This window comes from Arthrobacter sp. Edens01, assembly GCF_001307035.1.
Lineage (GTDB): Bacteria > Actinomycetota > Actinomycetes > Actinomycetales > Micrococcaceae > Arthrobacter_B.
In genome coordinates this window covers 911,971-968,830 of record NZ_LKIU01000005.1, presented here as the reverse complement: position 1 = coordinate 968,830, position 56,860 = coordinate 911,971, and the positions used below count along the sequence as shown (strand labels likewise).

The 56,860-nt window shown below is 65.5% G+C and carries 55 protein-coding genes (2 of these 55 running past the window's edge); 21 read left to right on the top strand and 34 right to left on the bottom strand.

Annotated elements, in window-relative coordinates; translation table 11 throughout:
- Positions 1–159, bottom strand: the 5' end (the start) of a protein-coding gene (locus AO716_RS10640) for a DUF3052 domain-containing protein (protein ID WP_055240836.1). It extends 261 nt beyond the left edge of the window; 159 of the gene's 420 nt are visible here — the first part of the coding sequence; it begins with the start codon at positions 157–159; its stop codon lies beyond the left edge, outside the window.
- A 304-nt stretch (positions 160–463) separates the two neighbouring features.
- Here AO716_RS10640 and aceE point away from each other — a divergent pair, with 304 nt between their 5' ends.
- The 6 genes from aceE to fabF all read left to right on the top strand — a co-directional run bounded on the left by aceE (position 464) and on the right by fabF (position 8,307).
- Positions 464–3,202, top strand: coding sequence for a pyruvate dehydrogenase (acetyl-transferring), homodimeric type (gene aceE / locus AO716_RS10635; RefSeq protein WP_055240835.1), 2,739 nt, complete (start codon positions 464–466; stop codon positions 3,200–3,202).
- 85 nt (positions 3,203–3,287) lie between these two features.
- Entirely contained in the window at positions 3,288–4,517 is a 1,230-nt protein-coding gene (locus tag AO716_RS10630; RefSeq protein ID WP_082413493.1) for a PucR family transcriptional regulator, read from the top strand.
- 109 nt (positions 4,518–4,626) lie between these two features.
- Positions 4,627–5,583 carry an ACP S-malonyltransferase gene (locus AO716_RS10625; protein ID WP_055240834.1) on the top strand — a complete coding sequence of 319 codons (957 nt, stop codon included), beginning with the start codon at positions 4,627–4,629 and terminating at the stop codon, positions 5,581–5,583.
- Positions 5,580–6,641, top strand: coding sequence for a beta-ketoacyl-ACP synthase III (locus tag AO716_RS10620; RefSeq protein ID WP_055240833.1), 1,062 nt, complete (start codon positions 5,580–5,582; stop codon positions 6,639–6,641). The genes AO716_RS10625 and AO716_RS10620 overlap by 4 nt, the downstream gene beginning before the upstream one ends.
- A 77-nt stretch (positions 6,642–6,718) precedes the next feature.
- Complete coding sequence (locus tag AO716_RS10615; protein ID WP_055240832.1) at positions 6,719–6,964, top strand: acyl carrier protein; 246 nt, start codon at positions 6,719–6,721, stop codon at positions 6,962–6,964.
- A gap of 101 nt (positions 6,965–7,065) precedes the next feature.
- The gene (gene fabF / locus AO716_RS10610; protein ID WP_055240831.1) at positions 7,066–8,307 is read left to right on the top strand and encodes a beta-ketoacyl-ACP synthase II; all 1,242 of its coding nucleotides are present in this window, start codon (positions 7,066–7,068) and stop codon (positions 8,305–8,307) included.
- A gap of 84 nt (positions 8,308–8,391) precedes the next feature.
- Here fabF and AO716_RS10605 read toward each other — a convergent pair whose 3' ends face one another.
- The 7 genes from AO716_RS10605 to AO716_RS10575 all read right to left on the bottom strand — a co-directional run bounded on the left by AO716_RS10605 (position 8,392) and on the right by AO716_RS10575 (position 14,613).
- The gene (locus tag AO716_RS10605; protein WP_055240830.1) at positions 8,392–8,895 is read right to left on the bottom strand and encodes a DUF3145 domain-containing protein; all 504 of its coding nucleotides are present in this window, start codon (positions 8,893–8,895) and stop codon (positions 8,392–8,394) included.
- 208 nt (positions 8,896–9,103) lie between these two features.
- Positions 9,104–10,063: a tyrosine recombinase XerC gene (locus AO716_RS10600; protein WP_414826579.1), complete on the bottom strand. Its 960-nt coding sequence runs from the start codon at positions 10,061–10,063 to the stop codon at positions 9,104–9,106.
- Between the two features lie 31 nt (positions 10,064–10,094).
- Positions 10,095–10,619 carry a methylated-DNA--[protein]-cysteine S-methyltransferase gene (locus AO716_RS10595; RefSeq protein WP_055240829.1) on the bottom strand — a complete coding sequence of 175 codons (525 nt, stop codon included), beginning with the start codon at positions 10,617–10,619 and terminating at the stop codon, positions 10,095–10,097.
- A gap of 1 nt (position 10,620) precedes the next feature.
- The gene (locus AO716_RS10590) at positions 10,621–11,952 is read right to left on the bottom strand and encodes a DNA-processing protein DprA (protein ID WP_055240828.1); all 1,332 of its coding nucleotides are present in this window, start codon (positions 11,950–11,952) and stop codon (positions 10,621–10,623) included.
- A complete protein-coding gene (locus AO716_RS10585) occupies positions 11,949–13,490 on the bottom strand; it encodes a YifB family Mg chelatase-like AAA ATPase (protein WP_055240827.1) in 1,542 nt (513 codons plus the stop codon). Before AO716_RS10585 ends, AO716_RS10590 begins: the two co-directional genes overlap by 4 nt.
- Entirely contained in the window at positions 13,490–13,849 is a 360-nt protein-coding gene (locus AO716_RS10580) for a YraN family protein (protein ID WP_055240826.1), read from the bottom strand. Before AO716_RS10580 ends, AO716_RS10585 begins: the two co-directional genes overlap by 1 nt.
- Positions 13,850–13,968: 119 nt before the next feature.
- The gene (locus tag AO716_RS10575; protein ID WP_055240825.1) at positions 13,969–14,613 is read right to left on the bottom strand and encodes a hypothetical protein; all 645 of its coding nucleotides are present in this window, start codon (positions 14,611–14,613) and stop codon (positions 13,969–13,971) included.
- Positions 14,614–14,664: 51 nt separating this feature from the next.
- Between AO716_RS10575 and AO716_RS10570 the strand changes: the two genes are divergently transcribed.
- Positions 14,665–15,282, top strand: coding sequence for a GNAT family N-acetyltransferase (locus tag AO716_RS10570; protein WP_082413491.1), 618 nt, complete (start codon positions 14,665–14,667; stop codon positions 15,280–15,282).
- Here AO716_RS10570 and AO716_RS10565 read toward each other — a convergent pair.
- From AO716_RS10565 to ffh, 13 genes are all read right to left on the bottom strand, one after another.
- Positions 15,279–15,602 carry a DUF2469 domain-containing protein gene (locus AO716_RS10565; RefSeq protein WP_055242140.1) on the bottom strand — a complete coding sequence of 108 codons (324 nt, stop codon included), beginning with the start codon at positions 15,600–15,602 and terminating at the stop codon, positions 15,279–15,281. The genes AO716_RS10570 and AO716_RS10565 overlap by 4 nt on opposite strands.
- A gap of 7 nt (positions 15,603–15,609) precedes the next feature.
- On the bottom strand, positions 15,610–16,281 hold the full coding sequence (locus tag AO716_RS10560; RefSeq protein WP_055242138.1) for a ribonuclease HII: 672 nt from the start codon (positions 16,279–16,281) through the stop codon (positions 15,610–15,612).
- 128 nt (positions 16,282–16,409) lie between these two features.
- On the bottom strand, positions 16,410–17,192 hold the full coding sequence (lepB, locus tag AO716_RS10555) for a signal peptidase I (RefSeq protein ID WP_229780502.1): 783 nt from the start codon (positions 17,190–17,192) through the stop codon (positions 16,410–16,412).
- A gap of 11 nt (positions 17,193–17,203) precedes the next feature.
- A complete protein-coding gene (lepB, locus tag AO716_RS10550) occupies positions 17,204–17,848 on the bottom strand; it encodes a signal peptidase I (protein WP_055242136.1) in 645 nt (214 codons plus the stop codon).
- Positions 17,849–17,910: 62 nt separating this feature from the next.
- Positions 17,911–18,270: a 50S ribosomal protein L19 gene (rplS, locus tag AO716_RS10545; RefSeq protein WP_055240822.1), complete on the bottom strand. Its 360-nt coding sequence runs from the start codon at positions 18,268–18,270 to the stop codon at positions 17,911–17,913.
- A gap of 224 nt (positions 18,271–18,494) precedes the next feature.
- Entirely contained in the window at positions 18,495–19,283 is a 789-nt protein-coding gene (gene trmD, locus AO716_RS10540) for a tRNA (guanosine(37)-N1)-methyltransferase TrmD (RefSeq protein WP_055240821.1), read from the bottom strand.
- Complete coding sequence (gene rimM, locus AO716_RS10535; RefSeq protein WP_082413489.1) at positions 19,284–19,826, bottom strand: ribosome maturation factor RimM; 543 nt, start codon at positions 19,824–19,826, stop codon at positions 19,284–19,286.
- Positions 19,827–19,946: 120 nt separating this feature from the next.
- The gene (locus AO716_RS10530; RefSeq protein ID WP_055240819.1) at positions 19,947–20,189 is read right to left on the bottom strand and encodes an RNA-binding protein; all 243 of its coding nucleotides are present in this window, start codon (positions 20,187–20,189) and stop codon (positions 19,947–19,949) included.
- A gap of 1 nt (position 20,190) precedes the next feature.
- Positions 20,191–20,598: a 30S ribosomal protein S16 gene (rpsP, locus tag AO716_RS10525; RefSeq protein WP_055240818.1), complete on the bottom strand. Its 408-nt coding sequence runs from the start codon at positions 20,596–20,598 to the stop codon at positions 20,191–20,193.
- A 264-nt stretch (positions 20,599–20,862) separates the two neighbouring features.
- Positions 20,863–21,750, bottom strand: coding sequence for a VOC family protein (locus AO716_RS10520; RefSeq protein WP_055240817.1), 888 nt, complete (start codon positions 21,748–21,750; stop codon positions 20,863–20,865).
- A gap of 3 nt (positions 21,751–21,753) precedes the next feature.
- Positions 21,754–22,308, bottom strand: a complete 555-nt coding sequence (locus AO716_RS10515; protein WP_235472060.1) for a GNAT family N-acetyltransferase — start codon at positions 22,306–22,308, stop codon at positions 21,754–21,756.
- Complete coding sequence (locus AO716_RS10510; RefSeq protein WP_055240816.1) at positions 22,301–23,017, bottom strand: alpha/beta fold hydrolase; 717 nt, start codon at positions 23,015–23,017, stop codon at positions 22,301–22,303. The genes AO716_RS10515 and AO716_RS10510 overlap by 8 nt, the downstream gene beginning before the upstream one ends.
- Positions 23,018–23,094: 77 nt before the next feature.
- Positions 23,095–24,681: a signal recognition particle protein gene (ffh, locus tag AO716_RS10505; protein WP_055240815.1), complete on the bottom strand. Its 1,587-nt coding sequence runs from the start codon at positions 24,679–24,681 to the stop codon at positions 23,095–23,097.
- Between the two features lie 129 nt (positions 24,682–24,810).
- Here ffh and AO716_RS10500 point away from each other — a divergent pair, with 129 nt between their 5' ends.
- Entirely contained in the window at positions 24,811–26,229 is a 1,419-nt protein-coding gene (locus AO716_RS10500; protein WP_055240814.1) for a glucose-6-phosphate dehydrogenase, read from the top strand.
- Between the two features lie 92 nt (positions 26,230–26,321).
- Here AO716_RS10500 and AO716_RS10495 read toward each other — a convergent pair whose 3' ends face one another.
- Both AO716_RS10495 and AO716_RS10490 read right to left on the bottom strand, forming a co-directional pair.
- Positions 26,322–26,660 carry a P-II family nitrogen regulator gene (locus AO716_RS10495; RefSeq protein ID WP_055240813.1) on the bottom strand — a complete coding sequence of 113 codons (339 nt, stop codon included), beginning with the start codon at positions 26,658–26,660 and terminating at the stop codon, positions 26,322–26,324.
- Positions 26,657–27,952 carry an ammonium transporter gene (locus AO716_RS10490; RefSeq protein WP_055242132.1) on the bottom strand — a complete coding sequence of 432 codons (1,296 nt, stop codon included), beginning with the start codon at positions 27,950–27,952 and terminating at the stop codon, positions 26,657–26,659. The genes AO716_RS10495 and AO716_RS10490 overlap by 4 nt, the downstream gene beginning before the upstream one ends.
- A gap of 252 nt (positions 27,953–28,204) precedes the next feature.
- Between AO716_RS10490 and AO716_RS10485 the strand changes: the two genes are divergently transcribed.
- A complete protein-coding gene (locus AO716_RS10485) occupies positions 28,205–29,911 on the top strand; it encodes a hypothetical protein (protein WP_235472059.1) in 1,707 nt (568 codons plus the stop codon).
- A 73-nt stretch (positions 29,912–29,984) separates the two neighbouring features.
- Here the strand turns inward: AO716_RS10485 and ftsY are convergent, their stop codons facing one another.
- On the bottom strand, positions 29,985–31,187 hold the full coding sequence (ftsY, locus tag AO716_RS10480) for a signal recognition particle-docking protein FtsY (protein WP_055242128.1): 1,203 nt from the start codon (positions 31,185–31,187) through the stop codon (positions 29,985–29,987).
- 109 nt (positions 31,188–31,296) lie between these two features.
- Between ftsY and AO716_RS10475 the strand changes: the two genes are divergently transcribed.
- Both AO716_RS10475 and AO716_RS10470 read left to right on the top strand, forming a co-directional pair.
- Positions 31,297–32,535: an MFS transporter gene (locus AO716_RS10475; protein WP_055240812.1), complete on the top strand. Its 1,239-nt coding sequence runs from the start codon at positions 31,297–31,299 to the stop codon at positions 32,533–32,535.
- A complete protein-coding gene (locus tag AO716_RS10470) occupies positions 32,532–33,263 on the top strand; it encodes a glutamine amidotransferase (protein WP_055240811.1) in 732 nt (243 codons plus the stop codon). Before AO716_RS10475 ends, AO716_RS10470 begins: the two co-directional genes overlap by 4 nt.
- On the opposite strand, the gene smc is transcribed toward AO716_RS10470, so the two are convergent.
- Positions 33,241–36,849, bottom strand: a complete 3,609-nt coding sequence (smc, locus tag AO716_RS10465) for a chromosome segregation protein SMC (protein ID WP_200907615.1) — start codon at positions 36,847–36,849, stop codon at positions 33,241–33,243. The two genes, AO716_RS10470 and smc, sit on opposite strands and share 23 nt — an antisense overlap.
- Before the next feature lie 213 nt (positions 36,850–37,062).
- Between smc and AO716_RS10460 the strand changes: the two genes are divergently transcribed.
- Genes AO716_RS10460 through AO716_RS10445 form a run of 4 tightly spaced genes read left to right on the top strand, consistent with a single transcriptional unit; the run spans position 37,063 to position 42,524 of the window.
- Positions 37,063–38,088, top strand: coding sequence for a 3-oxoacyl-ACP synthase III (locus AO716_RS10460; protein ID WP_055242124.1), 1,026 nt, complete (start codon positions 37,063–37,065; stop codon positions 38,086–38,088).
- The gene (locus tag AO716_RS10455) at positions 38,082–40,712 is read left to right on the top strand and encodes an alpha/beta fold hydrolase (protein ID WP_055240810.1); all 2,631 of its coding nucleotides are present in this window, start codon (positions 38,082–38,084) and stop codon (positions 40,710–40,712) included. Before AO716_RS10460 ends, AO716_RS10455 begins: the two co-directional genes overlap by 7 nt.
- A complete protein-coding gene (locus AO716_RS10450) occupies positions 40,709–41,695 on the top strand; it encodes an NAD-dependent epimerase/dehydratase family protein (RefSeq protein ID WP_055240809.1) in 987 nt (328 codons plus the stop codon). Before AO716_RS10455 ends, AO716_RS10450 begins: the two co-directional genes overlap by 4 nt.
- 10 nt (positions 41,696–41,705) lie before the next feature.
- Positions 41,706–42,524 carry a serine hydrolase domain-containing protein gene (locus AO716_RS10445; protein ID WP_055240808.1) on the top strand — a complete coding sequence of 273 codons (819 nt, stop codon included), beginning with the start codon at positions 41,706–41,708 and terminating at the stop codon, positions 42,522–42,524.
- A gap of 18 nt (positions 42,525–42,542) precedes the next feature.
- Here the strand turns inward: AO716_RS10445 and mutM are convergent, their stop codons facing one another.
- From mutM to AO716_RS10425, 4 genes are all read right to left on the bottom strand, one after another.
- Positions 42,543–43,505: a bifunctional DNA-formamidopyrimidine glycosylase/DNA-(apurinic or apyrimidinic site) lyase gene (gene mutM / locus AO716_RS10440; protein ID WP_055240807.1), complete on the bottom strand. Its 963-nt coding sequence runs from the start codon at positions 43,503–43,505 to the stop codon at positions 42,543–42,545.
- Positions 43,506–43,512: 7 nt separating this feature from the next.
- A complete protein-coding gene (gene rnc / locus AO716_RS10435) occupies positions 43,513–44,223 on the bottom strand; it encodes a ribonuclease III (protein WP_055240806.1) in 711 nt (236 codons plus the stop codon).
- Between the two features lie 82 nt (positions 44,224–44,305).
- Entirely contained in the window at positions 44,306–44,509 is a 204-nt protein-coding gene (gene rpmF / locus AO716_RS10430) for a 50S ribosomal protein L32 (RefSeq protein ID WP_055240805.1), read from the bottom strand.
- Between the two features lie 2 nt (positions 44,510–44,511).
- Positions 44,512–45,075 carry a YceD family protein gene (locus tag AO716_RS10425; protein ID WP_055240804.1) on the bottom strand — a complete coding sequence of 188 codons (564 nt, stop codon included), beginning with the start codon at positions 45,073–45,075 and terminating at the stop codon, positions 44,512–44,514.
- Positions 45,076–45,302: 227 nt separating this feature from the next.
- Between AO716_RS10425 and AO716_RS10420 the strand changes: the two genes are divergently transcribed.
- Positions 45,303–45,887 (top strand): YdcF family protein, encoded by a 585-nt coding sequence (locus tag AO716_RS10420; RefSeq protein ID WP_160317929.1) that lies wholly within the window; start codon positions 45,303–45,305, stop codon positions 45,885–45,887.
- On the opposite strand, the gene coaD is transcribed toward AO716_RS10420, so the two are convergent.
- Both coaD and AO716_RS10410 read right to left on the bottom strand, forming a co-directional pair.
- Positions 45,884–46,348, bottom strand: coding sequence for a pantetheine-phosphate adenylyltransferase (coaD, locus tag AO716_RS10415; RefSeq protein WP_055240802.1), 465 nt, complete (start codon positions 46,346–46,348; stop codon positions 45,884–45,886). The genes AO716_RS10420 and coaD overlap by 4 nt on opposite strands.
- Positions 46,349–46,357: 9 nt before the next feature.
- Complete coding sequence (locus AO716_RS10410) at positions 46,358–47,608, bottom strand: polysaccharide pyruvyl transferase family protein (RefSeq protein WP_055240801.1); 1,251 nt, start codon at positions 47,606–47,608, stop codon at positions 46,358–46,360.
- A gap of 108 nt (positions 47,609–47,716) precedes the next feature.
- On the opposite strand from AO716_RS10410, the gene AO716_RS10405 reads away from it, so the two are divergent.
- The gene (locus AO716_RS10405) at positions 47,717–48,961 is read left to right on the top strand and encodes an aminotransferase class I/II-fold pyridoxal phosphate-dependent enzyme (protein ID WP_055240800.1); all 1,245 of its coding nucleotides are present in this window, start codon (positions 47,717–47,719) and stop codon (positions 48,959–48,961) included.
- Between the two features lies 1 nt (position 48,962).
- Positions 48,963–49,757, top strand: a complete 795-nt coding sequence (locus AO716_RS10400; protein WP_055240799.1) for a spermidine synthase — start codon at positions 48,963–48,965, stop codon at positions 49,755–49,757.
- Here AO716_RS10400 and rsmD read toward each other — a convergent pair.
- The 3 genes from rsmD to AO716_RS10385 are packed head-to-tail and all read right to left on the bottom strand — an operon-like array spanning position 49,754 to position 53,654.
- Positions 49,754–50,335 carry a 16S rRNA (guanine(966)-N(2))-methyltransferase RsmD gene (gene rsmD, locus AO716_RS10395; protein ID WP_055240798.1) on the bottom strand — a complete coding sequence of 194 codons (582 nt, stop codon included), beginning with the start codon at positions 50,333–50,335 and terminating at the stop codon, positions 49,754–49,756. The two genes, AO716_RS10400 and rsmD, sit on opposite strands and share 4 nt — an antisense overlap.
- Positions 50,336–50,393: 58 nt before the next feature.
- Entirely contained in the window at positions 50,394–52,619 is a 2,226-nt protein-coding gene (locus tag AO716_RS10390; protein ID WP_055240797.1) for an ATP-dependent DNA helicase RecG, read from the bottom strand.
- A gap of 6 nt (positions 52,620–52,625) precedes the next feature.
- Positions 52,626–53,654 (bottom strand): DAK2 domain-containing protein, encoded by a 1,029-nt coding sequence (locus AO716_RS10385; RefSeq protein ID WP_404320319.1) that lies wholly within the window; start codon positions 53,652–53,654, stop codon positions 52,626–52,628.
- 150 nt (positions 53,655–53,804) lie between these two features.
- Between AO716_RS10385 and AO716_RS10380 the strand changes: the two genes are divergently transcribed.
- From AO716_RS10380 to AO716_RS10370, 3 genes are all read left to right on the top strand, one after another.
- On the top strand, positions 53,805–54,041 hold the full coding sequence (locus AO716_RS10380) for a hypothetical protein (RefSeq protein ID WP_152969944.1): 237 nt from the start codon (positions 53,805–53,807) through the stop codon (positions 54,039–54,041).
- A gap of 91 nt (positions 54,042–54,132) precedes the next feature.
- On the top strand, positions 54,133–55,269 hold the full coding sequence (gene wecB, locus AO716_RS10375; protein WP_055242120.1) for a non-hydrolyzing UDP-N-acetylglucosamine 2-epimerase: 1,137 nt from the start codon (positions 54,133–54,135) through the stop codon (positions 55,267–55,269).
- A gap of 54 nt (positions 55,270–55,323) precedes the next feature.
- Positions 55,324–56,860 carry the 5' end (the start) of a CDP-glycerol glycerophosphotransferase family protein gene (locus AO716_RS10370; protein WP_055240795.1) on the top strand. Its footprint extends 2,297 nt past the window's final position, so only the first 1,537 of its 3,834 coding nucleotides appear in the window; the start codon lies at positions 55,324–55,326; its stop codon lies off the right edge, out of view.

Below are 56,860 nucleotides of genomic sequence, written 5' to 3'. Positions count from 1 at the left end.
GTCCTCGGTAAGGAGCTCACCGCCGGACAGCTCTTCGAGGTCCTCACGGAGATCGAAGTCCACGTCCTCGTCGTAGCCGAATTCCTGAATCAGGTCGCCGTCTTTGAAACCCATTCTTTCCGCCACGTTTTTCTCTGTGACGGCATCGGCCTCGCTCACTTCACTCCTCCTGGTTGACTGCATAAATACAAGGGAATCACATCTTGGCCCGAACTGCCCTTTTCCTGACTCAAGGGAACACCTTTAACCGGCAAGCTTCAAGGGTTCCACGGACCGGGAACGGCCTTCGCCGGGAAGGCTACGCAAGCCGCGGCTGCCGGTCTACAGTGGCTAAAAGGACACGCACGGCGGGTACCCGCGGCGCGTATGTCCCCGGCATCCGGCCGACCGCGGAAACGTCCCCGCAGGCAAAGGACCCCCGCAGCGGCAGGTTCCAGGCACCACCTGTGCATAGGAGAGTTTCGTGGCCGCAGAAGACAAGACGGATATCCTCAGCGGGCTCACCGGCCAGCTGCCCGACAATGATCCCGAAGAGACCTCCGAATGGGTCCAGTCCCTGGATGACCTGATCCGCACCGAGGGAACCGAACGGGCCCAGTTCATCATGCGCACGCTCCTGCAGCGGGCCGGTGCGCATTCCGTAGGCGTTCCCATGGTGACCACCACGGACTACGTGAACACCATTCCGGTGGACCAGGAACCCGATTTTCCCGGCGACGAGGAGATTGAACGGAGGTTCCGGGCCTGGATGCGCTGGAACGCTGCAATCATGGTGCACCGGGCGCAGCGCCCGGGCATCGGCGTCGGCGGCCATATCTCCACTTTCGCGGGTGCTGCCACCCTCTATGAAGTGGGCATGAACCACTTCTTCCGCGGCAAGGATGCCCCCGGCGGAGGCGACCAGGTCTTCTTCCAGGGGCACGCTGCGCCGGGAATGTATGCCCGCGCCTTCCTCGAAGGACGGCTGACTGAAGAGGACCTGAACGGGTTCCGTCAGGAGAAGTCCCGCGAAGGCCACGGCCTTTCGTCCTATCCGCACCCGCGGAACATGCCGGACTTCTGGGAGTTCCCCACCGTTTCCATGGGCATTGGTCCCATGAACGCGATCTACCAGGCACAGCTGAACCGCTACATGGACAACCGCGGCATGAAGGACACCTCCAACCAGCACGTCTGGGCGTTCCTGGGTGACGGTGAGATGGATGAGCCGGAATCACGCGGCCTGCTCCATGTGGCGGCCAACGACAAGCTGGACAACCTCACCTTCGTAGTGAACGCAAACCTGCAGCGGCTGGATGGTCCGGTGCGCGGCAACGGCAAGATTGTCCAGGAACTCGAGGCGTTCTTCCGCGGTGCCGGCTGGAACGTCATCAAAGTTCTCTGGGGCCGCGAGTGGGACCCGCTGCTCGCCGCCGACGACGACGGCGCGCTGGTGGACATCATGAATTCGACGGTCGACGGCGACTACCAGACCTACAAGGGCGAGTCCGGCGGGTTTATCCGCGACCACTTCTTTGGGAAGAGCCCGCAGACCAAGGCCATGGTGTCCGGTCTTTCCGATGACGACATCTGGAACCTGAAGCGCGGCGGGCACGACTACCGGAAGGTTTACGCGGCCTATAAGGCGGCGCTGGAGTTCAAGGGAAAGCCCACCGTCATCCTGGCCCATACGGTCAAGGGCTACGGCCTCGGTCCGCACTTCGAAGCGCGCAACGCCACGCACCAGATGAAGAAGCTCACCCTGGATGACCTCAAGCTGTTCCGGGACTCACTCCGAATCCCGATCACCGACGAGCAGCTCGAAGCGGACCCGTACCAGCCGCCGTACTACAACCCGGGGCCGCAGGCACCGGAGATCAGGTACATGCTGGACCGGCGCCGTGAACTCGGCGGGTTCCTCCCGGAACGCCGCACGGACTACAAGCCGATCCATCTCCCCGGAGAGAAGTCCTACGAGGTTGCGAACCGCGGCTCCGGCAAGCAGCTGGCGGCCAGCACCATGGCGTTTGTGCGGCTGCTCAAGGACCTGATGCGGGACAAGGAGTTCGGTATGAGGATTGTGCCGATCATCCCGGATGAAGCCCGGACGTTCGGCATGGACTCGTTCTTCCCGACGGCGAAGATCTACAACCCCCAGGGCCAGAACTATCTTTCCGTGGACCGGGACCTGGTGCTGGCGTACAAGGAATCACCCCAGGGCCAGATTGTGCATGTTGGCATCAACGAGGCCGGGTCAATAGCGGCCTTCACCGCCGCGGGCACCTCATACGCAACGCAGGGCGTGCCGCTGATTCCGGTCTACATCTTCTACTCGATGTTCGGGTTCCAGCGCACGGGGGACTTCATCTGGGCAGCAGCTGACCAGATGGCCCGCGGATTTATGGTCTCCGCAACTGCCGGCCGCACCACCCTTACCGGCGAAGGCCTGCAGCACGCCGACGGCCACTCCCCGATCCTGGCCTCCACCAACCCCGCGGTGAAGACCTACGATCCGGCCTATGGCTACGAGATCGGCCACATTGTGCGCCAGGGCCTGGATGACATGTACGGTCCGGATTCCAAGGACCCGAACGTCATTTACAACATCATGGCGTACAACGAACCGATCCTTCAGCCCAAGGCACCGGAGGATCTGGACGTTGAAGGTGTGATCCGGGGTATCTACCTGCTCTCCCCCGCGTCGATTGACGGGCCGCGCACCCAGCTGCTCGCCTCCGGTGTCGGCGTGCCGTGGGCGCTGGAAGCCCAGCGGCTCCTGGCCGAGGACTGGAAGGTTTCGGCGGATGTGTGGTCGGTGACTTCGTGGAACGAACTGCGCCGCGATGGCCTGGCTGCTGAGGAAGAAGCCTTCCTGCACCCCGATGAGGAACCCAGGGTGCCGTTCGTAACCCAGCAGATGGCCGGTGCGACCGGTCCGGTGGTGGCAACTTCGGACTACATGAAAGCCGTTCCGGACCAGATTCGCCAGTTCCTGCCAAACGAGTTCGCGTCCCTGGGCGCTGACGGGTTCGGCTTCGCCGACACACGGGCTGCAGCCAGGCGTTTCTTCAAGATCGACAGCCACTCCGTGGTGGTCCGTGCCCTGGAAATGCTCGCCCGCCGCGGCGAAGTCGATTCCAAGGCACCCTCCGAAGCGATCAGCCGGTACCACCTGCTGGATGTCACCAAGGGCACCAGCGGCAACGCCGGGGGTGACGCCTAGGCCCGACGGCGGCAGGGCGGGAGACTCACAGTTGTAGCCTTCACACAAAATGGAGGTTGGAGACCGAAGGCCGTAAGCTTCGAGGATGCCAGTGACCCGCAGTACGCCACAGGAAACAAAGGCGCCGCAAAGCGGTGCCGATCCACTGATCCTGGAGCGGCTCAAAGCCAACATCGGCAAGCTCTCCACCGCCACCCTCAAACAGCTCGATGTCTCCCTCCCCTGGTACCGGGGACTGCGGCCGGATGAGCGCTCTGCGCTGGGAATGGTGGCCCAGAAGGGCATTGCCTCCTTCGTCAACTGGTACGAACGTCCCGCCTCCCCGGCATGGGTCCTCAGCGATGTCTTTGGCACCGCCCCCACCGAACTGACCCGCGCCATCAGCCTGCAAAAGGCGCTGGCACTGATCCGTGTGGTCGTGCAGGTAGTGGAAGACCGCGTGCCCGAGCTGGCCGCCGGTTCCGTGCAGGGACCGCTGCGCGAAGCAGTTCTCCGCTATTCACGGGAGGTGGCCTTCGCAGCAGCGGACGTCTACGCCCGCGCCGCAGAAACGCGCGGCGCCTGGGATACCCGGCTGGAAGCCCTTGTAGTGGATGCAATTCTCCGCGGGGAAAGCTCGGATGCCCTTCGCTCCCGCATCGCCGCCGTCGGCTGGACTTCCACCGCCGGAGTGACCGTCATTGTTGGCAGCTCGCCAGCGGATCCCAGCCCCTCCTTCGTCAACGAACTGCGGCGGGTGGCAGGACGCCTGGCCGAAGACACCCTCGTGGGCATCCAGGGAGACAGGCTGATCCTGGTGCTGGGCGGCATGAGCGAAAAGTCCGGCGCCCTGTCCCGGCTGGCAGATCTGTTCGGCCCCGGCCCGGTTGTTTACGGGCCCCCTGCGGAATCACTCGTTGAAGCGGGCCCGTCCGCCCAGGCGGCATTTGCCGGCCTGACTGCTGCCCGGGCCTGGCCCGCGGCGCCCCGCCCGGTGGCCGCCGACGACCTCTGGCCGGAGCGGGTCATGTCCGGTGATGACACGGCACGCAAGGCGCTGGTCCGCAGCATCTACCGGCCCCTGCTGGCCGCCTCCAACGGCTTGGCTGAAACACTCTCCGCCTACCTCTCCCTCGGGCACTCCCTGGAGGCCACGGCCCGCGAACTGTTCGTGCACGCCAACACTGTCCGCTACCGGCTTCGCCGCGTCTGCGATATCACCGGATGGGATCCCATGCTGCCCCGCGAAGCCTTCGTACTGCAGACCGCCCTCGTCGTCGGGCGGCTTTCACCGGCGGGCAAGGCCGTTCCCGAACGGCAGGCAGCCCGCTCCTAAACGCACTTGCCCACCTGCGCACCACTTGTAGACTTCCTACAACGCGCCTCGGTGAGCTTGGTTCACCTAAACACCCGGCAAACCTGTCCCTCTTTGGAAAGCTTGATACGTGCTTGCAATCGTCTGCCCCGGCCAGGGGTCACAAACGCCAGGCTTCCTCGCTCCGTGGCTGGAACTGCCCGGAGTGCGGGAGCACCTCGAAGCGCTCTCGGACACCGCGGGCCTTGACCTCGTTGCCCACGGCACCGTCTCGGATGAAGAAACGATCAAGGACACCGCCGTCGCCCAGCCGCTGATCGTGGCGGCGGGACTGATCGCAGCCAGGCAGCTGCTGGACACCGGCGCTCTGACCGCAGCAACCGTCGTCGCCGGTCACTCCGTTGGTGAAATCACCGCTTCCGCCGTAGCAGGCGCCCTGACCGAACAGGACGCGCTGCTCTTTGTCCGGGAGCGCGCCAATGCAATGGCCCGCGCAGCTGCCGAGGTTCCCACCGGCATGTCCGCCATACTCGGCGGTGACCCCGAGGACGTCGCCAGGGTCCTGGACGGACTCGGCCTCACCGCTGCCAATGCCAACGGCGGCGGGCAGACCGTGGCAGCAGGAACACTCGAACAGCTCCAGGAGCTGTCCGCGAACCCGCCGGCGAAGGCGCGGGTCATTCCGCTCAAGGTGGCCGGGGCCTTCCACACCACCCACATGGAACCGGCGCTGAGCGTGCTCGAAGCCCTGCGCCCCTCGCTCTCCCCCGCCCAGCCCCTGCCGACCCTGCTGTCCAACTACGACGGCGCCGCGGTAGTGAGCGGTGAAGCCAACCTGGACAGCCTCATCGCCCAGGTTTCACGCCCGGTTCGCTGGGACGCCTGCATGGAGACCATGACAGCCATGGGCGTCACCGGGATACTGGAACTTCCGCCGGCCGGTACCCTTACCGGGCTCGCCAGGCGCGGTATGCGCGGCGTCCCCTCCCTGGCCCTGAAATCCCCCGAAGACCTCGCCGCTGCCCGTGCCTTTGTGGCCGAGCATTCCGGCGCGGCAGCAGTTACAACCCAAGAAGGTAACGCGTGAGCACGCCCACCCTGAAGCAGTCCCCGGTCAACGAATTCAGCCGTATCCACGGCATTGGGGCTTTCCGGCCCGACGTGATCGTCAGCAATGACGATGTGTGCCAGTGGATCGAGTCCTCCGACGAGTGGATCCGCCAGCGCACCGGCATCGTCACCCGGCACCGGGCAGACAAGGGCACCTCCGTAGTAGACATGGCTGAGATGGCCGGACGCGACGCCCTGGCCCACGCCGGGATCGACGGATCGGCCCTTGATGCAGTGATCGTCTCCACCGTCACGCATCCCTTCGCCACCCCGTCGGCGGCCGCACAGATAGCGGACCGGCTGGGTGCCACTCCCGCACCGGCGTATGACGTTTCCGCAGCCTGTGCCGGCTACTGCTACGGCATTGCCCAGGCAGATGCCCTTGTCCGGTCGGGCGCAGCCAAGTACGTACTGGTTGTTGGTGTCGAAAAGCTTTCGGACTTCATCGACAACACCGAGCGCACCATCTCCTTCCTGCTGGGCGACGGCGCCGGCGCTGTTGTCATCGGCCCGTCAGACACTCCGGGCATCGGTCCGTCGGTATGGGGCTCGGACGGCAGCAAGTCCGGAGCCATCGGCATGACGCATTCAATGCTGGAGATCCGCGAACTGTCCCTGGCCGCCGAGGCCGAAGGAACACTGCCTGCCTCCGTGCTGGCTGAACGCGAAACCAAGCTCTGGCCCACCCTCCGCCAGGACGGCCAGACGGTATTCCGCTGGGCTGTATGGGAAATGGCAAAGTCCGCGCAGCAGGCACTCGACGCCGCCGGTATCACTGCCGAGGACCTCGGTGCCTTTGTTCCCCACCAGGCCAACATGCGGATCATCGACGAAATGGCCAAGCAGCTGAAGCTCCCCGAGTCCGTTGTCATTGCCCGGGACATCGCCGACGCCGGCAACACCTCCGCAGCATCCATCCCGCTTGCCACCCACCGCCTGCTCAGCGAGCACCCCGAACTCAGCGGGAAGCTCTCGCTGCAGATCGGCTTTGGCGCCGGCCTGGTCTTCGGCGCCCAGGTTGTTGTCCTCCCCTAGTTTCCAAGCCACACCGTCTCGGCGGTTGGAAAACCCACGCCGGTCCAGCACCGGTACCAACGAAAAAAGGAGCCCCCATGGCTAGCAATGAAGAAATCCTGGCCGGTCTCGCAGAGATCGTGAACGAGGAAACCGGCCTGGCCCCCGAGGCCGTTGAGCTGGACAAGTCCTTCACGGATGACCTGGACATCGACTCGATCTCGATGATGACCATCGTGGTCAACGCTGAAGAGAAGTTCGGCGTGCGCATCCCCGACGAAGAGGTCAAGAACCTGAAGACCGTTGGCGACGCCGTCGACTTCATCTCCAACGCCCAGGCGTAGTTCGTGAGGGGCGGCCGCTGCCGGTGCGGCGGCCGCCCTTTGCAGCACCACCCGCTGCACCCGTTCAAGGGTGCGCCCCCAATTTTCCGAGAGAGTGAATCATGGCCCGCAAAGTAGTCATTACCGGCCTCGGCGCAACCACGCCGATCGGCGGAGATGTCCCGACCATGTGGAAGAACGCCCTGAAGGGCGTCTCCGGTGCACGCACCCTGGAAGACGACTGGGTTGAGAAGTACTCCCTCCCGGTCACCTTCGCGGCCCGCGTTTCCACGCCGGCCACTGATGTCCTCTCCCGCGTAGAAGCTAAGCGGATGGATCCTTCCACCCAGTTCGCCGTCGTCGCGTCCCGTGAAGCCTGGGCCGATTCCGGCCTGGCGGAAACCGACGTCGACCACGACCGGCTGGCGGTTTCCTTCGCCACCGGAATCGGCGGGGTGTGGACCCTGCTGGATGCCTGGGACACCCTGCGCGAAAAGGGTCCCCGGCGTGTCCTTCCGATGACTGTTCCCATGCTGATGCCGAACGGCCCTGCAGCTGCCGTGAGCCTGGACCTCGGCGCCCGGGCCGGCGCCCACACACCGGTGTCCGCTTGCGCATCCGGCACCGAGTCCCTGCACCAGGGCCTGGAACTGATCCGGTCCGGCAAAGCGGACGTTGTGGTCTGCGGCGGCGCTGAAGCTGCCATCCACCCGATGCCGCTGGCGTCCTTTGCTTCCATGCAGGCACTCTCACGCCGCAACGACGACCCTGAGCGTGCATCCCGCCCGTACGACAAGGACCGCGATGGCTTTGTGATGGGCGAGGGCGCAGGCGCAATCGTCCTGGAAGCCGAAGAGCACGCCGTCGCGCGCGGTGCCCGTATCTACGCCGAACTCGCCGGCACGGCAGTCACGGCAGATGCCTACCACATCACCGCTCCGGATCCCGAGGGCCTTGGCGCCACCCGCGCCCTGAAGGCTGCCCTCTATGATGCGCGTGCCCAGGCCGAAGACGTGGTGCACGTGAATGCCCACGCCACCTCGACTCCGGTTGGTGACAAGCCTGAGTACACCGCTCTCAAGACGGCCCTGGGTGCGCACGTGGACAACGTAGCCGTCTCAGCGACCAAGTCCCAGACCGGCCACCTGCTGGGTGCGTCAGGTGCTGTTGAAGCTGTGATGACCGCGATGGCCGTGTATACCCGGCAGGCACCGGCGACCATCAATCTGGATAACCAGGATCCGGAGATTCCGCTGGACGTAGTTACCTCCGCCCGCAATCTTCCCTCCGGCGACATCGTGGCCCTGAACAACTCCTTTGGGTTCGGCGGACACAACGCTGTTGTGGCGCTGCGCAGCCACTAGGATCCTGCAGCGCAAAAGGCCGGGCCCCCTCACGGGGGTCCCGGCCTTTTTGGCTGCGGAGTAAGTTGTTGAACTGGCGCCTAATTAACCGACCTGGTGGAGCCAGCGGACGGGAGCGCCGTCTGCCGCGTGGCGGAACGGCTCAAGTTCATCGTCCCACGCTTCGCCGAGTGCCAGCGAGAGTTCGTGGTAGACGGCGGCCGGATCTCCGGCTCCGTTTTCGTAGGCATACCGGATCCGGTCCTCAGAGACCATGATATTTCCGTGCACGTCCGTGGTGGCGTGGAAAATCCCGAGCTCCGGAGTGTGCGACCAGCGGCTTCCGTCGGATCCGGCGCTGGGGTCTTCGGTGACTTCATAGCGCAGGTGGGCCCAGCCGCGCAGCGCTGAAGCCAACAGCGAGCCGGTACCCTGCGGGCCGGCCCAGGCGAGTTCCGCCCGGACCATTCCGGGAGCGGCCGGCTGCGGGGTCCACTCAAAGTCCGTGCGCTTTTCAACGACGGATTCGATGGCCCATTCGATATGCGGGCACAACGCAGAAGGGGCTGAGTGCACGAACAATACGCCGTGCGCCATCACAACAGTCATTCCATCCTCCGTAGCTGTAGGTGCGTCTTCCCCAACGACCTGCACTGCACGGTATGGAAGTTCTGAGCCCGTAATACTCTCGCAATCTGCAGAAAGCATAGGCTGCAGACGTGAGACCTAGCATCATTGTGCCGCATGTTACGCAATTACGCCAATGAAACTACTTGGTTGTAAGTGAATCGGGTTGCGCGCAGTGCCGCGGCGTCTCTCAGGCCCGCGGGTGTGCCTGCTGGTAGCTTTTGCGCAGACGGTCCACGGAGACATGTGTGTACAGCTGGGTGGTGGCGAGACTGCTGTGCCCCAGGATTTCCTGCACGCTGCGAAGGTCCGCACCGCCGTCCAGGAGGTGGGTGGCAGCGCTGTGCCTCAGGGCGTGGGGGCCTGTTGCCGAGGTGTCCCCGAGAGCGGCAAACAAAGCGGCCGTCACCGACCGGACCTGCCGCTGGTCGATCCGGCGTCCGCGCTGTCCGAGGAACAGCGCGTACCCGCTGCCGTCCCCGGCCAGTGCGGGCCGGCCGCGGCGGAGCCAGTCGTCGACGGCGAGTGCCGCTGGAAGTCCGTAGGGGACGGTTCTTTCCTTGTTGCCTTTTCCGACTACGCGCAGTGTCCTGCGGTCCTGGTCCAGGTCATCAACGTCCAGGCTGGCCAGTTCGCCTACCCGGATTCCGGTGGCGTACAGCAGTTCCACCACGGCCCGGTCCCGGAGCGCTACCGGGCCTCCCTCCGCGGCGGCCTCAGCCAAAGCCTCGAACAGGGATTCGACCTGGGCCGGACGCAGGACACCTGGAAGGGTTTTTGTCCGTTTGGGAGCTTTGAGCCGCAAAGCGGGATCCGCCGCAATCAGTTCCTCCCGCATGGCCCAGCCGGTAAAGGAACGTACGGTTGCTGCCCTCCGGGCAATCGTCGCGCGCGCCAGGCCGCTGTCGCTCAGCGTGCCGAGCCAGCTTCGCAGGACGTGCAGGTCTATGTCAGCAAGGGTCGTCAGACCGAGGCCGGCGGCATAGTCCAGCAACCCGGCGACGTCACCTTCATAGGCCCGGACGGTATGCTCGGAGCGGCCGCGTTCCGAGGTGAGGTAGCTGCAGAAGGACTCCAGCGCCCGGGCGTACTCTGCCGGCCTGGTTTTAGGCGTACCGGCTGGAGGATCGGGCTTGCTGGTATTGCTCACTGTCCCACCTTCGCCGCTTTCCGCGGCAGCTTCAAGCAGGCACACCGGCCCCGGAGCACTGCTGTCGAAGCACTTCATTCCCCGGAGCCGCCTCCAGCTCCAGCAGTGCCCGTTTCGCGTCCACTCCCCCGGAGTAGCCGGTGAGCGCTCCTTTGCTGCCGACGACCCGGTGGGTCGGCACCACAATGTCCAGGGTGCTGCGTGACAGGGCGGCACCCACGCCACGCGCTTTGGATGAGTCCCCCAACGCGAGGGCCAGCTGCTTGTAGGTGCGTGTCTGTCCGTATGGGATGGCTTTCACAGCTTCCCAGACCCGTTCCTGGAACGGCGTTCCCGTCTGCAGTACCTGCAGGTCGAAGCAGCACCGGCGCCCTGCGAAGTACTCCTCGAACTGGCGTTCGGCGGCCTCGAATCCGTTCTCGGCTGCAAGGCCCAAACGGGCTGTGTCCGGCAGTTCCCCTCCCATAGGTGCTGTCTCGACCGCAATGAGTGCCCCGTCCTCCGCGATGAGGGTGAGGATGCCAAGCGGCGAGTAGATCACTTTGTGTGTGCGCATTTCAGTCTCCGTTATGTTCTGTGCTGGCTGTCCCTGTGTTTTCCTGCTGTTTGTGGCGGTGAGACCGCTGCCATAGTCCGGCCCCCGTCCTGCGCGCCAGGCCGGCGATTTCTAGTCTCGCCAGCCCTGCACGCACGGCCGGCGGGTCCAGTCCTGCGACGACGGCAAGTTTCTGGGGCAGTGCGCCCTTTCGCAGCGGCAGGGCGTCGAGAAGGAGAATGTCTGGCGGGGAGAGTCCGTCATGAACGGCTGGAAGGACAGCGCTTTCCTTGCCTGAGTCCGGGCTGGCCGGCAGCAGGGTGAAAGGATCGGCCAGCTCCAGGATCTCGGCCGGGTCGGTGACGCAGACAGCGCTCCCCTCACGCAGCAGCCGATGGCATCCGGCGGAGTTCGCCGAGTAGACGGACCCCGGTACTACTCCGAGCCCCCTGCCCAGTGCCGCGGCGTGATGTGCAGTGTTCAGGGCACCGGACCGCCATCTGGCTTCAACCACCACCGTGGCCGCACTCAGCGCTGCAATCAGGCGGTTCCGCTGAAGGAACCGCCAGCGCGTGGGTGCCGAGCCAGGCGGTACCTCGCTGAGAACCAACCCCGTGTCCGCTACAGCACGCAGCAGGTCCTCATTCCCGGCCGGGTAAAACCTGTCGATGCCGCCGGCCATCACAGCTATGGTTGGCGGCGCATCAGCGGCTTCAGGTACGGTGCTGCCCGCTTCGGCCGAACGGTCGCCGCCGCGGGCAGCACGTGTTGTGGCCGTAGTCCCTCCGGCTGCTGCCAGCGCCGAGCGGTGAGCCTGCGCGTCGATCCCGTAGGCACCACCGGAGATAACCGTCTTACCGCGAAGCACCAGCCCGGCGGCGAGGTCTCCCGTGATCGCGAGGCCGTAGGAGGTCGCATCCCGTGAGCCGACGAGTGCCAGGCAGTTTCCGGCTGGCGGCACCGTGCCTCCACCACGGCTCCAGAGACAGAACGGCATGGCCTGTCCAAGGTCTGCCAGCGCTGCGGGCCAGCCTTCCTGCTCCGGGACCAGCACGCGTCCGCCGAAGCGGGAGGCCGTCTGCAGGTCCCGCTGGGGTGCCAGATCGGCGGCGCGCGGATGCCATCGCTGAAGTGCTTCGTCAAATGCACGTCCGGTGGCAGGTATCCCGCGTTCATCCAGCAGTGCGGCGGTGGCACGGCGGAGGGCGGAACCGGCCTGTTGGTGGCCCGCGGCAACGCGGGCCGCAGTCACCGGGCCCGCCGCTGCTACGAGGGCCTGGCCAATGGTGTCGGAGGGTTCGATGAGCCTGGACAGGGCCGCCCGCGCGAGAAGGATCGGCTCCAGGTCGTTCATGCGGCCACCGCCTGCTGCCGGAAGCCCAGTGCCTGGCCGATGTCGTCTGCGTCCGGACTGTCATGGCCGGCCAGGTCCGCAACTGACCATGCGACCCGCAGCACCCGGTCATACCCGCGTGCTGTGAGGGTCTGGCGGTCCATTGCACGGTCCAGGGCCGCAGTACTGCTTCGGGCCGGCCTCAGGGCTCCCCGGAGAACAGTGCCTGGCACCTCGGAATTGGTTTCGCAGCCCAGCTGCCCAAGCCGGTCCGCCTGCCGTTCCCTGGCCTGTGCCACCCGGCCTGCCACCGCTTCACTTGGTTCTGCGGTACCGGCGGCTGCGAAGTCCTGAAGTGAGATCCGGCGGATTTCCAGCTGCAGGTCGACCCGGTCCAGGAGCGGCCCCGAAAGCCTGCTGAAGTATCGCCTCCGCTGCTGCGGTGTGCAGGTGCACTCAGTCCCCTTTCCGCTGGCCAGCCCACAGGGACACGGATTGGCGGCCAGGACCAGCTGGAATCGGGCCGGATAGACCGCAGTTCCGGCGGCCCGGTGCAGGACAAGCTGACCGTTCTCCAGCGGCTGGCGGAGTGCATCCAGCACCCGCCCTTCGAATTCCGGCGCTTCATCGAGGAAGAGCACGCCGCGGTGGGCACGCGACGCTGCGCCCGGCCGGGGTATGCCGTTCCCTCCGCCGATTACCGCTGCCGCAGTGGCTGTATGGTGCGGACTTTCGAAGGGCGGGCGCCGGATCAGGCTCGTGCAGGACGCTCCCCTGCCGCCGAGTGAGTGGACTGCCGTCACTTCCATTGCCGGAGTATCGGCGAGGTCCGGCAGCAGGCCGGGCAGCCGCTCAGCCAGCATGGTCTTCCCTGCTCCCGGCGGGCCTGTCATCAGAAGGTGGTGCGCCCCGGCAGCGGCCACTTCAAGGGCGAACCTGGCCTCGTCCTGCCCGGCGATGTCGGCAAGGTCGGGGACGGCAGCAGCTGAGGGGGACTCCGGGATGTCCGTGTCCCCTGCATCATCCGCCGGGGGAAAGACCAGCTGGTCCGCCCGCGCCCCGTACGCCAGCGCAACCGCAGCAAGCGAACCAAAAGCGCGTACCCGGGCACCCGGCACCAGCGCCGCTTCGGAGGCGTTGGGTTCGGCTACGGCAACGTCCGGAAATCCGGCGTCGACGGCGGCCATGACGGCAGGCAGCACGCCACGCAGGGGACGCAGCCTGCCATCCAGCCCCAATTCAGCCAGGAAGACAGTCCTGCCGGTGCCCCGGACATCTCCGGCCGCGGCAAGTGCTGCCATAACGATCGCCAGGTCAAACCCTGATCCGCGTTTGTGGACATCTGCCGGCATCAGGTTCACGGTAATCTTGCGCCGGCTCAGCGGCAGTCCCGCGTTCTTTGCCGCTGACTTGACCCGGTCGCGGGACTCGTTCAGGGAGGCATCCGGCAGCCCCAGGAGGATGAAGGCCGGGAGTGACTGGCCAATGTCCGCCTCAACTTCCACGATCCGACCCTCCAGTCCAATGAGTCCTATGCCGTAGGTCCTGCCCAGACTCATCAGCCAATTCCCTTCAGGTGTTCGATCACAGGTTCCTGCTCGGCACGTGGCAGCAGCACGGACACTGCGTCCACCCGCCAGCGGCTGCATTCGGCTGGATGTTCCCTGATCCAGGCAGCCGCAAGCAGGTAGAGGCGGCTGAGCTTGGCCGCGGTCACCGCTTCAAATGGATGTCCGTAGTCCAGGGACGACCTTGTTTTTACCTCGGTGATAACCAGGGTGTTCCCATCCCTGGCGACCACGTCGATTTCTCCCTGCGGACACCGCCAGTTGCGTTCAAGGACGTCATAGCCGGCGGCAGACAGATACTCCGCGGCGAACTCCTCGCCGGCCCTGCCCAGCTGGTCTTTGGCTTTCATGCCCCGAGTCTGTGCGGTCCGGGCTCCTCCCGGACCGGCCGCGGAGGCATGTGTGGACAGAACGAGCTGGCGCACACGCGGAAGGACTGCCTGTGCAGGATAGGAAGAGTCCGGAAAACTCAGGCGCGGTACAGCACCGGCAGGGGCCGCAGCCGGAAGGGCCCGCCGTCTGGAGCCGGCAGAGGCGGAGCGTCAGGGCCGGCCCCGGGAAAACCATGAAGGATGCTGATGTGCGGCCGCAGCACTGAGGAAAACTCAAGTGCCGGATCCTGTGCTGTGTAAGCTGCCGGATCGGGTACCCCGCAGCGGTCCAGAAACAGAAGCAGCAGCCCGTAAAGCGCCTCGTGCACGGCCCGAAGATCCGGTGTGGGATCGAACTCCAGCGCCAGCGTTGAACCGGTGCGCCCAAAGCCGGCCAAACCACGGGGAAAGAGGACAAAATCCTGTGCCGGCAGTGCTGCCTCGGATTCGTCCAGATAATCGGCAAGTGCCAGCACGAAGACCTCTCTGGAGACCCCGGTGGCCTTCGCGAGCCGGTCATAGGCCTCGTCGGCCTTCCCGAAGTGGATCAGGGTCAGGTGCACCCTGCCGGAGCTGACAGGCCGGGCCCGCGGGGCCCTTTCCCGCACGGCGGACTGGAGACGCAGCAGCCTGTCCAGCCCCGCGCCGTCGGGCTTAAGCTGCGCATAGATGCGCACCCCTGAAAGCACACCGGACAAATCCCGGTTGTGCCGGGGAAGCGGATCAGGCGTGGATGCAGCCATCTAGGCAGTCTAAGATGCCGGCAGCCAAGGGCGGCGCGGTACCTTTGGGAAATGGTGCTTGGGATCCCAATGCTGCAGGATGAGTCGCTGTTGCTGCGGCCTCATCTGCAGTCCGATGCGGATGCCGTGGTGGAACGCTCACGGGATCCGCTGACCATTGCCTGGACCACCGTGCCGCTGGATTACACGCGTGAGATGGCGCTGAACTACATCGCCGCCGTCGGGGTTCCGCAGCAGGACATTGTGTCCTGGGCACTGGAAGAAAACGGAGAGTATGCCGGCAGTATCGACCTGCGCCGGCAGGGCGCGGGCACCGGAAGCCTCGGGTTCGTGACGTCGCCGCGGTTTCGCGGCAAGGGGCTGATGAGCCGGGCTGTCCGGCTGGCCGTCTCCTACGCATTCGACACGCTGGGCTGGGAGAGCCTGAACTGGACCGCCAACGTGGGGAATCTGGGGAGTTACAAAGCAGTGTGGCGCAACGGGTTTCCATTGCCCGTAACAGTTCCGCGGCTGCTGGCCCATCGCGGAGAAATGGTGGACGGCTGGTTTTCGGAGCTGGAATCGGACGCCCCGCGCGTCCCCCGGATCCTGTGGAGCGACTGCCTGGCCCTGCTGCCCAGCGTTCCGCAGGCGCCGGCTGGACCCGGCAGGCCCCTGACGGACGACTAGCCGAGTTCCTCCGCCTTGGGCAGGGTGAGGTCGTCGTTGCGGGTGAGCTCCTCAACGTTGACGTCCTTGAAGGTGATGACCCGGACGCTTTTAACGAACCGCGCGGACCGGTAGACATCCCAGACCCAGGCATCCTGCAGTGTCAGGTCGAAGTAGATTTCGCCGTCGGCGCTGCGTGCCTGCAGGTCTACGTGGTTGGCCAGGTAGAAGCGCCGTTCCGTTTCCACCACGTAGCTGAACAGCCCCACAACGTCGCGGTATTCGCGGTAGAGCTGCAGCTCCATATCTGTTTCGTAATTCTCAAGATCCTCTGCGCTCATTGCACCATCATCCCCCAACCGGGCCCGGCGCGGGCCCATCTTCGTCTGTTCGTCCTGTTCCCAGCCGCCAGGACAGGCGGTGCAGCGGTGAAGGTCCGAGTGTATCGATGGCTGCGCGGTGTGCTTCGGTGGCGTATCCCTTATTGACGTCCCAGCCGTATTCCGGGTGCAGGGAGGAGTACTCCACCATCATGGCGTCCCGCTCCACCTTCGCCAGGACAGAGGCTGCCGCAACGCTGAGGCAGGTCATGTCCGCTTTGATCCGCGTGTGCACCGGTGCAGTGCAGGCGGCGTCGTCATCATCAGACGGCTCGTCAAACAGGCTCGCCTGCATTTCGGGGGAAAGCCAGTTGTGGTTGCCGTCCAGGAGGACGACGTCGGGTGTGAGGGTTTCGCAGACCTGGGTCCAGGCACGCGTGCCGGCCAGCCGCAGGGCCCCCATCAGACCCAGGAGATCGATTTCCGCCGCGCTGGCGTGTCCAACTCCCCAGGCCGGGCACCATTTCTTGATGAGCGGAACCAGGGTCTGCCGGTCTGCGGGAGTCAGCAGCTTGCTGTCCCGGACGCCTTTGAGCGCGCGGACGGACTCGAGCTGCACAGCAACCAGGCCTACGCTTACCGGACCGGCGAGGGCTCCCCTGCCCACCTCATCGCAGCCGGCCAGCACCCGGTGCCCCATCGCGGCAAAGGTCCGCTCAAAGCGCAGTGTCGGGCCCTTGGCTGCGGCACTCCGGGCACGCCGGGGACGGGGTGCTCCTGCTGCGGTGGCCCCCGAAGGTGCCCGCAGGGCGGGATCTGCCTGGCTGGTCACTTGGACGCCGTTTCCGCCCCGGACGGATCAGGTACGTTTTCGAAGACCTCGGGGTAGCTGCCAATGAAGCCTGCCCGGCCCAGCGGCCAGGCGATGACAGCCGCCTTGCCCTCAATGTCCTCGATGTTGATGAAACCGCCGCCCGGTCCGTTCTGGTGTTCGCGGGAGTCCGCCGACGCGTTGCGGTGGTCGCCCATGACCCAGACCTTGCCTTCCGGCACCACCACATCGAACGGGATCTCGGACGGCTGCGCACCGGGATACAGGTAGGGCTCATCGAGGGGCTCGCCGTTGACGGTCACCTTCCCGTCAGCATTGCAGCACACAACATGGTCCCCCGGCATACCAATGATCCGCTTGACCAGGTGCTGCTCGGATTCGTCCGGCAGCAGCCCCACGAAAGTCAGGGCATCGGCCAGGATGTTGCCGCCGTCGTCCTGCTGGGTGGCAGGCAGCCAGGCCTGGGTGTCCTTGAAGACAACGACGTCGCCGCGCGCCAAGTCGAAAGGCTCCGGGACCAGCAGGTTCACGAAGATCCGGTCATCGATCTCCAGTGTTTCCTCCATGGAGCCGGAGGGGATGAAGAACGCGCGGAAAAGGAAGGTCTTGATCAGGAAGGACAGCAGCAGCGCGATGGCAACAATGATGACGACTTCGCGCAGCCAGGCGCCGAAGCCTCTGTTCTTGCCGTCCTTGCCCTTGGCGTGGGCGGCTTGGGAGCGCGCTTCACCGGAGTCTGCGGTCCCGCCGGTGGGATCGTCCGGGAAGTCCTGCGCCATGTGTTGTCCTCTTATTCCGCTGAATGCCATACGGTGTCCAACTCTAGTCGCTCAATCTCGGTACTTCTTTCGAAAGGCCAGAGGATTCGCTGTGCGCGGCCGATCACACGCTCTTCGGGAATCAGCCCGCCGCCCGGGGCGCCGAGCAGGCTGCGCGAATCTGCTGAATCAGAGCGGTGGTCGCCGAGCAGCCACAGCCGCCCTTCGGGTACAACGACGTCGAACGGCGTTTCGCTCCCGGTGTCGCCGGGGAAGAGATAAGGCTCACGAATTGGCTGCCCATTCACGGTCAGCATGCCGTCGGTGCAGCACGCCACGCGGTCGCCGGGAACCCCGATGACCCGCTTGATGTACACGGTGTCGCTGCCCGCCAGGCCCAGCCACTGGGCAGTTGAATCCAGTGCCTGTTTCAGGACGGGGTCGGAGCTGTGCAGCGGGGCCAGGGATCCGCGGCCGTCGAAAACTACGACGTCGCCGCGCTGGATCCCGGATCCGCGGTACTCAGTGCGGGAGACGAGTACCCGGTCCCCCGGCTCCAGCAGAGGCTGCATGGATTCGGAGGGGATGTAGTAAACGTCCAGGAGGAAGGCACGGACCAGCCCGGCCAGTACGACGGCGCCAGCCAGGGCCCAGAGCACGAAACGCCAGCCCGCAATGGACTGGCGTTTCGTGTGCTTCCGGGGGCCAGCCCCGTCCGCGGATGTCTGCGACAAGAAAATTACTTGGCGGGACGGAAGTCGCGCTTTTCCTTGATCTTGGCAGCCTTGCCGCGCAGGTCGCGCATGTAGTACAGCTTTGCGCGGCGGACGTCACCGCGGGAGACGACCTCGATCTTGTCGATAACCGGGGAGTGCACCGGGAAGGTACGCTCCACGCCAACACCGAAGCTGACCTTGCGGACCGTGAAGGTCTCGCGCAGGCCGTCGCCCTGGCGCTTCATGACGAAGCCCTGGAAGACCTGAACACGGGTGTTCTTGCCTTCAACGATGTTCACGTGAACCTTGACCGTGTCACCGGCGCGGAACTCGGGGATGTCCGAACGCAGCGAAGCTGCATCAAGAGAATCTAGGATGTGCATTGTTACTCACTCCTGGTGGACGCCACAGGTCATCCACTTTGGTAACGGCGGCAAGGATGTACCCGAAGGTGCACAGATGCTGCCGAAGCTATATAACCGGCGTTCCGGGAATCGGTTGCCGGTGTGTCTTGCTGTTGGCCTCACTCCCCCTGTGGCAGGTGCGGACCCAGATGACACAACTCTCTATTCTGCCACAGCTGGGCAGGCCCCACCAACCGGCAGGCTCAGGCCTGCGGCAGGACGGCGCCTTCAGTGACAGTCCAGCCCAGTGCAGCCAGAGTGGCCCGGTCTGCCTTGTCCAGGCTGGCCGGGTCCAGTTTGGCAATCAGGTCCGGCCGGCGCTCGGAAGTACGGCGGAGCTGCTCATCGCGCCGGAACCGGGCAATCTTTGCGTGGTTGCCGCTCAGCAGCACCTCCGGAATTGCCCGCTCACGCCACTGCGAGGGTTTGGTGTACACGGGGTACTCCAGCAGGCCGTCCGAATGCGATTCCTCCACCAGGGATTCAGGATTGCCGACGACGCCGGGCACCAGGCGTCCGACCGCTTCAACCATGGCCAGCACGGCAACTTCGCCGCCGTTCAGGACATAGTCGCCCAGGCTCATCGGGCGGACGGTGAAGTGCTCCCCTGCCCATTCCAGCACGCGTTCGTCGATGCCTTCGTAACGGCCGCAGGCAAAGACCAGGTGCTCCGCGGCGGCAAGTTCGTACGCCGTCTGCTGCGTGAAGACCTCTCCTGCCGGTGACGGAACGATCAGCGTGGGCTTCACGCCCGGCTCCGGGGCGCCGTCGAGCGCGGTCGCGAGGGCCTGTGCCCACGGCTCGGGCTTCATAACCATGCCTGCGCCGCCGCCGTAGGGGGTGTCGTCAACGGTGCGGTGCCGGTCAGTGGTGAAATCACGAAGGTCCTGGACGCGTACGTCCAGCAGCCCGTCCTGCCGGGCCTTGCCGATCAGGGAAAGATCCAGGGCGGCAAGGTACTCCGGGAAGATGGAGAAAACATCAATGCGCACTTAGCGTTCGGCCCCGTCCTTGCCGGCTTCGGGCAGGTTCAGTTCAAAAAGGCCCGGCGGAGGAGTCAGCAGGACGTACCCCTCTTCGGTGTTGACCTCAGGAACAATTGCCTCGACGAACGGCACCAGGATCTCCTGCCCCTTGGTGTCTTCGACAATCAGCAGGTCCTGGACGGTAAGTGTCCGCAGTGCCGTGACGGTACCAACGACGTCGCTGCCAACCTTGGCTTTCAGGCCCACGAGCTCGTGCTCGTACCAGCCCTCTGCGTCGTCGTCCTCTTCCGCTTCTTCGGTATCAATGAACAGCTTGGCGCCGCGGATTTCCTCGGCGCCGTTGCGGTCAACGATTTCCTCAAAGCCCAGCAGGAGAATGTCCTTGTTCCAGCGGGCGCTGAGGACCGTCAGCGGTCCCTTGGCTGCCGGTTCAACGGTAAGGACTGCCCCCGGCGCGAAGCGGTCTTCAGGGGCATCGGTCAGCACCTGCACGGTCACCTCGCCACGGATGCCGTGGGGCTTGCCGATGCGTGCCACCTGTAACTGCATGGATTCTCCTAGGGTCGTTGGGCGCGGCCAAAAAGCCGGAGCCGAAAAAAACATCCGGCCCCTTCACCATTATCTGGTGCCGGGGCCGGATGTTTGGAACTGCTTGGAATTGCTGGTGCGTCAGCGGCGGCGGTCGGTGTCGACGACGTCGACGCGGACCTGGTCGCTGCCGGCCAGGGCAGAAATCACCGTGCGCAGTGCGCGGGCGGTGCGTCCCTGGCGGCCGATAACCCGGCCAAGATCGTCCTGGTGAACACGGACCTCGAGGGTTTCCCCGCGGCGGTTGTTCTTGGCGGAAACCTTGACGTCCTCAGGGGAGTCAACGATTCCGCGCACGAGGTGCTCCAGCGCTTCGGCCAGCAATCTACTCAGCCTCAGCCTCAGTGGAAGCGGCTTCTGCCTCTTCCTTCTTGGCCTTCGGGGTGATTGCTTCGGGAACGATCACGGACTTCTTCTCGGGGGCCACGAAGGGCTCCTTCGGAGCCTTGGTACGCAGGGTACCTTCCTGGCCGTCGATGTTCTTGAACTTCTGCCAGTCACCGGTGATCTTCAGCAGTGCTGCGACCTGCTCGGTCGGCTGGGCGCCGACGCCGAGCCAGTACTGCGCACGGTCGGACTTGATGTCGATGTACGACGGCTCCTCGGTCGGACGGTACAGTCCGATTTCTTCGATGGCACGGCCATCGCGCTTGGCACGGGAATCCATGACAACAACGCGGTAGTGTGCTGAGAACTTCTTGCCGAGGCGCTTAAGGCGAATCTTTACGGCCACTTTTGTGGTCACTCCTGATCTGAAATGGGGCGAACCCGAACTTCTGCTCCCGTGGGGCGGGCCATAACGTTTGGGGTTCAAAAGGACAAGATGCTGCACGGAGAGAGGGGCCACGCAGATCGAGTACCTGTCCATTGTGCCAGATGACTCCGCCTTTTGCGACTCGCACTGCTGCGGTGGCCCAGCACCCCCCGGTGTGGGGTGCCGCGCGACCAGCATTCATCCACTTTGCAAAACCGGCGGCGCCGGCCACCCAAGGGGACCTCAGGAGGCGGCGACGCGAATGCGGTTGCGCCAGGGATCTTCGAAACGCAGTTCGGAACCGGTGTGGTGGCTGGCAATGCCGGCGGACTTCAGCCGGTCAGCCAGGGATCCGACGTCGTCCTGCCCCGGAACGCTGATCAGCACCTCACCAAGGCCGAGGGTGTCCCGGCGCGGGCCTGCTCCGCGGCTGTTCCATACATTCATGGCCATGTGGTGGTGGTATCCGCCGGCGGAGACAAAAAGAGCCTGCCCGTGGAAGTCGGCAGTCCGTTCGAATCCGAGGGTGTCCACATAGAAGGCGGCAGCAGTATCCGTGTCGCCAACCTGCAGGTGAACGTGGCCGACGCCGGCTGCGGCCTCCGGTGTGCGGGCCAGGGCGTCTTCACTCAGGTGCGTTCGGAAGTACTGCTGGGGCGGCAGCGCCAGGGAAGCCATGCGGACAGTGCGCCCCTGCGGCGTGTCGTCCCAGTCCCAGGCTTCGCGGGGACGGTCCCAGTACAGCTCAATTCCGTTGCCTTCCGGATCGGTGAAGTAGAACGCTTCACTGACGAGGTGGTCGGCACTGCCGACGTAAGCCGAGGGGTCGAACTGTGCCGCGAGGGCCACTGTAGCGGCCAGGTCCGCCTGGGTTTCGAAGAGGATGGCGGTGTGGAACAGGCCGGCTTCCCCGCGGGATGGAACCTGCAGCCCGGCAGCGGGCGCCAAATGCACCAGCGGCACAGTGCCGCGGCCAAGGTACATGCCACCGTCAGCCTCGGCTACAACCTGCAGGCCAAGCGCCTGCCGGTAGTAGCCGGAGACTTTCTCCATGTCCCCCACTTTGAGCATCACGGTCCCCATAGCAAGGTTCGCGGGCAGCAGGTCCTGGGCATTTACTTGAAGGTTCATGTTTTATACATTACTTGAAGCTTCAGCTAATTTCCAGCAGCTGCTGCGGCCCCCCGCGGAACCCAGTTCAAGGCGCATGGCAACGCGTTCCCCAATGCTGTCCAAACCCAGTTCCGCCTCATGCCGCCGCACCTCTGCCAGCTCGCCGGCCGGTTCAACTTCGCTGAATCCGCAGCTGCGGTAGAAGGGCGCGTTGAACGGGACCCGGGCAAACGTGCACAGCGTCAGCGCCGGGTACCCTTCGTTCCGCGCCCACTGCACGGCAGCCGCCACAAGGGCACGTCCCAGTCCTGCCCCTGCTGCGTCGGGATGAACGGAGAGCTGCTCCAGGTGTGCACAGCCGCCCACCTCCTCGAGCCGGGCGAAGCCGGCCGGCGGGCTGCCGGCGACCAGCAGGTGCCGGGACCCCGCAAGGTCCCGGGGTGACGCAGGCGGCGGAAGGGTACCGAGGAGCCCGGTGTGGATTTCGGGCCGGGACGCGAGAAGGGTGTCCGACGCCGCTTCAAGGGCAGGCAGCAGCACCACGTCCGCAGGCCGGGCCGGCCGGATTTCAGGCACAGTCAACGGCAACAGGCGCTGCAGCAGTACGGGCAATGAATTCCGCTATTGCTTCCCGTCCTGCCGGGGTGTCCTGCGGACGGTGGTTGCCGCCCACGGGGCGGTGTTCGGCACCGGTAGAGGCAAGGAATGCTGCGACTTCTTCATACAGCGGCTCCCACTCCCCCGTGAGCACAAGGGTGGGAACTCCGGGAACGATGTCCAGGGGCGCGTCCCAGGGCGGGGCCTGCAGGCGCTGGCGTGCAGCAGCATGGGGATCGTTGCCGGGGTCTGGTGCAGATTCGGCGGAGAAAACCAGGCGCGCGTGTTCGCGGCCGTACTCTTCGTCAGTGAGTCCTGCGGCGGCCCGGAAGAGCGGATCCAGCAGGGCACGCCGGGCGGCAGTTGCCGGCAGGTCCCGGGTGAGCGAAAAGACGGCAGGCTCACACAGGAGAAGGGAATGCACGCGGGCCGGGTCGCTGACAGCCGCCATCATCGCGGACACTGCACCTTCAGCGTGCGCCACCACGTGGCCGCCCTGGCCCAGTGCCTGAAGGATAGCCGCAGTGTCGGCGGCATGGTCCGTAGGGGCTGGCGGAACGTTGAGGCCGTAACCGGCGCGGCGGAGAAAGAGGCAGTCGTAACTGCGCGCCAGGGCGTGCTGGCCCGGCCAGGCCGCAGCACCGAAGCGGCCCGCACCGTGCACAAAGACAATCCGTTGCTGAGCCATCAAACCAGCCTAGTCTCCCGGCGGACGCGCACGGCCGGCCCGGGAAGACCCGGACCGGCCGCGCGTATGTATGTGTGTTACTTGCCGAGGAACTTCTCGAAGCCCTTGGGCAGGTTCAGCGATGACGGGTCAAAGTCCCCGCCCTGCTGTCCGAAAGCGGAACCGGTCGGCAGCGCGCTGCGGGCACCTGCCCGCCGTGCCTCGGCTTCAGCGCGTTCCTGCGCTGCCTTGGCCGGGTTGCCGGAGCGGGCCTTCTTCTTGCCCTTGGCAGCCTGCTGCTTCTTACGCGAGCCGCCGCCGAAGCCGCCGGGTCCTGCCATGCCGGGCATACCGGGGATGCCGCCGCCGGCGGCCATCTTCTTCATCATCTTCTGTGCCTGCGTGAAGCGCTCCAGCAGGGCGTTGACCTCGGAGACGTGCACACCGGAACCACGCGCAATGCGGGCACGGCGGGAGCCGTTGATGATCTTCGGAGCAACACGCTCGTGCGGGGTCATGGAGCGGACCATGGCCTCAACGCGGTCGATCTCCCGCTCGTCAAAATTTTCCAGCTGCTCGCGCATCCCGGCGGCACCGGGCATCATCATGAGCATCTTCTTCATGGAGCCCATGTTGCGCAGCTGCTGCATCTGGGCCAGGAAGTCTTCAAAGGTGAAGTCTTCCTGGTCGACGAACTTCTTGGCCATGCGGGCCGCTTCGTCCTTGTCCCAGGACTTCTCTGCCTGCTCAATGAGCGTCAGGATGTCGCCCATGTCCAGGATGCGGCTGGCCATGCGGTCCGGGTGGAAGACCTCAAAGTCCTTCAGGCCTTCACCGGTGGATGCGAACATCACCGGCTTGCCGGTCACCGAGGCGACGGAGAGTGCGGCGCCGCCGCGGGCATCGCCGTCGAGCTTGGTCAGCACGACGCCGGTGAAGTTCACGCCTTCGTTGAACGCCTGGGCCGTGGCAACGGCGTCCTGGCCGATCATGGCGTCGATCACGAAAAGGACTTCATCCGGGGTGATGGCGGCTCGGATGTCTGCGGCCTGCTGCATCAGTTCCGCGTCAACGCCAAGGCGGCCGGCGGTGTCCACAATGACGATGTCGTGCAGCTTGGCGCGCGCTTCTTCCACGCCCTGGCGGGCGACGGCTACCGGGTCGCCGGTTGCAGCTTCGAATTCGGAGCTGACACCGGGGTGCGGAGCGTAAACCGGCACGCCGGCGCGTTCACCGTTCACCTGCAGCTGCTTGACGGCGTTCGGGCGCTGGAGATCTGCGGCGACCAGCAGCGGGCTGTGGCCCTGATCCTTGAGGTAACGGGAGAGCTTGCCGGCGAGGGTGGTCTTACCGGCACCCTGCAGACCGGCCAGCATAATGACCGTGGGCGGGTTCTTGGCCAGGTTCAGCCGGCGGGTCTGGCCGCCGAGGATGCCAACAAGTTCCTCGTTGACGATCTTGACGACCTGCTGGCCCGGGTTCAGCGCCTGCGAAACCTCGGACCCGAGGGCGCGCTCCTTGACGGAGGCGGTGAAGGCACGGACCACGGGAACTGCGACGTCGGCGTCGAGCAGGGCACGGCGGATTTCCCGCACTGTGGCGTCGACGTCGGCTTCGCTCAGCCGTCCCTTGCCACGCAGGTTCTTGAACGTGGAAGTCAACCGGTCAGACAGTGAATTGAACACGCGCTGCGCACTTCTTTCATCGGGTAGTTCGCCATGTTTGCCAGGCCCAGCTGTTAAGGGTACCAAGCGCGGATGGGTATTGGCCGCATGAACCTTATGCGGATGGGCCCGCGGTGGCACGCTGGAATCATGGCTGCCAACGCAACGCCGTCGTCCCGCGTGAAGACGCTGCTGATTCTGGGCGGAACCGGAGACCTCTCGCACCGGCTGCTGCTGCCCGGGCTTGCCCGGCTGATAGCCCGCGGGCGCGCGCCGGGGCTGGTGGTTGTCGGTTCAGGGTCTCGGGACTGGAGCCAGGACGAGTGGAAGCAGCGGGTTAGGGATTCATTTTCCTCCGAGTATGAGGCAGCCTCCGCGGACGCACGCAGGGAGCTCGACGCCGCGGTGCAGCGCAGCTCCTACCTCCAGCTGGATCTGGCCAGCCCAAGCGGGCTTGGACCCGATTTGCTGGAGCTTGAGCCGCCGCTGGCCGTGTACTTCGCCCTACCTCCGAAACTCACGCTGCAAACAGTGGAAGGCCTCTCACCCCGGGACCTTCCGCCGGAAACGCTGCTGGTCCTGGAAAAACCGTTTGGCTCAGACCAGGCATCGGCTCGGGATCTGAACCGCAGGCTGGTTTCCCTGGTTCCGGAGGAAAGAATCTTCCGGGTGGACCATTTCCTCGGCATGACAACGGTCATGAACATTGTTGGAATGCGTTTTTCGAACCGGCTGCTGGAACCGATCTGGAACTCGCTGCACATCGAGAAGATGGAGATCGTCTTTGACGAGCAGCTGGCCCTCGAAGGGCGGGCGAAGTACTACGACGCGTCCGGGGCACTGGAGGACATGATCCAGAGCCATCTGCTGCACACCATGGCGTTTATGGCCATCGGCCCGCCTGCTTCCCTGGCTGAGCGGGATTTGCGGGATCTGGTGGCAGCCACCCTGCGCGCGTCCTCGGTCAGCGGGGACTTCAGCAGGTCCACGCGCCGCGCCCGCTATACCGCCGGCGTGATCGACGGGAAGGAAGTCGAGGGATACGCCGACTCCCCCGGGGTGGATCCGGCGCGGAACACTGAGACCCTGGCGGAGATTGAGATTGCCATCGACAACGACCGCTGGGCGGGTGTGCCGTTCATCCTGCGCTCGGGCAAGGCCCAGGCGCGGACCCGGAAGGAAGCAGTGGTCACGTTCCGCCCCGTGAACCATCTGCCGGAAGGCTTCACCGGGTCAACCACCCTGCCGTCCCGGCTCCGCATCTCGTTCAACCCCGCCTACTTGGAGCTGGAGCTGAACGTCAACGGACCTGCTGACATCTTCAGGCTTGACCGCAGCACTCTCTCCTCGAAGCTGCACACCTCCCAGCTCACACCGTACGGAGAGGTGCTGGAAGCGGTGCTCGAGGGAAACCGGCTGCTGTCAGTCCGCGGGGATATTGCGGAGGAATGCTGGCGGATTGTGGACCCGGTGCTCGCCGCCTGGCGTTCGAATGAGGTTCCGATGGGAACGTACGCCGCGGGTACGCAGGGGCCTTCCGGCTGGGAGTCCAGCCGCGGAAGCCTCTGACCGCTCCGCTGACGCTCAGAAGCCGCCCGGTCTTTCGACCGGGCGGCTTCTTAGGAGATGCCCTGTGGTTGCCTGCTGGTTACGGTGGCTGCCTACAGCGCGGAATCGCCCCGTTCGCCGGTGCGGACCCGCAGCGCTTCCTCCACGTTCGTCACCCATACCTTGCCGTCACCTGCGCGGCCGGTATTCGCGGTGGAAACAAGCACGTCCACGATGTCACTGACCCACTCGTTGGCGGCCAGTACTTCCACCCGCAGCTTCGGCAGCAGGTCCACCGTGTATTCAGCACCGCGGTAGACCTCGGTGTGGCCGCGCTGGCGGCCGTAGCCGCTGGCCTGGCTGACGGTGAGGCCCTGGACGCCGTAGCTCTCAAGGGCGCCGCGGATGGCGTCGAACTTTTCCGGCCGGACGATTGCGGTTACGAGTTTCATGAGTTGACGCTCTCCTTGATGGGCGCGGTGGTGGACTCGGCTACCGGGCGGAAGGACCCGCCTACGCCGATTCCGCCAAGTTCATAGGCGGTCTCAGCGTGTTCGCTGAGGTCTACACCGTTGATTTCCTGCTCCTCGGTGACCCGGAAGCCCATGGTCTTGTGGATGGCCAGGCCGATGATGAGGGTCATCACCGCTGAGAAGACGATTGCAACGACGGTGGCCACGATCTGCGCACCGAGCTGGGCGAAGCCGCCGCCGTAGAAGAGGCCGCCGCCTTCACCGTCAACCGGAAGGGCGATGAAACCGATTGCCACAGTGCCGACCAGTCCGGCGACCAGGTGCACGCCGACGACGTCGAGGGAGTCGTCATAGCCGAGCTTGTACTTCAGCCCGACGGCGAGCGCGGCGAGGATACCGGCGACCAGGCCCAGTCCCAGTGCCCCGATCGGGGAGACGCTGGCGCAGGCCGGCGTGATGGCCACCAGACCGGCCACGATGCCCGAAGCTGCGCCCAGGGAGGTGGGCCGGCCGTCACGGACGCGCTCGGTGATCAGCCAGCCGACCATGGCGGCCGCGGGAGCGGCGAGGGTGTTGACCCAGATGAGGCCTGCTTCCTCAGCAGTGCCGGCAGCGCCGCCGTTGAACCCGAACCAGCCGAACCAGAGCATTGCGGCACCGAGCATCACGAAAGGAATGTTGTGCGGGCGGTGGCTCGGGTCGGAGCCGAAGCCGCGGCGCTTGCCGATGATAAGTGCCAGGACCAGGGCTGCCACACCGGCGTTGATGTGGACCACGGTTCCGCCGGCGAAGTCGATGGCTTCACCGACTACGGACCCGATGGCACCTTCTTCACCCAGCAGGCCGCCGCCCCAGACCATAAAGGCCAGCGGGCAGTAGACCAGGGTGACCCAGACCGGCACGAAGACGGCCCAGGCGCTGAACTTGGCGCGGTCAGCAATAGCGCCGCTGATCAGGGCCACGGTGATGATGGCGAAGGTAGCTCCGAAGCCGGCGCCGATCATGTCTTCAGTACCGATCAGGTCTTCCAAGCCGAAGGACGCGAAGGGATTTCCGAAGAGCCCTGCTACGCCGTCGCCGCCGCTCATGGAGAAGCCCCAGAGGACCCAGACCACCCCAACGAGTCCGATTGAAACGAAGCTCATCATCATCATGTTCAGGGCTGCCTTGGCCCTGGTCATGCCGCCGTAAAAGAATGCCAGTCCGGGGGTCATGAGCAGCACCAGCGCCGCCGATACCATCACCCAGACGTGACCTGCAGTCAGATCCATCTTCATGTCCTTCCACGTTCTGCGGGCATCTCCCGCGCTACGAAGAACATTGCCGGGGCGAAGTTTCGGTATTCAGCCGGGGGTATTGCCGGGACATTACAAACTTCGGCGCCGGGTAAAAGTGCCGTGTCAGCCGCGTTTCGGGCAGGTTACCTGCAACTGTGGACCCGCTGTGGGTATTGCCCGGAGGCAACTGGAGGCACAGCTAGGATGTTCCTGAGTCTCTATTACCTCCCGGAGGAACAACCCCTTATGCCCGAGAACACCCCTGTGCCCGGACCAGATCCGCACGCCGGCAGCCGCGGAGCGGACTCCGTCCGTCCCCGGGACCGGAGGAAGCCCCGCCGGAAGTGGATCGCGGGGACCGCCGCTGCGGCCGTGGTGATCGCCGCGGGCATTACCGTACCCCTGGTTCTCAACAACGACGACAGCGACCCTGCCGACGCAGCCGGCGTCACGGTCATTGAGGACCGGCCCGATCCGCTGCCGTCCGCTCCCGAGTTCACCTATTACAACCAGATTGGCCCCCCTCCCGGATCACCGCTAAATGCCGTTGAACCGCTTTCCCTGAAGATTGATGCGGAAACCAGCGGCACTAGCCTCCCGGAAGGACTGGTTGGTTTGTCCCTGGAGGCCACTGACCTGGCGGATCCTGCGTTGTCCGGCGACAATCCGGAAATGGTCCAGTCGCTCACCGGGCTGGGCAAGCCCCTGCTGCGGTTCGGCGGCAACGCTGTGGACCGCCGCTTCTTTTGGACCTCAGCCGGCGAGCCCTTGCCCGGAAACCTGAAGGGCGATAAGGCCCACCCGGTAAGGGCCGTGACGCCTGCTGATCTGGAACGGGTGGCCACGCTGCTCGAAGCCGTTGACGGGACCATCAACCTCACGGTGGACTTGGGCAATTACGACCCCGCGCGCGCTGCGGACATGGCGGCCCATGCCTCCCGAATCTTCGGCGGCCGGCTGGCCGGCATCACAGTGGGCAACGAGCCCAACGGGTACCCCACCAACGGACTACGCGATCCCTCATGGACCTCGGATGACTACCTCAAAGAGCTGAAGGCCTACGCCGACGCGATCTATGCGGCCGCCCCCGAGGTGAAGATCATCGGCCCCGGTGTCTACACCCAGCCCTGGTGGGAGCCGTTCACCAAGGTGGACCTTCCCCAGGAAAAGGTCTTCTCCTTCCACCACTATCCGCTCTCCGTCTGTGACGGAAAGGCAGACCCCTACGGCGAACCCACCATGGAGAACCTCGTCTCACAGCGGATCCACGACCACGGCAACGGATACCGCGAAGCTGCGCTGGAGCCCGCGAACGCAGCAGGATTGGAAACCTGGATCACCGAAGCAGGTGTCTCTGCCTGCCCCGGGTCGAACGAAACCACGAAGACCCATGCATCCGCTCTGTGGGCTGCCGACTATGCGCTGAGCGGGGCGGAAATGGGTATTAGCCGCCTCAGTTACCACTCTTCCCTGATCACCTGCCAGGGTGGTCCGCCCATGTCCGCGATTTGCACGGGAGGCGAATACCTCCAGCCAGACGGAACTGTCGACGAACGGGCGAACTACTTCGGCCTGTCAATGGTCGCCGAAATGGCCCCGGGACAATTCCTCCAGCGCGAGGAAAACGGTGGCGGCCTTAGCCACACGTACGCGGTCCACCACGAGGATGGAAGCGTCAGTGTAGTCATCATCAACGCCAATAACCCCGAGACGGATGCCCAGATGGAGGTAACCCTGGAACTGCCGGCCCGGCCGCTGACCGCGGCCATGTCCCAGATGACCGGGCCCTCCTACACTTCCGAGGACGGCACGATGATTGACGGCGGGCGCGGCGAAGCAGTGCCCGTCGCCGAACGGCTCACCCTCCCGGGCTTTGAGTACGGTTCCACCACCCAGAAGTTCTCGTTGACGGCGGGCACGGTTACGGTTCTGAACTTTACGTTCCAGCCTTAGTCCTCCACCAACAGCAAAAAGGGCTCCCGCACCTACGTGCGGGAGCCCTTTTGCGTTTGGGTTCGGCAGTGCGCTAGGACAGCAGGGCGTCCACAAAGCCTTCGGCGTCGAACGGAGCCAGGTCGTCGGGGCCTTCGCCCAGGCCAACCAGCTTCACCGGCACACCGAGGGTGCGCTGGATCGCGACGACGATTCCGCCCTTGGCGGTTCCGTCCAACTTGGTCAGGACGATGCCGGTGATGTTCACGACCTCGGCGAAGACCTTCGCCTGGGTGAGGCCGTTCTGGCCGGTGGTCGCATCGAGCACCAGCAGGACTTCGTCAACCTCCGCCTGCTTCTCGATGACCCGCTTGACCTTGCCGAGTTCGTCCATCAGGCCCACCTTGTTCTGCAGGCGGCCGGCGGTGTCGATAAGCACGGTGTCCACTTCGCCGTCGATGCCTGCCTTCACGGCCTCGAACGCGACCGACGCCGGATCGGCGCCGTCCACTTCCGAACGCACGGTGGGCACGCCCACGCGCTGGCCCCACGTGGCCAGCTGCTCAGCGGCAGCGGCACGGAACGTGTCTGCCGCGCCCAGCAGCACGTCTTTGTCCTCTGCCACCAGGACGCGCGCCAGCTTGCCCACGGTGGTGGTCTTGCCGACACCGTTGACGCCAACGACCATAACGACGGCGGGTTTGTCCGCATGCCGCTCCACGGCCAGTGAACGGTCCATCGAGGGGTCAACCAGCTTGATCAGTTCCTCGCGCAGCATCGCGTGGACTTCCTGCGGGTCACGGCTGCCGGAGATCCGGACCCGCTCGCGCAGCGCGTCAACGAGTTCCATGGTGGGTTCCGTGCCGAGGTCTGCCAGCAGCAGGGTTTCCTCAATCTCGTCCCAGACGTCCTCGTCGATCTTGTCGCTGGAGAGCAGTGCCAGCAGCGCCTTGCCCAGCGCGTTGTTGGACTTCGCCAGCCGGGCACGCAGCCGCGCAAGCCTGCCCTGAACCGGTTCAGGGGTTTCCAGGGCCGGCGCGGCGGGCTCTGCGGGAGCTTCTTCAAGGTCCCGCAGGTCATCCGGCACCGTGACCGTTGGTTCGGCTTCCGGCGCGGCAGTGCCGGGGCGGTCCAGGACGGAGGTTGCGCCGCTGCCGCCGGGCAGGTCGTCAGCGTCGCGCTTCGTCGGGTACATCCCCTTGGGCGTGCGGCGCGTGCGGACCAGCAGGGCTGCCAGCGAACCGACAACAGCCAGCCCAATGACCACATAGATCACAATTGAAAGAGTCTCATTCACGCTTCCCAGCATGTCATACGGGGGCGCCGGCGGGCACCCGTAAGGCAGCCTGCGGCGGGCACCCGTCCCTGGCCCCAATCGCGGTTGAGTCTGCGAGAATCGAAGCATCATGGTGAGCACTCCCCGGATTCCGATCCCCCGCGAAATTAAAGTCCTTATTGCTGCTGCGTTCCTGATCGCCCTCGGTTTCGGGCTGGTGGCACCGGTGCTGCCGCAGTTCGCGCAGAGTTTCAACGTGGGCGTTGCTGCGTCCTCCGTGGTGGTCAGTGCCTTCGCCTTCACCCGGCTGATCTTCGCTCCGGCAGGCGGTGCACTGCTGGAAAAGCTCGGCGAGCGCCCCGTGTACGTGATGGGCCTGCTGATCGTGGCCCTGTCCACCGCCGCGTGTGCCTTCGCCGGGAACTACTGGCAGCTGCTGATCTTCCGCGGCCTGGGCGGCATCGGCTCCACCATGTTCACCATTTCAGCGATGGCGCTGATCATCCGTCTTGCTCCGCCGGCAATCCGCGGCCGGATATCCGGGGCCTACGCTTCCTCGTTCCTGCTGGGCAATATCGGCGGGCCGCTTCTTGGCGGCCTGCTGGCCGGCTTCGGCCTGCGCGTCCCGTTCCTGGTTTACGCCGCCGCCCTGCTCGTCGCCGCCGTCGTAGTCGCCTACCTGCTGCGCGAGGCACGCGGGGGCACCGGACCCAAGGAGAAGGATGGGGAACGGGTACATGTCTCGGTCCGGGAAGCACTGTCTGACTCCGCCTACCGCGCCGCGATGGTCTCTTCCTTCGCCAACGGATGGTCCTCCTTCGGAGTGCGGAACTCGCTGCTTCCGTTGTTCGCGGCCGCCGTGCTTTCCGCAGGACCGGAGATCGCCGGAATCTCCCTGACTGCGTTCGCTGCCGGAACCGCACTGGCGCTCACCTTCTCCGGCCGCCTCGCGGACTCCTGGGGACGAAAACCCCTGGTCATCACCGGGCTGGCCGTCAACGCAGCAGCAACGGCCGCGATCGGATTCTCCGGCAGCGTCACGATGTTCCTGGTCGTCTCCGCCATTGCGGGTCTGGGCACCGGCCTGCTTAATCCCGCACAGCAGGCTGCAGTGGCCGACGTCGTCGGTTCCGGCCGGAGCGGCGGCAAGGTACTGGCTGCTTTCCAGATGTCTGCGGACACCGGGGCGATCATCGGTCCGATCCTCGCCGGGGTGCTCGCGGATACCCTCGGCTACACCTGGGCGTTCGCCGTGACCGGTGCAACTGCGCTGGTGGCACTGCTGATCTGGCTCACTGCCCGGGAAACCCTGGCACCTGAGATGCGGATGGCTCGAATGCGTTCCAGCCGCACTACCATCGAGGAATGAAGCCCTTCCTGCTCCTGGCCACACGTGCCGAAGACGGTGCCGCCGAGGAGGAGTATGAGTCCTACCTGCACTTCGGGGACCTGACCCCGCCGCAGCTGCACCGCGTACGGATGGAGGCAGCTCCCCTGCCTGCAATCGACCTCGCGGACTACAGCGGAATCATTGTTGGCGGCAGCCCGTTCAACTCCTCCGACCCAGAAGATACCAAGTCGGACCTTCAGCTGCGGGTGGAGAAAGAACTCTCGGCCCTGCTGGACACATTGGTGGAACGGGACTTTCCGTTCCTCGGTGCCTGTTATGGGGTCGGCACGCTGGGCCGGCACCAGGGCGCCGTCGTCAACCGCACCTACGGAGAACCAATCGGTGCCGTGCCGGTCACGCTGACTCCCCAGGGCCGGCAGGACCCCCTGCTGGAAGGGCTGCCTGACACCTTTGATGCGTTCGTGGGCCACAAGGAAGCCGTGTTCCGGCTTCCGGAACACGCCGTAAACCTGGCCGGCTCCCCCACCTGCCCGGTGCAGATGTTCCGGGTGCGGCAAAACCTCTATGCCACACAATTCCACCCCGAGCTCGACGTCGCCGGATTGCTGACCCGTATCTCGGTCTACCGCAATGCGGGATACTTTCCGCCGGAGGAAGCTGACACGGTGATGGATTCCGTCCGAACGGCACAGGTCACCGCCCCGCCGCTGATCCTGCGCAACTTCACTGCCCGCTACGCCCGCTAGCGGCGGCCAGCCGCTGGCTGATCACGGCTGAGACGCCGTCTCCGCGCATGGAGACCCCGTACAGGGCATCGGCCACCTCCATGGTCCGCTTCTGGTGCGTGATGACAATAAGCTGGCTGGATTCGCGGAGCTCCTCGAAAATGGTGATCAGCCGGCCGAGGTTCGTGTCGTCCAGTGCGGCCTCCACCTCGTCCATCACGTAGAACGGCGAGGGGCGTGCCTTGAAAATCGCCACCAGCAGCGCAACGGCGGTCAGTGACCGCTCCCCGCCTGACAGCAGCGAGAGGCGCTTGATCTTCTTTCCCGCAGGGCGTGCTTCCACCTCAATGCCGGTGGTGAGCATGTCCTGGGGGTCTGTGAGGACCAGACGCCCCTCCCCGCCGGGGAAGAGCCGCGCAAAGACACGTTCGAACTGCACGGCGGTGTCCTGGAACGCAGAGGTGAAGACTTCCTCCACCCGCTGGTCTACTTCACGGATGATGTCCAGCAGGTCCTTGCGGGTAGCTTTGAGATCCTCCAGCTGGGTGCTCAGGAACTGGTGGCGTTCCTCGAGGGCCGCGAATTCCTCCAGCGCCAGCGGATTCACCTTCCCGAGTGCAGAAAGGTCCCGCTGGGCCCGCTTGAGCCGCTTCTCCTGCTCGGCCCGGTTGTAGGGAACACCCTCCGTAACGGGGTTCCCGTCATCGTCCACCGGCACGTGCAGGGCAGCCCATTTCCCGGCACCCTCCGCAGTCTCGGCAGGCACCGGCACCAGTTTGTCCGGACCGTACTCCGCCACCAGGTTGTCCGCTGTGATGCCCAGTTCCTCCACGGCACGCGTTTCGAGGGCTTCGATCCGCAGCCTCTTCTCGGCGCGGAGCAGCTCATCACGGTGCACCGAGTCGGTGAGTTTGGCCAGTTCAGCCACGGCCTCGGCGTTGGCCGCCCGGACCGTGGTCAGCTCCGCGTCGAACTCAGCGCGGACGGCCTCGGCCTTGTCACGTTCGGCCGCGGCCGCTTCCAGCGACACGTCTGCCCAGCGTCCGGCCAGCAAGGCAGCCTGCGCCACTGCCTGTGCCCGTGCCGCCTGTGCGGCTCGCACCCGGGCCCGCTGTGCTGCGGCAGCCCGCGCGCGGCGTTCGGCCGCGGCTGCCCGCTCCAGTGATTCAGCGCGTCCGGAGACGGCGGCCAGCTGCTCCTGGGCAGAGCGAAGGGAGAGCCGCGCATCCATTTCGGCCTGGCGTGCCTGGGCGGCAGCGAGCGCCAGCGCATCGCGGCGGTCCGTGGAGGGTTCGGCCGTGTCCGCTGAACTGTCCTGTGCTGCGGCGAGGCGGCCGGTGACTTCGGCGAGTTTCTCCTGTTCACGTGCCAGGTTCTCCTGCGCCGCCTCCGCGAGCCGGGTGAGCCGTTCAGCTTCCCCGGCGGCCGAACGCAGGGCCGAGCCCAGCGCGCCCAGCCGTTCCCCTACCGCAGCCAGCCGGGCGTCGGATTCATGCAGTACCGCCAGAGCAGCGTCTGCCCGGGCCTGGGCAGCGTCACGCTCTGCCCGGGCTGCGGAGATCGCGAAGCGTGCCGCCTCTGCCCGGGACACGGCCTCTGTTAGCCGGTTCTGCGTTTCCTCGACGGCGGCCTGGATCTCAATCAGTCCGGGAGCCGTGGTGGAACCGCCGGCAGCGGTGAACGTGGTCAGCACATCGCCGTCCGCTGTGACCACCCTCAGGCCCGGACCGGCGGCCAGCACACCGGCGGCGCGTTCCAGCGAATCCACGACGACGGCGCGGCGCAGGAGGGTGCGCACGGCTGCTGCCGCTTCCGGGACTGCCTGGACCAGATCCGTTGCGTAAACGCACCCGTCAGGCAGCCCGGGCAGCTCCTCGTTGTCTCCGGGACCGCGCACTCCGGCGAGAACCAGGCTTACCTGCCCCGAACCGGTGTCCTTGAGCAGCTTGAGCGCCTGGAGAGCTGTGTCGAGTTCGCGCACCGCGAGGGCCTCGGCTGCCGTCCCGAGAGCGGCGGTGACGGCGCGCTCATAACCCGGGGTCACAGTCACCAGGTCGGCCAGGGGTGCGAGCACTCCTTCCAGTCCGGCGTCCAGCACCGCGCGGGAGCCGTCACGGCGGTCCAGGCCCACGGCAAGGGCGTCACGGCGCGCAGTGAGGGTTTCCCGGTCGCGGACTGCCTGCCGTTCTTCCTCCAGCAGCCCGGCCAGCCGGGTTTCGGCGGCTTCCAGGGCGTCTGTGGCTTCCTCGTACTCGGCGTCGAGCCCTTCCTCACCGGACTCTGCTCCGGCGGCTTCCTGTTCCAGGGCTGCGAAATCCCCTTCGGCGGTGCGCCGGCGTTCCTCGGCCTGCGCAATCGAGGCGCGCAGGCGCCCGAGCTCTGCCTCAGCGGCCTCAACCCGGGAGCGGGCAGCGGAGACGGATCCGGAGAGCCGGGCCATGCCTTCCCTGCGGTCCGCGGCGGCACGCAGCAGGGACGCCAGCCGGCGTTCCTCCGCCGCGGCTTCCTCCTCGGCGGCAGCCCGCACCTCCACGGCGTCTTCCAGCATGCCTTCACGCTCAGTTGCTTCCGCTTCCAGGGCCTGCATTTCGGCCCGGACGCGTTCGGCCTGTGCCTGCAGTTTCTCCGGGTCCCGGCCAGGGTCGGCGGCCGGTTCCGCCGAGCCGAGCAGGCGGCGCCGTTCCTCGGCCAGCGCGGCCAGGGACCGCAGCCGTTCCCGCGCGGAGGAGAGCGCATACCAGGCGTCCCGGGCGGCGTTGACCCGCGGCGTTGCCTGCGCGGCCAGGCGTTCAAGTTCCGCCAGCCTGGCTCCCTGCGCCTCCGCTTCCTGTTCCACCTGCTGCCGGCGCACGCGCAGTGCGTTCTCCGCTGCGGTGTCCTGTTCAACGGCAGCGGCGAGGGTCACGATGTCGTCGGCCAGCAGCCGGGCACGGGCATCCCGCACGTCCAGCTGGACCTGCTTGGCCCGGCGTGCCACGGCAGCCTGCTTTCCCAGCGGCCCCAGCTGGCGGCGCAGTTCTGCGGTGAGATCCGTCAGGCGCGCCAGGTTGGCCTGCATTGCATCGAGCTTGCGGACCGTTTTCTCGCGGCGTCTGCGGTGCTTGAGGATTCCGGCAGCCTCCTCGATGAAGCCCCGGCGGTCCTCCGGTGAGGCGTGCAGGACCTTGTCCAGCTGGCCCTGCCCCACAATCACGTGCATTTCCCGGCCCAGTCCGGAGTCGGAGAGCAGCTCCTGGATATCCAGGAGGCGGCACGGGGCGCCGTTGATGGCGTATTCGGAACCGCCGGCGCGGAAAAGCGTGCGGGAGATGGTGACTTCGGAGTAGTCGATGGGCAGGGCGCCGTCGGAGTTGTCGATGGTGAGGGATACCTGTGCCCGGCCCAGCGGCGGCCGGCCGGAGGTGCCCGCAAAAATGACATCCTCCATTTTTCCGCCCCGCAGGGTCTTAGCGCCCTGCTCCCCCATGACCCAGGCCAGGGCATCCACTACGTTGGACTTGCCCGAACCGTTGGGGCCGACGACGGCGGTCACTCCCGGTTCGAACTCGAACGTTGTGGCCGATGCGAAGGATTTGAAGCCCCGCATCGTCAGGGTCTTTAAGTGCACTGGCCTCAGTCTCTCGTTTGTGGAAGATTCACTAAAGCCGGGTGATGCCCCACACTTAAGCGCAGTACTCGCAGAGCGTAATCCGGGATTTCGCGCCGTCCGGGCCGGGCAGGAAAGTAGGCTTCTAGGAGAATCATATGGTTCGACGGCGCCGTTACGGGTCACGACCGGGCCCGGACCGCGATCTTTTTGGCAGCAGACAAGGCAGGCATTTTGAGCGGGAACTTCAACTTCCACCACACCAACACGGCACTCCTCAGCGTCAAGAGCGTAGAGGCACCCGTTGTTGTAAGCTCGCAGGATTTCGATGAACGGCTCTCCCCTTCCTTGAAACGGCTGCGGCTCTCCAAGGGTCTCCTGAAACGGGTGGCCGGCGTCGAGGAACGCCGATGGTGGGCTCCGGGCACAACGTTTGAGGACGGTGCCATCGAAGCGGGCGCCAAGGCGATGGCCGAGGCCGGCGTCGAACCCTCGCAGATCGGCCTGCTGATCAACACTTCCGTTACCCGGAAGAACCTGGAGCCGTCCGTCGCGGTCAAGATCCACCACAATCTGGGCCTGCCGTCCTCCGCCCTGAACTTTGACCTGGCCAACGCGTGCCTGGGATTCGTCAACGGCATCACCATGGCCTCGAACATGATCGAGTCCGGGCAGATCGACTACGCGCTGATCGTTGCCGGAGAAGACTCGCAGGTCGTCCAGGAAACCACCTTCGGGCGCCTGAACCGGGAAGATTCCACCCGCGAGGACTACCTGCGGGAATTCGCCACCCTGACGCTGGGCAGCGGCGCAGCGGCTGCCGTCATCGGCCGGGCGGCAGACCACCCCGGATCACACCGGATCCTGGGCGGGGTCTCCCGCGCAGGGACAGAGCACCACGAACTGTGTGTGGGCGGCGAAGGCGGCATGTACACGGACACCAAGGGCCTGCTGGACGGCGGCCTGGACCTTGTTGTGACGGCGTGGCATGAAGCCCATGAAAACGGCTGGGACTGGACCTCCATGGACCGCTACGTGACCCACCAGGTGTCCAACTCCTACACCAACGCCATCATCAAGGCCGTGGACCTGGACCGGACCAAAGTGCCCATCACGTTCCCGCGCTGGGGCAATGTGGGTCCGGCTTCGCTGCCGATGACCCTGGCCCAGGAAGCACGCACTCTGGTTCCCGGTGACCGGGTGCTGTGCATGGGTGTGGGCTCGGGCCTGAACACCACCATGATGGAGATCGCGTGGTAGCAGAGCTCTGGCCCGGTGTTCCGGCCGCGTGGTCCCGCTATGTCCAGGTTCCTTCCTCTGCTGCTGTGGACCAGCCCGGCACCGTCCACAAATGGCATCTGCTGGACAACAGCCCGGATCTTGAAGCCCGCGGCGCCGAACCGGCGGGAACGCTGCTGTGCGTGCACGGTAATCCCACCTGGTCCTACCTCTGGCGGACACTCGCAGCCGCCGGCAGCACGGCGGAGCGTCCCTGGCGTGTCATCGCCGTGGACCAGCTGGATATGGGCTTCTCCGCCCGGACCGGCACTTTCCGCCGGCTCGCGGATCGCATTTCCGATCTTGGCGACCTCACCGACGCCCTGGGGATCACCGGACCCGTGGTTACCGTGGGCCATGACTGGGGCGGCATCATTTCCCTGGGCTGGGCACTGGCACACCGCAGCCAGCTCGCCGGAGTCGTCCTGACCAACACCGCCGTGCACCCTGCCGGGTTCTCCCTGCCCCCGGCACTGAAGCTGGCACTGCACCCGGCCGTCCACGGATGGGGCACCAAACGCACCGATGCCTTCCTCCGCGTCACGCATTCCCTGGCCCAGCCGGCACTGCAGCCTGAGATCCGCGCCGCTTACGCAGCGCCGTACCGCGGTGCCTCACGCCGTGAGGGCGTGGGCAATTTCGTGGCCGACATCCCGGGTGACGAAACACATCCGAGCTTCCGTGCGCTCACGCGGGTTGCCGAAGGCATCCGCAAACTCACCGTCCCGGTCCTGGCACTGTGGGGCCCCAAGGACCCGGTTTTCTCCGACCGCTACCTGCGGGACCTGCTGAAGCGGCTGCCGCAGGCGGACGTCCACCGCTTTGAAGGAGCCGGCCATCTGGTGGCCGAGGACCGTGACATCGCCGCACCGGTCTTTGACTGGCTGGGCGCCCTGCACGCCAAGGAAACGCCCTCCGCCTCCCGGCCCGCTGATACCTCCGGCACCGCAGGGTTCCGTCCCATGCCCGCAGAACTCGATGATCGGGCCACTGACGTCTCCCCCGCCGTCGTGGACATGGCGCCGGCATCATCCGGGGAAGCCCCGGCCGTCCTTTCCTGGGCCGAGCTGGATACCCGCGTCAATGCCCTGGCGGCAGGCCTGGCAGACATTGGGGTTCGTCCGGGGAACCGGGTGAACCTGCTGGTGCCGCCGGGCATAGAGCTCACAACCCTGATCTATGCCTGCCTGAAGCTCGGCGCAGTCGTGGTCGTTGCCGACGCCGGACTGGGCACCAAGGGCCTCAGCCGTGCCATCAAGGGGGCAGGCCCGGATTTCATCGTCGGAATAGAGCGCGGCCTCGCCGGAGCCCGGCTCTTCGGCTGGCCGGGAACCCGCATCCTGGCCGGCGAAGCCTCACCGGCCCGGCTGCGCCTGCTCGGCGCGGCGCATACGGTGGCTGAACTGACGGCTGCCGGAACAGGCCGGCCGGCTCCGGACTGGAAGACCGATCCGGACGCCGATGCCGCCGTGCTGTTCACCTCCGGCTCCACGGGCCCGGCAAAGGGCGCCGTCTACACCCACCGCCGGCTTGCGGCCATGAGGGACACCCTCCGCGAGACGTACAACCTCAAGGCCGGCTCATCGCTGGTAGCAGGTTTTGCGCCGTTTGCCCTGCTGGGACCGGCGCTCGGCGCTACCTCGGTGACACCGGACATGGACGTCACTGCGCCGCGCACCCTGACCGCTGCCGCCCTGGCCAATGCCGCTGCGGCTGTCCAGGCCACCACAGTATTCGCGTCCCCTGCAGCGCTGGCCAACGTGCTGGCAACCGCACCGGATCTGAACCCGGACCAGCGCCAGGCACTGGCAAAGGTGGAGCTCCTGCTTTCCGCCGGTGCCCCGATCCCGGAGGCACTGCTGACCAGGGTGCAGGAACTGGTCCCGGCCGCCGAGCTGCACACCCCCTATGGCATGACCGAGGCCCTGCCGGTCACGGACATCAGCCTGGAACAGATCCGCAAGGCAGGAATCGGCAACGGCGTCTGCGTCGGAACCGCGGTTGCCGGCGCCCGGGTTGCCCTGGCGCCGCTGGCCGCAGACGGAACCGCCGGAGTCGAGATCACCGAAGACGCCGGCGTTACCGGGGAAATCCTGGTGAGCGCCCCGCACGTCAAGGACCGGTATGACCGGCTGTGGATCACCGAACAGCACAGCAGTTCGCTGCCGGGCTGGCACCGGACCGGGGACGTAGGCCATTTCGACGCCGACGGCCGCCTCTGGGTCGAAGGCAGGCTGGGGCATGTCCTCACCACCCCCGGCGGCGCGGTGACCCCTGTCGCCGCGGAACAGGCCGCCGAGTCGGTGCCGGAAGTGCGCCTTGCCGCCCTGGTAGGTGTGGGACCGGCCGGCACGCAGGTCCCCGTCGCCGTGGTGGAGACCGTGAACGGCGCGCGCCGTCCCGGACCGGCCGACGCGTCCCTGTCCACTGCCGTGCGTACCGCCGTTGCTGAACGCTGCGGGCTGGATTTGGCCGCGGTACTGGTTCTGCCGCAGATGCCCACCGACATCCGGCACAACTCCAAGATTGACCGTTCAGCCCTTGGGACCTGGGCCGCAGAGGTCCTGGCCGGAGGCCGGGTTTCCGCGCCGGGAGCACGCCGATGAGCCGGCGGATCCTGGTTACGGGGGCCAGCGGCCTCCTCGGGGGTGCCGTAGCCGGCGTCCTCGCCGGACAGGGACACTATGTGCGGACCCTGCAGCGTCGCCCGGCGTCCGATCCGGGCCTGGAGTCAGTGGCCGGGTCCATCACGGACCGCACGGCTGTGGACGCCGCGATGGCGGGGATCGACGCCGTCGTCCACCTGGCTGCCAAGGTTTCCTTTACCGGTGCGTGGGCTGAGTTCCAGGCAACCAACATCGACGGTACCCGGAACATCCTGGACGCGGCCCGGGCTGCAGGAGTACGCGACGTCGTGTTTGTCTCCTCCCCCTCTGTGGCCCACTTTGGCGAGCCGATTGCCGGCGCCGGCGCCGGCACCGCGGATCCGGAACGGGCCCGCGGCCACTATGCCCGTTCCAAGGCCGCCGCTGAACTGCTTGCACTGGCGGAAGACTCGGCGGATTTCCGGGTCGCCGCCATCCGGCCGCACATCGTGTGGGGACCCGGCGACACCCAGCTCGTGGAACGGGTCATGGACCGGGCACGATCCGGCAGGCTGCCCCTGCTGGACGAAGGCGCGGCGCTGATCGACACCACCTACGTGGACAACGCTGCATCCGCCATTGCCCGCGCGCTGGACCGGATGGAACAGGCGCACGGCCAGGCGCTGGTGGTCACCAACGGCCAGCCGCGCATGGTCCGGGAAATGATCTCCGGCATCTGTGCCGCTGCCGGGATCCCGGCGCCGTCACTGAGTGTGCCCGGCTGGCTGGCCCGAGGGGCCGGAAGCGTGATTGAAAAGGCGTGGCTGGCCGCCGGGGCCCGCGGGCTGGTGCAGGATGAACCTCCCATGACCCGGTTCCTGGCCGAGCAGCTCTCCACCTCGCACTGGTTCGACCAGCGGAAGACCCGGCAGGTCCTGGCCTGGGAGCCGGAGGTCTCGGTCGAGGATGGCATGGCCCGGCTGGCGAAGCACTACGCCGCATAGGATGGCAGGGATGAAGACTCTCGAACAGACCCAGTCCTGGCCCGCAGAAAACGTTTCCGCCGCCGTCATTGCGGCCGACGGTACCGTCCTCGGAACCGCCGGCGACCAGCAGAAACGGTTTCCGCTGGCCTCTGTCACCAAACTGCTGAGTGCCTACGCCTACCAGGTTGCCCTGGAAGAGGAAGCCCTGTCCCTGGACGATCCTGCGGGACCGGAAAACTCCACTGTCCGGCATCTCCTGGCCCACACCGGCGGCTATGACTTCGGGGACCGCACCGTCCGCTACGAACCCGGAACCCGGCGCCTGTACTCCAACGCCGGCTTTGAGGTCCTGGGCGAAACCCTGGAACACGCCACGGGCATCCCCTTCGCGGACTACCTGCAGGAAGCAGTTCTGGCTCCGCTGGGCATGAAGGACTCTTCTCTGGAGGGCTCACCGGCTGCCGGTGCGGTCTCAACGGCAGCGGATCTCAGCAGGTTCGCTGCGGAGCTGCAGAACCCAACTTTGATCTCGGCGGATTCGCTGGCCGCTGCCACTTCCGTGGTGTTCCCCGGTCTGGCCGGAGTACTGCCCGGCTTCGGCCGGCAGAAGGAGAACGACTGGGGCCTGGGATTCGAAATCCGCAACGGAAAGTCCCCGCACTGGACCGGGCAGGACAACTCTCCGAAGACCTTTGGGCACTTCGGACAGTCCGGGACGTTCCTGTGGGTGGACCCGGAGCTGAAAACCGCTGCGGTAGCCCTCACCAACCGGGACTTTGGTCCCTGGGCAGCGGAAGCCTGGCCACTCTACAACGATGCACTGGTGGCAGAGCTGCGCAGCAGCTAGCCACCAGCCGGGCAGGAGCTACCACCGGCCGTTGCGCGGGCGCTTCTGGCAGACCGGACAGCTGTACGACGAGCGGTTCATGAACGAATCACGGCGGATCAGTGTGGGAAGTCCTGCCACCTCGCACCGCGGACACGGCTCTCCCTCACGCCCGTAGGCATTCAGGGAACGGGCAAAGTAGCCGGATGCGCCGTTGACGTTGACGTACAGCGAATCAAAGCTGGTCCCGCCGGCTTCCAGGGCGCGGAGCATCACGTCACGCGCCGCTTCCACCAGCCGCAGGGCGTCTGCCCGGCGCATCGTGTCGGTGGGCCTGGCGAAGTGCAGCTTCGCTGCCCACAGCGCTTCGTCCGCATAGATGTTCCCGACGCCGGAGACCAGCCCCTGGTCCAGCAGCGCCCGTTTGATCCCGGTGCGGCGGGCCCTGAGCCGGCGGTAGAAGGTGTCAAAGGAGAATGCCGGGTCCAGCGGGTCACGCGCAATATGGGCGGCCTCGGACGGCACCAGCGGCAGGCCTGTTTCGGACAATCCGCCGGGCTCTCCGTCCGGAGTGGGCAACAGGTCCGCGAGGAAGACTCCGCCGAAGATCCGCTGGTCCACGAAGCGCAGTTCCTGGGGCATGACGGTCCCGTCCGCATCCACAGCCGGACTGAGCGTAAAGCGGACTTTCAGATGCTTCTCGTCCGGCAGTGACGGATCTTCCATGAGCAGCTGCCCGCTCATACCCAGATGGGCCATCAGCGCAAACGGGGGTTCGGCGTCGGGCGCTGAAGCCTCGGCCACCGGCATCCACAGGAACTTGCCGCGCCGGACTACGTCCAGCACACGCGCACCCTCAAGATTGCCGCGCAGGTCCTCAGGCCCGGGCGCATGCCGGCGGATGGAGCGGGTATCCAGGACCTCGACGCCGGTGATGGTGCGGCCGCGCACCCAGCGGGCAAGACCGCGGCGGACTACCTCGACTTCGGGGAGTTCAGGCATGGCACAGCTACGTGCCGGAAGGTGCCGCCGGAGCGGGGAGCGTTTCCCGGAGCTGCCGGCAGGTGTCAGCGGCTGCTTCCTGTTCGGCGTCCTTCTTGGAACGGCCGGTGCCCGTGCCAAACGCACGCCCGCCTATGTGCAGCACTGCAACGAAGCTGCGGGAATGGTCGGGGCCGGATCCGGTGACGCGGTATTCGATGTCGCCCATTTTCCGGGCGGCAGCGATTTCCTGGATGGAGGTCTTCCAGTCGGTGCCGGCACCAAGGGCGTCGGCATCATGGAGAAGCGGCCCGATGAGGCGCATGACCATTGAACGCGCGGTCTCAATGCCGTGGCAGAGGTACACCGCGCCGATGAGGGCTTCAGTGGTGTCGGCCAGGATGGAGGACTTGTCTTTGCCGTTGGTGAGTTTTTCGCCCTGGCCAAGCAGGATGAAATCGCCAAGCTTCAGCTGGCGGGCAACGGATGCGAGGGCCTTGGTGCTGACAACGGCGGAACGCCGCTTGGCCAGCTCACCCTCGGAAAGATCGGGATTGTCCCGGTAGAGCGCGTCCGTCACGGAGAACCCGAGAATCGAATCCCCCAGGAATTCAAGGCGTTCGTTCGTGGGGATGCCGCCGTGCTCGTACGCGTAGGAGCGGTGTGTGAGCGCAAGTTGAAGCGTCCCGGCATCGATATCGACGCCGAGACGCTTCAGAAGCTCTTCAGTATTTTTCACTTGCTGATTTTGCCCCGAAAAGCAGTGCGCCCCTTCAGCGGCTGCCGTGGAAGGCAGACGGTAAAGGGGACGGTCACTGGTCTTAGACGTCCGCGACCTTGCGGCCCTTGTATTCAAGGAACAGCGCGGTACCTGCGGAGTCGGTTACGACCTTGGCCTGGTGGGGCAGGCTGTAGGTAACGCGGCCGTTCTCAACGGTCTTTACCAGGTTGGGCGCAGTTGCCTTCCACTGGGACCGGCGTGCACGCGTATTCGAGCGGGACATTTTCCGCTTGGGAACAGCCACGACTAACTCTCTTCTCTCTCGTCTGACTCTGTACTTGTTGCCGCATCTTCAGCGGCGGTGCCAGCCAACCCGGCAAGGGCTGCCCAGCGAGGATCCACGACTTCATGGTGGTGACCCGGATCCTCCTCAAGGCGCACCCCGCATTCGGGGCAAAGGCCTTCGCAGTCCTCCCGGCACACCGGCTGGAACGGCAGGGAAGTTACCACTGCGTCCCGCAAAACCGGTTCAAGATCGATTACATCTCGCTCGATCCGGCGTTGCTCTTCTTCCTCTTCTTCTTCAAAGGACTCTGTGTCCTCGTAGTAGAAGAGTTCCTGCACATCGACGTCCTCGTTGTACTCGATGGGAACCAGGCACCGTCCACACTCCCCCTTGACGGGGACGAGTGCGGAACCCGAAACCAGGATCCCCTCGTGTACAGCCTCGAACCTCAGATCGAGCTCGATGTCCGATCCGAACGGCACGCCAATAAGCGCAACACCGAAGTCTTTCGGTGCCGGCACATGCTCATGCATTGTCCGCATTGTTCCCGGGCTGCGCCCGAGATCCTTGACATTAATCGCCAAGGGGGAACTCGGTTGTGACCGCGATGAAACGCTAATGAGAACTCCTGTAGAACATAGACCGACATATCATCTTAGCCCGACGAGGTGGAATCTCTCAAACCGGGGTTCCGGGCAGGGTGCTTGAAGCGCGCCCGGTTTCCGTCGTCCTTCCAAGTCTACCGCCTGGCAACGGGTCCGCGGTGCGGGTGAATGCCTGCCGTCCTGCCGCACTCCTCTACGCTTACACTGTGCTTTCTTCCCTTTCCCGCCGCCGGTTCCTCCGGACCGCCGCCGGATGCGCTGCCGCGGCAGTTTCCGTGCTGCTGGTCTGGCTGCTGGTGGCGGTGAACCTCTTTTACTATCCGCAGGCAACCCGCGAGCCCAGCAAGGCGGACGCCGTCGTTGTGCTTGCCGGCGCTGCGGCGGAACGCCTTCCCGTTGGCCGGGAATTGATGAAGCAGGAAAGCGCGCCCGTGCTGGTGCTCTCCACGACCGACACTCCGGGCAATACCAACATGGATATTGTCTGCAAGTATTCCCGTGACCCGGCTATCCGGTGCTTTGAGCCGTCACCGCTGTCCACCCGCGCCGAAGCCCGGGCTATCGCCAGGCTGGCGGCAGACAATGGCTGGGAGAACATCATCGTGGTGACTTCCAAGTACCACCTGGTCCGCGCCCGGGCCAACATTGAACAGTGCTCCAACGCGCATGTGCAGATGGTGGCCGCTGAACCCGACCTCGGACCTGCTCAGTGGGCCGGCAGGTTCGTCGAAGAAACCGGCGGAGTGCTGGCGGCGTTCCTCCGGCCGGCCTGCAGTTCCCCGATCGGTTAGACCATCCGCTTCAGCACAGTACTGGGAACGAAGTCCGTGATGTCCCCGCCCAGCGCAGCCACTTCCTTGATCAGGCTAGAGGACAGATGAGTGTAGGAATTCTCCGCGGCCAGGAACACGGTTTCGACACCTGTCAGCTGCCGGTTCATTACCGCCATGGGGAGCTCGTACTGATAATCCTGGACTGAGCGCAGGCCCTTTACGATGGCGCTGGCACCGTGCTCCCGGCAGAAATCCGCCAACAGCCCCTGCCCCATGGGAAGCACTGAGATCCCGGCCAGCGATCCCAGTGTCTCCGCGGCGATTTCCAGCCGCTCCTCTTCGGAGAAGCGGTACTTCTTGGCGTAATTGGTGGAGACGGCCACAATGACTTCATCGAACAGGTTCGCAGCGCGGGCAATCACTTCAAGGTGTCCGTTGTGAATAGGGTCAAAGGATCCGGGGCATACAGCGCGTCGCATATCTCGAATCTACCCGGTGAACTGCCCGGCGCCGCTGCAGGCACGGCGGAAGGGAAAACTCTCCAGCACAAGCCCTACGTCCACCGTGGTCTCGGGCAGGGACGCCCGGGCGGCGATCTCAGTCAGGAGCGGCTGTGTCAGCGAGCGCGCAGGAAGGTTACAGGCGCTCACCGCTGCGGCTTCGAGCGTTGTGAAGAAGTCCTCAAACTTGAATGTGTCTCCGCTGATCAGGAGGTCACTGATCCGCAGCCAGACCCAGGGCACACCGTAAGCCTGCGCAACGATGATGCCGTGCAGGGAACTGGAGATGCACACCTGCGCCCCGGCGATCTGCGCAACCACCGCTTCCACGCCTTCCCGTACGTCCACCAGCTGCACTCCGGGACCTGCCAGGTGCGCCAGGACGCTCCGATGGTCAAGGTGGGGAACGACGGCGACGGGCGGGCTGCTGTGCCGGTCCGCTGCGCTGAACTGTTCCGCAGGAAGGAACTGGCCTGCGGGAAGAAACTGGGGCAGCAGCAGGGCCGGATCGCCGAAGACTTCGGGAACCTCCCACCCGGCTTTGCCCATGAGCTCTTCCCGGGTGTGCCGGCCACGCACGGCGTGGACGCGTATGTCCCGCAGGCCCCTGAGGCGTTCCAGAGACTCCGCTCCCAGGGGTCCCATCAGCCCTGAGCCCCAGATCCGGGAACCATCCTGCTCCAGCCAACCGGCTATTGAGCCAACGGAGGCCAGTGGAGGTGAACCCAGCTGCCTGCCCCTGCCATTCACCGGGGTGAGCCCGCTCAGCCGGGCTGCCAGCCAGGGACCCGCTGCGTCTCCGAAGTTGGGCCGCTCATCCCACCAAAGCAGGTTCAGGAACTCCGGCGGAACGTCCCCGCCCGGCCGGACGGCACCAAGCATGTCATTGACCAGCCGGGAAACGTGTCCAATCCATCCGGCCGCCGAAGCCAGCAGGGCAGACGGAGAGGAGTCCTTGACCCGCCTCTCCAGTACGTGGCGTTCACCCCCGCTGCACACCAGGGCGAACCTGCCCACCAGCGCGTTCCGGAGGATGCGCCGCGCTTCGTCGGTGGGAGCCGTAACAGACAAGGCCACACCGCTGCCCGTCTCCACCAGCTCCAGCGTGAAGCTGCTTCCCCCGGCTTTGAAGTCAAAGGCCAGGCTGTCCGGCCCATGACGGCGCGTTCGGGTCCACACCGGTTCCGGCTGGGCAGCGGCCTTCTTTGCCGTGAGGGCCGCCAAGACGGCTGACGTCATCTTTCCTGCCTCCCGGTCCGGGCCAATGCCGGGCCGGCGTGCCTTCGTAAACGCCAGACACTATACCTGCCGCCCGTTTCCGCCCGGCCTGGGGTAATACTTGAAGGCATGACTTCAACACCCCGCATGCCCGCGCTTCGAGACTCTTTGGACGGGTCCCCCGCCCCCTGGCAGCGGACGGCAGCCGGCGCGAACCTCCTCGGAGCCGACGGCAACCTGGGCATCACCATCTTCGAGGAAATCACGGCCCTGGCCGGGACACACGGTGCCATCAACCTGGGGCAGGGCTTCCCGGACGAGGACGGCCCCGCAGAGATCCGGAACGCCGCACGCAAGGCGATCCTTGCCGGAATGAACCAGTACGCGCCCGGCCAGGGACTGCCGGTGCTCCGTGAGGCCATCGCCGAGCACCAGGAACGCTTTTACGGCCTGCAGCTGGACCCGGCAACGCAGGTACTGGTCAGCACCGGTGCAACGGAAGCCATCGCGTCGACCCTGCTCGCCCTTACGGGTCCGGGAGACGAGGTCCTGACCTTCGAACCCTTCTATGACTCCTACGGCGCAATCATTGGACTCAGCGGTGCCGCGCACACCACCGCTCCCCTGCTGGCACCGGACTTCCTGCCGGACCTGGACGCTTTGGAAGCGGCATTCACGGACCGGACCCGGGTGGTGCTGGTAAACAATCCGCACAACCCCACTGGAGCCGTTTTCCCCGCGGAGGTACTGCAGCGGATCGTGGATCTGGCAGTCAGGCACAATACCGTGATTGTCACGGACGAGGTTTACGAACACCTCACCTTCGGTCCGCGCCATATTCCGGTGGCTACGCTGCCCGGAGCGGCTGACCGGACCATCACCATTTCCTCAGCAGGGAAAACGTTCTCCCTCACCGGATGGAAGATCGGCTGGCTGAGCGGGCCGGCAGACCTGGTCGCAGCCATCCGGACCATCAAGACGTTCCTGACTTATTCCTCCGGCACACCGTTCCAGGCAGCGATTGCCGGTGGCCTGCGCATGGATGATTCCTTCTTCACGGACATCGCCGGAACCCTTCGCGCCAAGCGCAACGTTCTCTCAGCCGGCCTGCAGGCGGCGGGCCTGGACGTGTTCCAGCCGCAGGGAACGTATTTCGTGAACGCCGACGTCGCTCCCCTGGGCATCACTGATGCCACCGATCTGGCCCGCCGCCTGCCCGGGCTGGTGGGCGTTGCGGCAATTCCAGTGGCCATGTTCTGCCATCCGGAGGGTGCCGAACGCACGCGGACCCTGCTGCGGTTCGCGTTCTGCAAGAGGTTCGATGTGCTCCAGGAAGCCGCTGAGCGGATCTCCCGCCTCGGCGAGGTGCTCTGAGATGGCACGCCGTCCGCCGTCCCGGCTCCTGCGCGGAATCGGTGCCCACGCCGAACTCGATGAGGACGCGTTCACTGACGGTGCCTGGATCCTCAGCATTGGCGGCGCTCAGCAGTCCCACGTGAACCTGGCCCGTCCTGATGAGATCTTCTATGAGTATCTTCGCCGCATAGGCAATGTCCTGGATCTGGCCGCGCCGCCCGGAGCTCCGCTGCGGGTCCTGCATCTGGGCGCCGGTGCCCTGACACTGGCCCGCTATGTACAGGCCACCCGGCCGGGATCGGACCAGGTGGCAGTGGAGCTGGAACGCGAGCTCCTCGACTACGTCCTCGCCTACCTCCCGCTCCCGGAAGGCACCGTCCTGCAGACGGTCATTGGGGATGCCCGTGCGGAACTCGAGCGTTTCGATGCGGGCTCGTTCGACGCCGTCGTGCTGGATGTCTTTGCCGGGGCCGACGCCCCGGAGCATCTGGCGTCGGAAGAGTATTACGCGGAACTGCTGGCCCTGCTGTCAGAGCGCGGCGTGCTGCTGGTCAACGTTGGCGACGATCCGCCGCTGGCCTTCGCGCGCGCTCAGACCGCGGCACTGCAGCGCGTCTTCGGAGCGGCGGGCGGAGAAGTGGCAGCCCTGGGCGATTCCAGCATGTTTACCGGGCGGCACCCCGGGAACATTGTCCTGGCCGCAGTGCCTTTCCGCTGGCCTGCGGAGTGGACGCAGTCCCTTCTCCAGGCAGGTCCCCATCCGGCTGCAGTCCTTACCGGTGCAGACCTGGATGCCTTCGCAGGCGGGCGCTAGCCTTCTTCCGCCCCGGCCGGTTCCGCGAACCAGAGTGTGGTTTCCCCGTATGCCTTTTCACTGAAGCGTTCCATTCCGGCCGGCCAGACCGGTTCCGGTGAGCGGGTGGACCGTTCCACCACTACGACGGCGCCGGGAGCCAGCCGGGGGCTCAGGGACTGCAGGACGGCGGCAAGGCCGTCTTCATCCAGGGGGTAGGGCGGGTCAAGGAAGACCAGGTCCCATACCAGTCCGGGCGGCACACGCTGGAGGTAGGACTCCGCCTTTGTCCGATGGACGCGCACCCGTTCCGAGCCCAGGATCCGGTTGACCATGGCTGCGTTGGCCCGGCAGACGCCGGCTGGTTTTTCCGCCAGCTCCACCAGGTCCACCCGGGCGGCTCCGCGGCTGGCGCTTTCAACGCCGAGCGAGCCGGAACCGGCGAAAAGGTCCAGCACGTAGGCCCCGTCGAGGATGCCGTAGGACTCCAAACGGGAGAAGAGCGCTTCCTTGACCCGGTCCGTAGTAGGACGGGTGCCCGATCCGGGGACGCTGGACAGGGTGGATCCGCCGGCAACCCCGGCAATGATGCGGCTCATGGTTCCACTCTAGCCAGCACGCGCCGTCCTCCCGGCATCGCAGAAAGCCCGCGCGGACTCAGCCCCGGTCCAGGAATGCTTCCTTCTCGGGATTGAGGTAAGCCTCAATGGCCTCGTTCAGGGCCGGGTGCTCCAGCAGATCCGGGTCTTCCTGGATCAGGGCCTGGGCATCGGCGCGCGCGCGTTCAATGACCTTTTCGTCCTGGATGGCGCGCAGCAGTTTGAGCGTGGAACGGCCACCGGACTGGGATGCCCCCAGGATGTCCCCTTCGCGGCGCAGTTCAAGGTCCCGGCGGGAGAGCTCAAAGCCGTCAGTAGTCGCTGCAACAGCGTCCAGGCGTTCCCGGCTTGGGTGCCCGTTTTCAAGGTTCGTGACAAGCAGGCAGGTCCCGGGCAGGCCTCCGCGCCCTACCCGGCCGCGCAGCTGGTGGAGCTGGGAGATGCCGAACCGCTCGGCGTCGAGAATCACCATCATGGTGGCGTTGTGCACGTCAACGCCCACTTCGATCACGGTGGTGGAGACCAGCAGGTCGATCTCACCGCGGTTGAAGGCTTCCATGGTGGCTGACTTTTCCGACGGCTCCATCCTGCCGTGCAGCATACCCAGCCGGATGCCGGCCAGCGCCGGGAGCTCCTGCAGCCTCTCGACTGTTTCCAGTACGGATGCCAGCGGCCGCTGGTTGCGCTGGGCCGTACTCTGCGGCAGGTCCTCCAGCAGCGCCGGCTCTGTTCCCGGTTCCTCTTCCTTGTCCCCGATCTTGGGGCAGACCACGTAAACCTGGCGTCCGGCGTCGATCTCTTCCCGGGCCCGCGCCCAGATCCGCGGCCCCCAGGCCGGCTTGTCGGCCAGCGGCGCCAGATAGGTGGAGATCGGTGCCCGGCCGGCGGGCAGTTCCGTCAAAGTCGAAACGTCCAGGTCACCAAACACGGTCATGGCTACGGTGCGCGGAATCGGGGTTGCCGTCATGACCAGCAGGTGCGGAGTGCTGTCGCGTCCCTTCGTCCGCAGCACGTCCCGCTGCTCCACCCCAAACCGGTGCTGTTCATCCACTACCACCAGGCCCAGGTCCGCGAACTGGACGTGTTCGGAGAGCAGGGCGTGTGTGCCGATCACGATCCCTGCAGAACCTGATGCTGCCTCCAGCAGCGCTGCCTTGCGCTGCGCTGCGGACATGGATCCGGTGAGCAGGGTGATGCGGGTGGCGTTCTCGCTGCCGCCGAGCATTCCGCCCTGGCCAAGCGGGCCCAGTGTGCGGGTGATCGAGGCATAGTGCTGGGCCGCCAGGACCTCGGTGGGCGCCAGCAGGGCAGCCTGTCCCCCGGCGTCGACCACCTGGAGCATGGCACGCAGTGCCACCAGCGTCTTGCCGGAACCCACCTCGCCCTGCAGCAGCCGGTTCATGGGGTGTGGCTTCGCGAGGTCTGCGGCCAGTTCCCCGCCGATGCTTGCCTGTCCGGCGGTCAGGGTAAAGGGCAGGGAGGCATCAAAGGCATCCAGTAGCCCGCCCTGGACCGGCGGGCGCGCAGTGGCGTGCTGCTGGGCGGTGTAGGCATGCCTGCGGGCAAGCGCCGTCTGGAGCACCAGTGCTTCCTCATACCGGAAGCGGTGCCGGGCCTTGTACGCGTCTTCGATCACGGAGGGGCGGTGGATGGCTTCGAAGGCAGCAGCGATGCCCATCAGGTGTTCGCGGGCCCGGATGGCAGGCGGAATTGGATCCTGCAGCCGTTCGGTCTGCAGGGAGTCAAGCAGCACATCGATCGTGGTCTTGATTTCCCAGCTGGTGAGCTTCGCAGTGGCCGGGTAGACCGGGATGGGACGTTTGGCCTCTTCCTCGTCGTCGGCCTCGTCGCTGAGCAGTACGTAGTTCGGGTTGGTCAGCGTCAGCTGGCCCTTGTAAACGCCTACTTTCCCGGAGAACATGGCGCGGGTTCCCGCCTGCAGGTCCTTCAGGGCGTTGTAGCCGTTGAAAAAGGTCAGGTGCAGCATGCCCAGGGCGCCGGCGTCGTCGTCATCGGTGACCGTGACTTCCACGATCATGCCCTTCCGGGTCTGCATCCGGCGGGAGTTTATGCTCTGCACCCGGGCCACCAGGGTGACGTCCTCATCGAAGGGGAGCTCCAATATCCGGGTGAGTTCTCCACGCTCCATGTAACGCCGCGGAACATGGAGCAGCAGCTGCCCCACGGTGGTGATCCCCAGCTGCTTCTCGATCTTGTCCGCAGACTTCTTCCCGATCCGGCGGTTTAGCTCAAAGTCGAGTTCGCCGGGAATCCTGTCCTGCATGGGCCTCTAAGCTTCGCGGGCAAAATCGCCGACGGCGGACTGGCCGCGCGGCGGGACCTGCGGGATTTCGGTGGTCTGGTGTCCGTTGGCTGCAAGTTCAGTGATGGACACGTTGGTGGGTTCCCCCACCGCATGGAGGGCATCCATGGCGGCTCCGGCGTCGGGAGTGTGTACATGGACGCGCCAGCGGTAGCCGTCCCCCACCGGGCTGACTGCGCTCATGATCACCGAGTCGCCAAGTTCGTCCAGCTGCAGCCGCAGGGTGGCAGCATCGAGCGGACTGAGCGTGATGGTGCACATGACTTCCACGCCTTCGAGCTGCGGCTGGGTGCCGTGAATGTGCGGATCCTGCACATCGTACCCATGCAGGCCGTCCAGCAGTTCGCCCTGCAGTTCTTCTCCCAGGGCTGCAGCCCGCATGGCATCCAGTACCAGCAGGAAGCCGACTCCCCCGGCGTCCACGACGCCGGCGTCGGAAAGGGTTTCCAGCTGTTCCTCGGTGCGTACCACCGCAGCGAGGGCAGACGTCATCATCGCACGGAGGGTCTCCGCCAGTCCGGCATTGCTGTCGTCGCCGGTCTGTGCAGCTTCAACCTGGGCTGCGCCGCGCGCTGCCTCTTCCAGGACGGAAAGCATGGTTCCCGGCACCGGATCACTGAGGACCGACCAGGAGCGCAGCTGCGCCCGTTCCAGCGAGCGGGCAAGCAGCGGTGCGGACAAACGGGTATTTCCCTGGAGCGGTTCGGCCATTGAGGTGAGGAAGACAGACAGGAGGGTACCGGAGTTGCCCTTGGCCTGTTCCATGGCTGCACGGCCTGCTGCGGAGAGCAGTTCACCGATGTCCTGGGTGTCCAGGTCTGCTGCGGCCGCTGAAGCGGCCCGCATGGTCAGATAAAGGTTGGTCCCGGTATCGCCGTCGGCGACGGGGAAGATGTTGATTGCGTTCAGCCGGTCGCTGTGGTTTCCCAGGGACACTTCAGCCTTGCTCAACCATCGCTTCAGCGCCTGCGCGTTGGCGGTGATCTTAGTCTGCAAAGTAATCCCGTTCCGTGCTGCTGCTCATGCTTCTCCTCCGGATTATCTTCCGTAACGTCGTTGTCCGGAACCGGTTCGGTCAGTACGAAGCCTACCGCAGGGCTCCGACACGGGCCGATAAGCCTGCTGGTTTTATGCAAAGCTGGTCTCATGGGAAAACGGCTACACATGGAAGCTGCCGCCGCTCGCCACATGAGATCGGGGGCCAAGACCGCAGTACTCGACGAGGCTGCGGCTGCTGCTCCGTTCACGGCTCAGTCTGCTTCCCGTTCCGATCCCCGCGCTGACCGGTCCTACCGGCGCAAGCGCGCCATTGCCTGGACGCTGACGGTTTTGGTGGTGGCTGCCGTTCCAACGCTCATCACCCTCTTGGTGCTGTTCGGCTAAAACCGGGTAGAAACACCTGTAACACCCGCAACGCTGTTCCGTTACTCTCCCGTCCACTACGCTCGCCATCGCAGCCATGTGGGGTACCGCCTTGCCGCTTGTTATGCCCATCTACGGGACACGGCCCGAAGCCATCAAGATGGCTCCCCTTGTCGCGGAACTGCGCCGGTCTCCCGGCCTGGATTGTTTTGTGACCGTGACCGGCCAGCACCGTTCCATGCTGGACCAGGTCAACCGCCTCTTCGGCATCGTCCCCGACCATGACCTGAACATTTTTTCCCCGGGCCAGACCCTAAGCGGAATTCTCACCCGCACCATCGACGGTCTGGACAAGCTCTTCAGCGTCAACCAGCCAGATGCCGTCGTTGTCCAGGGCGACACCACCACCTCCACCGCAGCTGCAATTGCTGCCTTCAACCGCCGCATACCGGTGGTGCATCTGGAAGGCGGACTCCGCAGCGGGAACCTTCTTTCGCCGTTTCCGGAAGAGGCCAACCGCAGGATGACCTCGCAAATCGCAAGTCTGCATCTGGCTCCCACAGCTACCAGCAGGGACAACCTGGTCAGGGAGAGTGTCCCCGCCGAGAACATTGTGGTGACAGGCAACACGGTAATTGACGCTCTCCTGGCCACCGTCGGGAAGCAGGTGCCGTTCACTGACCCCGCACTGGAGAAAGTGGCTGTTTCGGGGATGCCTATTCTGCTGGCCACGACCCACCGCAGGGAAAACCAGGGCGGAGCCATGAGGGGAATAGGCAGGGCCCTTGCACGGATTGCGGATGCGGAGCCGGGGCTGGCCGTGGTTGTCCCGCTGCATAAGAATCCAGCGGTACGTGAAGCGCTCCTCCCTGCACTGGAAGGCAAGAGGAACGTCTTTGTGTCTGAACCGCTGGACTACGGAGAATTCTGCCGGCTGATGGCCATATCCCACCTCATTCTCACGGATTCCGGCGGCATTCAGGAAGAAGCGCCCACCCTCGGCAATCCGGTGCTGCTGATGCGTGGGAACACGGAACGCCCGGAAGCTGTTCTTTCCGGCGCAGTCAAGCTGATCGGGACGGACGAGGACCGGATCGTCTCTGAGGTGCAGCACTTGCTGCACGACGGCGCGGCCTACCGTTCCATGGCCGAATTGCCCAACCCGTACGGCGACGGTACCGCTGCCCGGCAGAGCGTTGCGGCAATCCGCCGCCTGCTGGGAAGAACGCATCAGAGACAAGACAACTAGCGAACTCAGTTCGGAACACACTCCATTCCCTGGGGGAATGGGCAAGGGGGAAAATTGATCGGCTGGCAGGTTCCGTTCCGGGCAGCCCGGAAACTAGAGCAGCGGCAAAACTGGCCGGCCGCCGCCCGGATATACCGGGCCATTCTGAGAAACGGTGAAGGGGAAAACCCGCGGGTCAATTTCCAGCTCGGCAATGCACTTTTCAGGGCCAACGATTTGGGTGAAGCCGAACGCTTCCTGTCCCGAGCCGTGGAGCTGAAACCGGGCACGGCCGCCTGGCATTATCGGCTGGGTTTTGTCCTCGAACGGCAGGCCCGGCCGGAACTGGCCATTAGGCACTACCAGTCGGCACTGGAAGTCCAGCCCGAGAATCCCTCATGGCACTACCGCCTCTACAGGTGCCACACCGCGGTGGGAAACAGGCAGGATGCCTATGACCATCTGGCTAAAGCCCTAAACGGCGACCAGGAAAACCCGAAGTACCACGATTTGGTGGCGGCTGAGCTTCGGAGCCGGGGCCCGCGCTGGCAGGAGGCACAGGCACTTGAGCGCGGCCAGCCCTACCACGAGGCCGATCCTTCCTGGCATCTGCGGATGGCGGAAAGCTACGCGTCCCTGAGCCGGCATCGGCAGTCCGCTGAGAGCTACCGCCGGGCCAACGCACTGAAACCGGCGGTCGCCGAGAACCTGTTCAAGGAAGCTGAACAGTGGGAACGCGCAGGCCGGACCAGTGAAGCCTCGGCGGCCTTTTCAGCTGGAGTTGCCTTGAAACCAGACGGCGAGGAATCCCGGTTCGGCCCCGGCGCCTACTATCAGCTCAAAGGCAACTGGGACATGGCCTCCAAGGCCTACGACCTTCGCAAGCGAGCCCGGCTGCTGGACGCCGAACTCCACTACCGGGCAGGACTGGCTCATGACCGCTGCTTCCGGTGGAAGGAAGCTGCTGCGAGTTACCTGTCTGCCGTTTCCCTCGAACCAAGTCAGCCTTATTGGCACTACAAGCTCGGGTTTGCCCACGAGCGGATGCAGGCCTGGCCGGAAGCCGTCGATGCCTACGAATACGCTGCTTCCCTGCGTCCCTCAAACCGCTACTGGTGGTACCGGGCGGGCTACGCGGGAGTAAAGGCCGGAGACTTGGAGCGGGCCTGCCTTTCCTTCCTCCGAGCGGCACCAGCGGATTTCCAGCCGGTTGAGCCGGGCACACAGCCTGTGTCTCCCAAGGGCGGCTATCTCTCGCAGCTTGCGTCACAACGGCTGGTGCTGAGGGACATAGCCAAGGACCCTGACCTCCAGTGCACTATTGCTGACGGCTTCGCGGCTGCAGGAGACTGGGCATCGGCCGCAGAGGGGTACGAGAAAGCGATCTACTGCTCGAACCGCCACGAGCCCCGGTTCTACTTCCTCTGGGGTCATGCATTGATGCAGACGGGTAACCTCTGCGGCGCCGCCGATGCATTCCTGCAGACCCGCATCTTCATGACGCCGGACGGCATAGACGTTCCGAAGTACCTGAAGAACACGGCGCAAAAACATTCAATGCAGTACCTCGAGTATTACGAGACCGTAGCGCTGCGGCCGAAGACAATTCTCT

Excerpts from the sequence above, each read along its gene's own strand:
- AO716_RS10630 (WP_082413493.1), top strand. The coding sequence starts at position 3,288 with ATGCCAGTGACCCGCAGTACGCCACAGGAAACAAAGGCGCCGCAAAGC.
- AO716_RS10615 (WP_055240832.1), top strand. The coding sequence starts at position 6,719 with ATGGCTAGCAATGAAGAAATCCTGGCCGGTCTCGCAGAGATCGTGAAC.
- fabF (WP_055240831.1), top strand. The coding sequence starts at position 7,066 with ATGGCCCGCAAAGTAGTCATTACCGGCCTCGGCGCAACCACGCCGATC.
- AO716_RS10605 (WP_055240830.1), bottom strand. The coding sequence starts at position 8,895 with ATGACTGTTGTGATGGCGCACGGCGTATTGTTCGTGCACTCAGCCCCT.
- AO716_RS10595 (WP_055240829.1), bottom strand. The coding sequence starts at position 10,619 with ATGCGCACACACAAAGTGATCTACTCGCCGCTTGGCATCCTCACCCTC.
- AO716_RS10590 (WP_055240828.1), bottom strand. The coding sequence starts at position 11,952 with ATGAACGACCTGGAGCCGATCCTTCTCGCGCGGGCGGCCCTGTCCAGG.
- AO716_RS10585 (WP_055240827.1), bottom strand. The coding sequence starts at position 13,490 with ATGAGTCTGGGCAGGACCTACGGCATAGGACTCATTGGACTGGAGGGT.
- AO716_RS10580 (WP_055240826.1), bottom strand. The coding sequence starts at position 13,849 with ATGAAAGCCAAAGACCAGCTGGGCAGGGCCGGCGAGGAGTTCGCCGCG.
- AO716_RS10575 (WP_055240825.1), bottom strand. The coding sequence starts at position 14,613 with ATGGCTGCATCCACGCCTGATCCGCTTCCCCGGCACAACCGGGATTTG.
- AO716_RS10570 (WP_082413491.1), top strand. The coding sequence starts at position 14,665 with ATGGTGCTTGGGATCCCAATGCTGCAGGATGAGTCGCTGTTGCTGCGG.
- AO716_RS10565 (WP_055242140.1), bottom strand. The coding sequence starts at position 15,602 with ATGAGCGCAGAGGATCTTGAGAATTACGAAACAGATATGGAGCTGCAG.
- AO716_RS10560 (WP_055242138.1), bottom strand. The coding sequence starts at position 16,281 with ATGGGGCACCGGGTGCTGGCCGGCTGCGATGAGGTGGGCAGGGGAGCC.
- lepB (WP_229780502.1), bottom strand. The coding sequence starts at position 17,192 with ATGGCGCAGGACTTCCCGGACGATCCCACCGGCGGGACCGCAGACTCC.
- rplS (WP_055240822.1), bottom strand. The coding sequence starts at position 18,270 with ATGCACATCCTAGATTCTCTTGATGCAGCTTCGCTGCGTTCGGACATC.
- rimM (WP_082413489.1), bottom strand. The coding sequence starts at position 19,826 with ATGCAGTTACAGGTGGCACGCATCGGCAAGCCCCACGGCATCCGTGGC.
- AO716_RS10520 (WP_055240817.1), bottom strand. The coding sequence starts at position 21,750 with ATGAACCTTCAAGTAAATGCCCAGGACCTGCTGCCCGCGAACCTTGCT.
- AO716_RS10510 (WP_055240816.1), bottom strand. The coding sequence starts at position 23,017 with ATGGCTCAGCAACGGATTGTCTTTGTGCACGGTGCGGGCCGCTTCGGT.
- AO716_RS10500 (WP_055240814.1), top strand. The coding sequence starts at position 24,811 with ATGGCTGCCAACGCAACGCCGTCGTCCCGCGTGAAGACGCTGCTGATT.
- AO716_RS10495 (WP_055240813.1), bottom strand. The coding sequence starts at position 26,660 with ATGAAACTCGTAACCGCAATCGTCCGGCCGGAAAAGTTCGACGCCATC.
- AO716_RS10490 (WP_055242132.1), bottom strand. The coding sequence starts at position 27,952 with ATGGATCTGACTGCAGGTCACGTCTGGGTGATGGTATCGGCGGCGCTG.
- AO716_RS10485 (WP_235472059.1), top strand. The coding sequence starts at position 28,205 with ATGCCCGAGAACACCCCTGTGCCCGGACCAGATCCGCACGCCGGCAGC.
- AO716_RS10475 (WP_055240812.1), top strand. The coding sequence starts at position 31,297 with ATGGTGAGCACTCCCCGGATTCCGATCCCCCGCGAAATTAAAGTCCTT.
- AO716_RS10470 (WP_055240811.1), top strand. The coding sequence starts at position 32,532 with ATGAAGCCCTTCCTGCTCCTGGCCACACGTGCCGAAGACGGTGCCGCC.
- AO716_RS10450 (WP_055240809.1), top strand. The coding sequence starts at position 40,709 with ATGAGCCGGCGGATCCTGGTTACGGGGGCCAGCGGCCTCCTCGGGGGT.
- AO716_RS10445 (WP_055240808.1), top strand. The coding sequence starts at position 41,706 with ATGAAGACTCTCGAACAGACCCAGTCCTGGCCCGCAGAAAACGTTTCC.
- mutM (WP_055240807.1), bottom strand. The coding sequence starts at position 43,505 with ATGCCTGAACTCCCCGAAGTCGAGGTAGTCCGCCGCGGTCTTGCCCGC.
- coaD (WP_055240802.1), bottom strand. The coding sequence starts at position 46,348 with ATGCGACGCGCTGTATGCCCCGGATCCTTTGACCCTATTCACAACGGA.
- AO716_RS10410 (WP_055240801.1), bottom strand. The coding sequence starts at position 47,608 with ATGACGTCAGCCGTCTTGGCGGCCCTCACGGCAAAGAAGGCCGCTGCC.
- AO716_RS10405 (WP_055240800.1), top strand. The coding sequence starts at position 47,717 with ATGACTTCAACACCCCGCATGCCCGCGCTTCGAGACTCTTTGGACGGG.
- AO716_RS10400 (WP_055240799.1), top strand. The coding sequence starts at position 48,963 with ATGGCACGCCGTCCGCCGTCCCGGCTCCTGCGCGGAATCGGTGCCCAC.
- rsmD (WP_055240798.1), bottom strand. The coding sequence starts at position 50,335 with ATGAGCCGCATCATTGCCGGGGTTGCCGGCGGATCCACCCTGTCCAGC.
- AO716_RS10390 (WP_055240797.1), bottom strand. The coding sequence starts at position 52,619 with ATGCAGGACAGGATTCCCGGCGAACTCGACTTTGAGCTAAACCGCCGG.
- AO716_RS10380 (WP_152969944.1), top strand. The coding sequence starts at position 53,805 with ATGGGAAAACGGCTACACATGGAAGCTGCCGCCGCTCGCCACATGAGA.